Source organism: Pantoea sp. Pa-EAmG (assembly GCF_030024295.1).
Taxonomy (GTDB): Bacteria; Pseudomonadota; Gammaproteobacteria; order Enterobacterales; family Enterobacteriaceae; genus Pantoea; species Pantoea dispersa.
Window position 1 is genome coordinate 1 of sequence record NZ_JASEWO010000003.1, and the last position, 56,453, is coordinate 56,453.

Genomic DNA, 56,453 nt, shown 5'->3' on the forward strand with positions numbered 1-56,453 from the left:
TCAACCCAGAGTCCATGCTTCAAACTTTGCTTTCCTAAGCTTGTGTCGGCTCCACTGAACATACTCTGATCACCTGCAATAAGATTCCATTTGAAAGCGGCAATGATAGATTCATACGCTCAACGCTATGACACGTCGCGTAATTAATCCGGCAATGTTCAGAGATCAGCAATATTTATTGGATAAACGACGTCGCGAGTGTTTCGCAGCTCAGTAAGATCCCACCAGTGATAACTATCAATGACTGACTTTTCATTTTCAGTCCAACCACTGGTACAGATATCTTCATCTCCAACTTTAATTAAATAAAATCGTTCATTTGCCAAAACCACCTCACCGCTGGGAAGCGTCATTTCAAAACTGCGCTCAGTTAACGGCTGCCCCACATCATCGACATAAAAGCCTGTTTCTTCTCTGAGCTCTCTGATAGCTGCCTGTTCAAAAGTCTCTCCCGGTTCAACGCCTCCACCGGGTGTAGCCCAGTATTCTCTGCCTGACAGGGCATTATTTTTATGCTTAAACCAGAATAATAAAACCTGATTAAGGGGATTTATAATAAGCAAACGAGCCGAATCGCGGGTGCGCACTTTATAATTCCTTTATGATTTTTAATACAAATCAGCATAACTGATCATGGTCAGAAAACGAAACGCCACAGTCTGCAGGAACAGGACGACAGGATAGACATCCCTCCCCGGCTCGCTATATAGTAAGCGCGCATCTCACTTCTGACTTGCCGTAGGCGTTACCGTCATCCAACGCGCCCTGAACCGGAATGGGCCTCTGCGCAGAGGAAAACCGGAACAGCGCCACGGCATCGTTCACGCTTTCTACGCATCCTGTTTCACGGGATCGCTAGCAGTGCATCACTGCACGTGGCCTTTCATTCTCTGACTGACAAGGCACACTATGAAACTGACCAACAACACCCTGCTCATCACCGGCGCAACCAGCGGTATTGGCCGCCGCATGGCCGAGGTTTTTCACGATCGCGGTAACCGCGTCATTATCACCGGCAGACGTCAGGCGCTGCTCGATGAGATCACCGCCCAGCGCCCGGCCATTACCGGCTTTGCTCTGGACGTTAATGACACCACCGCCCTCGCCCGCTGTTCTGCGGCGATTCACGCGCAGTTCCCGCATATCAACGTGCTGATCGCCAACGCCGGTATCTCGCAGCCGGAAACGGTGACGACAGACGAATGGACCAGTGATATTGCTGAGCAAATCGTGATGACCAACATCCTCGGTGTGATTCGCGTCACCGCCGCGTTTTTGCCGCTGCTGCGCCGTCAGCCGCAGGCCACGCTGATGGCAACCAGTTCCGCGCTGGCCTTCATGCCGCTGGCCAGTTTTCCCACCTACTGCGCCAGCAAAGCCTTTCTGCATTCCTGGCTGGTTTCGCTGCGTCATCAGCTGCGTAATACCCCGGTTGAGGTGCTGGAAATGCTGCCGCCATATCTACAGACGGCGCTGACCGGTGATCACCAGCTCAGCGATCCCCGTGCCATGCCGCTGGAAGACTATATCGCGCAGATTCTGCAGATGCTGGAAAATGGCCCGGTCGCGCGCGGCGAACTGCTGCTGGAGCGTGACCATGCGCGGCGCTGGGCCGAACGCGACGGCAATTTTGACGCCATATTTGACATGATGAACCCGCGCTAATCCGCTTTGATCCGGTGCGCCCTGCAGCGCACCGGATCTATCACGAAGTACGCAAAGGCGCGCCGTGGCTGAAGTGCGCCAGCAGCCGTTCTACCGCCGGATTGGCCTGCGCCTGAACCGCATAGCAAATGCCGACACGCCGCATCAGCGGCTGACCGGGTAAAGCGCGCCAGGCCAGGCGATGCCGCGCGGCAACCAGCGGCGCCGGCGCAATGGTGACGCCAAAGCCGGCTTCCGCCAGATCCAGCGCCAGCGCGTAGCTGCCGGCGTTGGCCGCGGCCGCACCCGCACCGTAAAACGGCAGCAGCCGCTGATGCGACTCATCAGTCGGCACCATCACCCACGGCAGCGGATGTAACTGTTCATGGGTCAGCGTTTCCAGCTGACTTAGCGCGTGACTGGCGGGATACGCCAGCACGTAGTGCTCTTCAAATAGCGGCATAAACAGCTCATCTTCGCAGCGCAGGCTTTCACACGCCAGCCGGATATCGCCCACGCAGCCGGGCTCGACGCTAAGCAGCACCGTGGGAAAATGTTGCCGGATGGCCGTCAGCAGTTGCGCCAGCTGGGCGGGGGCGACATCCCCTTCAACGCCAATCTTCAGCGGCAGGCAATCCGACGGCTGCCGAAAGCGTGTCACCAGCGCCTGCATATCGCTGAGCATCTTGCGCGCCTGCGGATACAGGACGCGAGCGTCCTCCGTGACCTCCACGCCGCGCGGCCTGCGGATAAAAAGCGTGGTGGCCAGCTCCTCTTCCAGCAGTTTGATCGTGGCCGAGAGCGCGGGCTGCGTCAGATTGAGTAACTGTGCGGCGCGCGTGATGTTGCGCTCCTCAAACACGCAGATAAAAGCTTTTAGCTGTCGCTTATCCATAGAAAATCATTATATCGGCGAAAGAAATAAACCATTTTTCACCAATTTCTGCGCGATTTAAAGTGCACACCTCAGCTTCGCCATTAATTTTATCTATGAGGAAGTCATTATGACGCAGAATGTTAAACCTTTAATCGTCATCACCGGTGCCAGCTCCGGTATCGGTCTTGCCACGGCAAAGCTGCTTTCGGCGCGTGGACATGCCCTGCTGCTGCTGGCTCGCCGTATCGATCGTATGACGGCACTGAACCTGCCCAATACCCTGTGCCGCGCGGTTGATGTGACCGATCGCCACGCATTGACCACCGCAGTGCAGGATGCTGAGCAGCAGTTTGGCCCGGTCGATGCGCTGATTAACAATGCGGGCGTGATGCTGCTCGGCGCGATTGAACAACAGGATGCCGGCGAATGGGATAAGATGTTCGACGTCAACGTGAAAGGCCTGCTCAATGGCGTGCAGGCGGTCACCGCAGGCATGATTGACCGTAAAAGGGGCACGATCATTAACATCAGCTCAGTGGCCGGACGGAAGACGTTTCCTAATCATGCAGTGTATGTTGGCACTAAATTCGCTGTGCATGGCATGTCAGAGAACCTGCGCGAAGAGCTGTCGCCGCACAATGTACGCGTGATCGTCATCGCACCCGGCGCTGTTGAAACTGAACTGTTGAGCCACACCACCAGCGAAGCAATTAAGGACAGTTATCACGCGTGGAAAGCCGAAATGGGCGGCAAGGTGCTCAGCGCAGACGATGTGGCCAGCGCCATCGATTACGCCTATTCGCAGCCGCAGTCGGTCTGCGTGCGGGAAATCGTGCTGGCGGCCACCCGCCAGGGCGCATAAACCTCAGTGACCCGGCAGCGCTGCGCCGGGTTCCATCTCTTCGGCTAAGGCCGTCAGCGCCGCGCGGTTACCGATCGCATAACCCCCCTGCTGCTTACGCAGCACCCCTTCTGCGCTGAACTGCGCAAACACATACAGCAGGTGGCGATAAGTCACGCCAAGGTACTCCGCTACCTGCGTATGCTTTTCTTTATATACACCATCATGCTGGGTCAGCAGGATAAAGGCCGCCAGCCGGTTAACCAGCGGAAACGCCTGATTGCGTGTTGAGGTGACAATATTGCGGAAATTCTTTTTCACCAGGCCAAGGCAGGCGTGGCGCAGGAACTGTGCATCATTTAACAATAGCGTGCGGCAGGTTTTCACCGGCAGCGCCAGGCACCAGCAGGCTTCAATCGCTTGTACCGCGCGTGAAGCATGCGTTTCATCCAGCACTTCAATCTCGCCAATAAAACAGGGCGCATTAAAGAAATCCACCAGCGAAATACGGCCATTGGCCAGCGTGACATACAGTTTGGTGCGACCGCGCGCCAGATAAAACATATACGACGGCAGAGCCCCCTCACGCACAATATAGTCCCCGGCAAGAATATGAAATAAATGTGTGTGCGGGATCACATCGGCTGAAAATTTATCGCAATAGCCGGACGCCATTATTAACTGTTGCTTCAGCGCGTCATTATTTATTTCTTTCATCATTCGATGTCCACTATGAGATTTCTCATACGCTGGCGTGTCACGCCGCTGCTAAGGTGAAGGCCTCTACCCTACCGCACCGGAAAATTTCTGCAATGAAATTAAGGTGATAAATAAAGAGGCTGAGGAGTAAACCATGACAGCACGTAAAATTATTCTGGACTGTGATCCCGGTCATGATGATGCCATCGCCATCATGCTGGCCGCGAAACATCCTTCGATTGAACTGCTCGGTATCAGTATCGTGGCAGGCAATCAAATTCTGGACAAAACGCTGGTCAACGGCCTGAACGTTTGCCAGATGCTGAATATTGACACGCCAGTTTATGCCGGCATGCCGCAGCCGATTATGCGCCAGCAGATCGTCGCCGATAATATTCACGGCGAAACCGGTCTTGACGGCCCGGTGTTCGGCCCGCTGACGCGTAAGGCGGAAACAAAGCACGCGGTGAACTTTATTATCGATACGCTGATGAACAGCGACGGGGATATCACGCTGGTGCCGGTCGGCCCGCTCACTAATATTGCAGTAGCGATGCGCATGCAGCCGAAAATCATTCCTAAAATCCGTGAAATTGTGCTGATGGGCGGCGCTTACGGCACCGGTAATTTTACCCCGTCGGCGGAGTTTAATATTTTTGCCGACCCGGAAGCCGCGCGCGTGGTATTTACCGCCGGCGCCCCGCTGGTGATGATGGGCCTCGACTTAACGCACCAGACGGTGTGCACGCCGGACATCATTACCCGCATGGAAAAGGCTGGCGGCCCTGCCGGCAAGCTGTTCAGCGATATGATGAATTTTACGCTGAAAACCCAGCACGACAATTACGGTCTGGCGGGTGGTCCGGTGCACGATGCGACCTGCGTCGCCTATCTAATCAATCCGGATGCCTTCAACGTTCAGCCGATGTTTGTCGAAATCGATGTCAACAGCGGTCCCTGCTATGGCCGCACGGTGTGTGATGCGCTGGGCGTGCTGGGGAAACCGGCAAACACCAAAGTGGGCATCACGCTGGATACCGCATGGTTCTGGGATTTAGTCGAAGACTGCGTGCGCAGGTACCGCTAATCATTTAACCCCACAATATGGGCAGAAAGTGGTCGCCCATACCGCTATGCAACCTCACCAGGCTGACATCAGGAAATATCATGATGGATATAATGAGAAGTGTTCTGGGTATGGTGGTATTACTGGCGATCGCGTTTCTGCTGTCAGTAAATAAAAAGCACATCAGTCTGCGCACCACCGGTGCCGCGTTACTGATTCAGATTGCCCTCGGCGGCGCGATCCTCTATTTGCCGCCGGGCAAATGGCTGGCGGAAAAAGTCGCCAGCGGCGTGCATCAGGCGCTGGCTTACAGTGATGCGGGCAGCGCGTTTCTGTTTGGCGCGCTGGCCGGACCGCAAATGGACAAGGTGTTTAACGGCGCCGGCTTTGTATTCGCTTTTCACGTTCTGCCGGCCATCATCTTTATCACCGCGCTGGTTAGCGTGCTCTACTATATTGGCGTGATGGGCGCCATCATTCGGCTGCTGGGCGGCATCTTTCAGCGCGCGCTCAACATCAGTAAGATCGAATCCTTCGTGGCGGTCACCACCATTTTCCTCGGGCAGAATGAGATCCCGGCCATCGTCAAACCCTTCGTCAACCGTCTCAATCGCAACGAACTGTTCACCGCCATCTGCAGCGGCATGGCTTCAATAGCCGGTTCCACTATGCTCGGCTATGCCGGGCTGGGGGTACCGATTGAATATCTGCTGGCCGCCTCGCTGATGGCCATTCCTGGCGGCATTCTGTTCGCCCGGCTGCTCAGTCCGGCAACGGAAGCATCGCAGGTGACTTTTACCAACCTGTCGTTTAGCGACACGCCGGCACGCAGCCTGATTGAAGCCGCCGCCAGCGGAGCGATTACCGGGATGAAAATAGCCGCCGGTCTGGCGACGGTGGTGATGGCGTTTGTCGGTATCATCGCGATGCTCAACGGCATACTTGGCGGCATCGGCGGCTGGTTTGGTCACGGCGACATCAGCCTGCAGGGAATACTCGGCTTCGCGCTGGCCCCGCTGGCGTGGCTGATGGGCGTGGCGTGGCACGATGCGGCGCTGGCGGGCAGTCTGATAGGTCAGAAACTGGTGGTGAACGAGTTTGTTGCCTACATCAGCTTTTCACCTTATCTGCATCAGACGGGCGCGCTCGACGGCAAAACCATCGCCATCGTCTCGTTCGCCCTGTGCGGCTTTGCTAACTTTGGTTCGATTGGCGTGGTGGTCGGCGCCTTTTCTGCCGTCGCACCAGAGCGCACCCCGGAAATCGCGCGGCTGGGCCTGCGCGCGCTGATCGCCGCAACGCTCTCCAATCTGATGAGCGCCACCATCGCCGGCTTCTTCATCGGCCTTGGCTAAGGCGCAAACCGGGCATTACGCCTCTGTGCGTCCCTGCCCGGTTTTCATCGGTGCCACCACCACATTCACCCCCAGCTCCTGCAGGCGACGTAGCACCGGCACCGGCGTGCCCTGATTGACGATCACCACATCAAACTCGCTCAGGTGGGCAAAGCGATGCAGCGCGCGCCGCTCAAACTTGGTGTTATCCATCATCAGGATGCGCTTCTGCGCCGCCTCGAACATCGCGCGCTTAGTCTCCACCGTCTCGGCCGACTGATGAAACACCGCATCATCGATAATCGCCGACATGCTGACAAAAAACACATCGGCGCGCAGGCTGGCGATTTCGTCACGCGTCATGCGCCCCATAAAGGCGTTACACCAGTGATGAAACTGGCCGCCGAGCCCCATCAAAGTGATATCGCGTCCGTTACGTAATTCATTCATTAACGTCAGCGAGTTGGTGATCACCGTGAGCGGCGCTTTGGCCGGCAGCAGCCGCGCCATCTGCAGCACGGTGGTGGAATCATCAAGAAACAGCGCCTGGCCGGGTTCAAGGTAGCCAGCGGCCACTTCGGCAATCGCCTGTTTCTCTTCCAGCTGGCGCGTGGCACGATAGAGATCGCTGGATTCCACCAGGCTGGTTGGTGTGGCAGAGACCACGCCGCGTGATTTATGCAGCAGCCCGCGCTCAACCATCTCATCAATATCGCGATGGGCGGTCATCAGGCTGATCCCGAAGCGCTCAGTAATATCTTCGATACGCACCGCGCCTTCGGCCATCACGGCTTCGGCTATGAGCTGGCGTCGTGCCAGCTGACGCGCCTGACGGCTGTCGCCCGGTAAGGTTTCATTCAGGAAGTGACCAGCGGAGGTCTCTTGCGGGTTATGCGCCATGTTTCGTCCGGAAAGTGAAGCGGAAATGCAGTTTCGGCTTTGATTACAGCGCGTAAACGTTTCTTTTGCAAATCAGGCGCGCAGCAGGCAACCGATGACGGCCAGAATGCCGCCATCGGTAATCTGACTTACTGCTTCAGGACAAACGGCGAAACGAAATCACCGGCGTTGTCTTTGGTGATCAGGATACAGTCAAACAGCTGCTTCTCCTGTGCTACCCCGGTTTTGCCGGTTTTGAGGAAGGTGTCCGCCTGCTCTACCGCCTTCTGCGCAAACTGCGCTACCGGCTGCATCACGGTATAGGCCAGCGTACCGGCTTTAACCGCGTCGACCGCATCCGGTGAACCGTCAAACCCACCCACTTTCACCTGACTGAGTTTGCCGGCTTCCTTCAGGGCGGCGATAGCACCCAGCGCCATCTCATCGTTACCGCTGATCACCCCTTTGATGTTCGGATTAGCCTGCAGCAGCGACTGCATTTTGTTAAAGCCCTGGGTGCGATCCCAGTTCGCCACTTCCTGGCCGACTTTCTTCAGCGTCGGGTACTGAGACAGCACGGTATCGAAACCGTTGGCGCGCGTGGCGGCGTTGTTATCCGACGGCGGTCCCACCAGCTCGACATAGCTGGCGCTGTCACCCACCTGCTTCACCCACTCCATCGCGCCTACTGCCGCGCCCTGCGCGTTATTCGACACCAGCTGCGCTTTAGCCAGCCCGCTCTGGTTCAGTTCGGCATTGATCACGAACACCGGAATATTGGCGGCGATGGCTTTCTTTACCGAGCCAATCGAGCCGTCGGCGTTAGCCGGATCGAGAATGATCGCCTTCGATTTATTGGTGATCGCCGTATCAATCAGCTGGCTTTCGGTGTTGGTATCCCCTTTGTGCGCGCTGACTTTGGCACTGTAGCCCAGCTTCTCCGCCGCCTTCTGCGCGACCTGGCCCTCAGTCAGCCAGTAAGGGTTGGAGGGATCGTTGACGATGATGGTCATCAGGCCGTTGTTGGCCCAGCTGGGTAAGGCAAAGGTGGAGATGGCCATCGCGGCGGCGGCGATAAACAGACGTTTAGTGAACATAGGTGCTCCGTTATTATTAGGGTACAGGTTTGTTTTACGGTTACTCGCGCGCCAGCCTGCCAGCGCGCACAGGGTTAGCGACCGCGCCGGCCGTATTGCAGGGTGTTGAGCAATACCGCCAGTACAATCACGGCGCCAGTGAAAACCGTCTGCCAGTAGGCAGAAACGCCGATAATCACCAAGCCATCAGAGAGAAAGCCAATCACGAACGCGCCGAGCAGCGTGCCGCGCACGTTACCGCGTCCTCCGGTCAGCGCCGCACCGCCAATCACCACCGCAGCAATGGCGGTCAGCTCGTAGGTGGTGCCCGCGGTCGGACCGGCGGAGGTCAGCTGCGAAGAGAGCACCAGCCCGGCCATCGCCGCACAGATACCCGACAGCACGTAGACGCTGATTTTGATGCGTTTCACCGGCACGCCGGAGAGATCGGCGGCGCGCTCGTTACCGCCTGAGGCATACAGCCAGCGGCCAAACGCCGAGCGACTCAGCAGGAAACCGCAGGCCAGCGCCACTGCGCCGAGCACCAGCACGCCGACCGGGATGTTGAACAGGCGGTTAAAACCGAGCCAGTCGAAACCTGTATTGCCCAGCGCTTCGCTGCCGGAGAGTTTGTTGTAGGTCAGACCGTTGGTGATCAGCAGCGCGATACCGCGCGCCACATACATGGTGCCGAGCGTGGCGACAAACGCCGGGACGCGAAAAATCGCAATCAGCACGCCGTTGACCAGCCCTACCAGTGCACCCAGCACCAGCGTCAGAATTGCCACTGCCCACACCGGCAGATAGAGCACCACGCCCAGCGCTTCAAGGTTGATGCCCTGCATCATAAAGCCGGCCATCACCCCAGCCAGTCCCAGCGTCGAGCCGACTGACAAATCAATCCCGCCGTTGAGGATCACCAGCAGCATGCCGATCGCCGGCAAACCGAAGATGGCCACATGCGATGCCATGGTGAGGAAGTTCGCGCCGGTAAAGTAGTTGGGCGATAGCAGGGAGAAAGTGGCGATAATCACCAGCAGCGCGATAAAGGCACGCCCTTCCAGCAGCAGCCGCGCCAGGTTGAGGCGCTTGCCGCTGGCCGGTTTCGCCACCCGCGGTGCGCTATCCAGCGTTTGGGTTCTGTCAGTCATACCGTTTGCTCCGTTTTTCATGTCATGCCACCAGAGACTCGCCCGAAGCGGCCATAATGCGTTCTTTACTCACGCTGGCGTCGAAGATGGCCGAGATGCGCCCTTTGCTCATCACCACGATGCGGTGCGCGATACTCAGGCACTCGCCCACTTCCGAGGTGGTGTAAACCACCGCCAGCCCTTTGCTGGCATTCTCCGCCAGCAGACGAAACACTTCGGCTTTGGCACCGATATCGATGCCGCGGCTCGGTTCATCCAGCAGAATCACTTTGGGTCGGGTGGCGAGCATTTTGCCGATCACCACTTTTTGCTGATTACCGCCAGAAAGGGAACCGATGGCCGCCTCACCGCCGGCAGTCTTGACCGTCACGTTACGGATGCTGTCATCAATCAGCAGTTTCTCCCGTCGCGTTGACAGCACCAGCCCGCGCACAAACTCGCTGATGCTGGCCAGCGACAGGTTTTCGCCCACCGTCATGGTCTGCACCAGCCCGTCGCGCTGACGATCCTCCGGGACCAGCGCCAGTCCCATTTTGATGCGCTGCGACAGCGACAGCGCGGAGATCTCGGTATCCTGCAGCAGGATGTGCCCGCTGCTCTGCTTCAGCCGTCCGGCGAGACACTCCAGCAGCTCGGTGCGCCCCGCGCCCATCAGGCCATAAATGCAGACAATCTCGCCGGCCTGCACCGTCAGCGACAGCTGATCCACCAGCCGGATGCCGGTTTTGCTTTTCACGGTTAACGCCTGCACCGTCAGCGCGTCACCGCCGAAGGCATAGCCGCCGGGCGGTGAACCGAGGTCGAAGTGCTCTCCCACCATGTTGCGCACGATCCACTCGAGGTCGATCTCGTCGCGCCGGGCGTAGGCGGTCATCACGCCGTCACGCAGCACCACTGCGCGATCGGTGATCTCCAGAGCTTCCTCCAGATGGTGTGAGATATACACAATCGCCACGCCCTGACTGGTCAGATCGCGGATGACCTGGAACAGCACCGCCACTTCCGCCGCGCTGAGCGCCGAGGTCGGTTCATCCATGATCAGGATTTGTGAATTCACCGACAGCGCGCGGGCGATCTCCACAATCTGCTGCTGCCCGAGACGCAGGTTCTCCACCGGCGTCAGCGGATCAATCTCCTCCTCCAGCGCCGCCATCAGATGGCGGGTCAGCCGCGCCTCTTCGGCGTAATCCACCCCGCCGGGCCGCATGATTTCGCGCCCCATAAAAATGTTGTCGCGCACGTTCATGTTGGGCGCGAGATTCAGCTCCTGATGAATAATCGAGATACCACAGTCGCGCGCCTCGGTGGCCGAACGGAACACCTTTGCTTCGCCGTTTAACAGAATTTCCCCGGATGTTGGCGTAATCACGCCAGAAAGAATTTTCATCAGCGTCGATTTACCGGCGCCGTTTTCACCAAACAGCGTGGTAACTTCGCCGCGGCGGATTTCAAAATTGACGCCTTTCAGCGCATGGGTGGAGCCATACACTTTGCTGACGTTGCGCGCCTGCAGAATCACTTCTCCTTTCAGCAGCGCCGGGTTGACATTGAACGGTTTCATTGCACCTCCACGCGCACCGGCGTAATCAGCCAGTTGGTCGGGCTGAGCAGACGGAACACGCCAACCACCTGCACGGTTTTGCCCGGCAGCGCGTCGCGGTCCAGTTTCTCCAGCACCGCCGCTTTCATGGCGCGGTTAATCGCCGCCCCGGCGTTCTGGTATTCGATCTGATTAGTAAAATCACCAAACTGAATTTTGCCGCTGGCATCACGCAGATCGGTGCCGGTGATCGCCGGGCCGGTTTGCAACCTCAACTGCGTGCCCGCTGGCAGACCGGCGACCTGTAACGGGAAGACACCCATTTGCCCCGGCTGCACCACGCCCTGCAGTTTGACCGGCAGCACCGGCAGCGGCGAGCCGACACCGTATCTGGCCACCGCCTGCTGCCGATCGCTGTTCAGTGCGGCCGCCAGCGTGGCGGCATCCAGCGCGCGCGCTTCGACATCCTGCTGGATACCGGGAAAGGTTTTCTGCCCGTAGCTGTCTGCGGAGAAGCCCTGCTGACGCGCGTCGTCCGCCGAACCGATGCGCACTACTTTGGTATCCAGCGCCATGGCGGCTACCAGCGCCACGATCACCACGCCGCTGAGTATGTAGCGCCGCCGACGTTTGCGTGCCAGCTGCTGCGTTAAGATTGAGACCTCGGACATAACGTGACCTCTCAGGATGCACAGCGACGATATTCATCGCCGCGCAATGTTATAAATGTGATAACTTGTGTGATGAGAATTGTGCTGTTGTGACTAAATTGTCAACAGGTGGCGCGCAATTTTTCGCACAGCGCGATCTGGATCGCTTATTTGCCCACAATCACCCTTAATTCTTTTAAAAACCCCTTTAATACAATCATTAAAAACCTTTCACAGTGTTCAGGCGCATCCGCAATTCCCACTGATTTTGTGATCGGATTCGCCATCCGGAGTGAAATTTATTCTTTTTTGAGAAAAATAATACATCAGATATGTTATCTCCATGAGAAGTGGTGTAAGACAGTATTTAGCAAAATCATCACAGCTCATTAACAAGGCTGCGGATAAACCAAACAGGGGTTCCCGCACCGGGAGCAGCGAACGGAGGTGTATGTGGAGAGTGGCGATATCATTCTGGGTCTGGATTCCGGCACCTCGGTGGTTAAAGCGGTGGCGTTTGATCTGGAAGGTAACCAGCTGGCGTGCGCGTCGGCGCGCAATCGCTATTACCGCAGCGCAGGCGGTGCCGCCCAGCAGTCAATGACGCAAACCTGGCAGGATGCGGTCAGTGCGATTCACAAGCTCGGCGATCGGGTGGAGAATCTGGCGGCGCGCGTGGTGGCCGTAGCGGTGACCGCCCAGGGCGACGGCAGCTGGCTGGTCGGTGCTGATAATCAGCCGGTGGACGATGCGTGGATCTGGCTGGATGCCCGCGCCGCCGCCACGGTGGAAAAACTCAATCAGGAGCCGCTGGCCGCCGCACGCTTTCAGGCCACCGGTACCGGTCTTAACACCTGCCAGCAGGGTGCGCAGCTGGCGCACATGGACCAGCACTATCCCGAACTGCTGGCGCGCGCCGAAGTGGCATTGCACTGTAAGGACTGGCTCTATCTCAATCTGACCGGTGTGCGCGCCACCGATCCGTCTGAAGCCAGCTTTACCTTTGGCAACTATCGCCACCAGCGCTACGACGATACGGTGATTGACGCGCTGGGGCTTAACCACCGGCGCCACCTGCTGCCGGAGATTATCGACGGTACGCAAATCACCCATGGCCTCACCGCTGACGCCGCCCGGCAAACCGGCCTGCTGGCTGGCACGCCGGTGTGTCTCGGCTATGTCGATATGGCGATGACCGCACTCGGTGCGGGGGTGCACACCGGTGAAGCCAATACCGCCTGTTCGATTGTCGGCTCAACCGGCGTGCATCTGCGCAGCGTCACTATTGACGAGGTATGGCTCAACCCGGCGCAAACCGGCTACGTGATCCCGCTGCCGTGGCCAGGTTATGTCACTCAGGTGCAAACCAACATGGCTTCCACGCTCAATCTCGACTGGCTGCTGAACGTGGCCAGCGATCTGCTGAGCAGCTTTGGCTGTGAAACCGATCATGCGCGGCTGGTGCAGCAGATCGATCGCTGGCTCAACGACGCGCAGCCGGGCACCCTGCTGTTCCATCCTTACATTTCGCTGGCCGGTGAACGCGGACCGTTCGTCAACGCCGACGCGCGCGCCAGTTTCACCGGCCTCAACTACCAGCACAACTTTGGCGACCTGGTGCGCGGCGTGATTGAAGGCATCGGCATGGCAGCTCGCGACTGTTATCAGGCGATGGGCGCCACGCTGCCGGGAGAAATTCGCCTTACCGGCGGTGCGGTGCGATCGCAGCCGCTCAGGCAGATTCTTGCCGCCTGCATCGGCGCGCCGGTGCGCATCAGCCAGCGCGAGGAAGCCGGCGCAGCGGGAGCGGCCATGATGGCGGCGGTGGCGATTGGCGCGTATCCGGACATGGCGCAGTGCGTTGAACGCTGGGTGCGCCCGCTGCTGGACGACGCCGAAGCGCCGTCGCCTGCGCTGATGCAGCGCTACCAGCAGCTGTTCCCCCAGTATCAGCAGATCCGCCGCGATCTTCCTGCCGCCTGGCAGGCATTAAACAGTTTTAAGGAGTAACGCATGAGTGACAACACGTTGGATCTGTTTGTGATCGGCGGTGGCATTAACGGTGCCGGTATCGCGCGCGATGCCGCCGGGCGCGGGCTGTCGGTGATGATGTGTGAAAAAGACGATCTTGCCGCAGGCACCTCCTCACGCTCCGGTAAACTGGTGCACGGCGGCCTGCGCTATCTGGAGTACTACGAATTCCGCCTGGTGCGCGAGGCGCTGATTGAACGCGAGGTGCTGCTGAACGCGGCGCCGCACATCATTTGGCCGATGCGCTTTGTGCTGCCGCACAGCCCGTCCGATCGTCCGGCGTGGCTGGTGCGGCTGGGGCTGTTTCTGTATGACCACCTCGGCGGACGCAAAAAACTGCCGGGCACGCGCGTGCTCGATCTGACGCGCGATCCTGAGGGCGCGCCGCTGCTGGACAGCTATCAGAAAGGCTTTGAGTACTCCGATTGCTGGGTGGACGATGCCCGGCTGGTGACGCTCAATGCGCTGGATGCCGCCGAGCGCGGCGCCACCATTCTGCCGCGCACCCGCTGCGTGGCAGCGCAGCGTCTGCCGGGCAAATGGCAGATTACCCTGCAGGATCAGGCCAGCGGCGCGCAGCGCACCGTGTTCGCCCGCGCGCTGGTGAATGCCGCCGGGCCGTGGGTGCTGGATATCGTCAATCAGGTTAGCCATACGCAAAGCCAGCGCAGCGTGCGGCTGGTGAAAGGCTCGCACCTCATCGTGCCAAAATTCTGGGAGGGCCAGCAGGCCTATCTGGTGCAAAACACCGACAAGCGGGTGATTTTTATCAATCCCTATGAGGGTGATAAAGCGTTAATCGGCACCACCGACATTCCCTGGCAGGGCAAAGCGGAAGATGTCAGTGCGGATGATAGCGAGCAGCAGTACCTGATCGACGTGGTGAATCGCTACTTCAAGGTTAAGCTGCGCGCCAGCGATGTGATTACCCGCTTCTCCGGCGTACGGCCGCTGTTTGACGACGGCAAAGGTAATCCCTCGGCGGTAACGCGGGATTATGTATTCGACCTGGATAATCAACAGGATGCGCCGCTGCTGCACGTGTTCGGCGGCAAAATTACCACGTTCCGCAAGCTGGCCGAGCATGCGCTGCAACAGCTGGCGCCGTTTTTCCCCAACATGGGCGCGGACTGGACGCGCAGCGCCACGCTGCCGGGCGGCGAGATCGCCCATGCCGATTTTGACAGCTTCCTGGAGGAGATCAAAACGCGCTGGCCGTGGCTGCCGCAGCCGCTGCGCAAGCACTATGCGCGACTGTACGGTGCGCGTATGAGCACGCTGCTGGGCACCGCCAGTTCGCTGAGCGATCTCGGTGAGCATTTTGGCGGCCAGCTGTACGAGGCCGAGGTACGTTATCTGGTGCAGTACGAATGGGCGCAGCAGCCGGAAGACATTCTCTGGCGTCGCACCAAACATCAGCTGCACCTCAGCGCTGCACAGCGCACCGCGTTCAGCCAGTGGTTCGAACAGACTTTCCACCCTGCCGCGCCGCTGCGCGCCCACGCTGGCTGAGAGGTGCCGCATGCCATTAACGCTTTCGCTGAATACCAATCCGCTGGTGAACCGCTTCGCCGATCCCGGCGATTTAATTCACACCGTGGCGCAGCAGATCCGCATCCGCGATCTGCAGCTGACGCATGAATTTATCAATCCCGGCTGGCCCGCTGCCACCCTCACCCACATGACGCGCCGCATGCAGCAGGCGCTGCGTGCCACCGGCGTGCGCGTCACCTCCGGCATGACCGGGCCGTATGGCCGCCTCAACCATTTTGGTCATCCGGATGCGGCGGTACGTCGCTACTACATTGACTGGTTCAAGACCTTTGCCGACATCACCGCGGAACTGGGCGGCGTCGCGGTGGGCTCGCAGTTTGCCATCTTCACCCAGCGGGATTTTAACGATGCAGCGCGGCGTGAAGCGCTGATTGCCATCGCCATTGACTGCTGGGCGGAAGTGGCGGAACACGCCAAAGCGGCCGGTCTGCGTTACCTGTTCTGGGAACCGATGAGCGTCGGACGCGAATTTGGCGAAACCATTCCCGCCTGTATGGCGCTGCAACAGCGGCTGAGCGCGGCACAGTTTGCCCTGCCGATGTGGATGATGGCGGATATCGATCATGGCGATGTCACCTCTGACGATCCGCGTGACTACGATCCTTACGCGTGGGCTGAAGCGGTGCCGCGCGTTTCGCCCATCATCCATATAAAGCAGAGCATGATGGATAAAGGCGGGCACAGGCCCTTTACATTGCAGTACAATGCCGGCGGTCGCATTCAGCCGCAGCCGCTGCTCGAGGCGCTGGCGCGCGGCGGCGCGCAGGATAACGAGATTTGCCTCGAGCTAAGCTTCAAAGAGCGCGAACCCACCGACAGCAATGTGGTGGCGGAGATTGCCGAAAGCGTGGCGTTCTGGGCCGACCATATTGATACCGGGGTGCAGGATTTGCATCTCGCGTGAGCATGCCGTGCTGAGGGCTTTCGTCAGCTCGCAGCACCCCTCAACCAGACAGGGACAACCCGATGAAATCCGCACCGACTTCCGCTGAACGCGATGACTCTCTGGCCCTGCGGGCGGCCTGGCTGCACTATGTTGGCGGCCTGACGCAGGCTGAAGTGGCCAAACGGCTCGGCCTGCCGTCGGTGAAAACCCATCGGCTGATTGCGCGCATGGTGGCCGAAGGCGCGGTGAAAGTCACCATCGACGGCGCGATTGTCGCCTGCGTGACGCTGGAAGAGCAGTTGCGCAGCCGCTACGGCCTGAACTTTTGTCAGGTGGCACCCGATCTCGGTGAAGAAGGCCTGCCGGTGCGCGCGCTGGGCATGGCCGGTGCCGACTATTTGCGTAATCTGCTGGCCTCCACGCCGGCGATCACGCTGGGTCTCGGCCACGGCCGGACGCTGTCGGCAGCAATTCACCAGCTGGCACGTATCGACGCGCCGCACCTGCGCTTTGTCTCCCTGCTCGGCTGTCTGACGCGCAACTACGCGCTCAATCCGCATGACGTGATGCATCGCATCGCCGAAAAAACCGGTGCGCAGGCCTACATGATGCCGGTACCGTTTTTTGCCAACACCGAAGAGGATCGCGATGTGCTGCTGGCGCAGCGTGGCGTCAGCGAAGTGTTTAGCATGGCCGCGCACAGTGAAGTGAAGCTGGTGGGCATTGGCACCGTGGAACCGGCCGCCCAACTGGTGGAAGCCGGGATGATCGATGCAGCCGAGATCCGCGCCCTGTCGGAAGCCGGCGCGGTGGGCGAACTGCTGGGGCACTTTTTTGCTGCCGACGGGCAGATGATTCACAACTCGCTGACGGCACGCACGCTGTCGGTACCGCTGGATCTGGCGCAGCGCGCAGAGATCGTGGCGCTGACCGGCGGACCGAGTAAAGTGGCGGCGATCCGCGCGGTGCTGGCCAGCGGACTCGTCACCGGTTTGATCACCGACGAGCTGACGGCGCAGGCGCTGCTATCTTATTGAATCGTCAGCTCACTCAACCTTATTAAGCGGTTTAGCGCTTGCGCGCCGTCCAGCCATGTATCAGCAGCGACTGAAAGAAGCGCTGCGGCGGCGTGAACCCGGCCTGCGCCATCAGCGCTTCGGTCTGGGCAGCAGGCAGTAACAGCAGCCGCTGCGTCAGCATCTGCTTCATCTCATCCAGATTTTGCGCCCTGCCGCTGGCGCTCTCATGCATGGTTTTCCAGAACAGCAGTTGTTCATCAAAGCCGGTATCCTGCACATCGCCGACAATTTCTGCCGTCACTAAGCGTCCGCCCGGTTTGAGCTGCTGCTGCATCTGCTGATAAATACCCGCCCGCTGCGGATGCTGGATAAAATGCGTCACCAGCAGGCAAAGCACCACATCGTAATCGGCGGTAACCGGCACGTCGTTAAGGTAGCCCTGATGCAGCTGGCAGCGCGCCCGTATCCCGGCGGCGGTGAGTTTTTCTGTGCAGACCGCCAGCATGTCCGGTGAGGGATCGACACCGGTAAACTGCCATTCCGGGTGCTGCTGCGCCAGCCGGATAATTTCGCTGCCGGTCCCGACGCCCACACACAGCACCCGCGCCTGCGGCGGCGCGTTGTCCAGCACCAGTGAAATCAGCAGATGCAGATTATCGGCGATTGGCTGATGTTTGCCGTTATACGCGTCGTACTGCCGCGCAAACTCTTCGTTGAAGATATCGTTGGTATTTTGCGTCATCATTGTCCCGATCGGTTGTCATCATGTAACTTTATTTATTACATGAATAGTGCGTCGATGCAATCAATGGCTGATAACGCTAAGCCTGAGGGAGAGATTGAACGCAATAAAGGTTAAACCAGACTGAGCTGCAGCGACTGCGCACGCAGCTGCTGCTGCCAGCCTGCGGCGAGTTCCGCGTCGGTGATCACCTGCTTAAACGGCTGTAGCGGCGCCAGCGCATAGGGATGAATCTGACCAAATTTGGAGGAGTCGGTGAGCGCGACGGTGTGCGTCGGTTTTTCCATGATGGCGTTCACCACATCGCAGCGCAGCATGTCGCGGCTGGTGAAACCGGTCGCCTCATCCCAGCCGTCAATGCCAATAAACGCCTTATGGAAGTTGAGGTGCTGAATGCACAGCCGCGTTAACGGCCCGACTACCGACTCACTGCTTTTCTGAAACAGCCCGCCGAGGATAATCACATCGCCGCCCTGCTCACGCAGCAGTCCGGCGATGTAATGGCTGACGGTGATGATGGTGATGTCCTGCCGATGGCTGAGCTCTCGCGCCAGCAGCGCATTGGTGCTGCCGCCTTCAATAAACACCGTTTCGCCGGGGTTAACCAGCCCGGCGGCGTACTCCGCCAGGCGTTTTTTCACCGCAAAGCGGGTTTGCATGCGCGCGCCTACGTCATCACTTTCCGGTGCCACGGCGGAACCGTGCACGCGGCGCAGAAAGCCGCCCTTCTCCAGCAGGTTCAAATCCTGACGCACCGTCACCTCCGAAACGCCGGTGGTTTGCGCCAGTTCATTGACGCTGACGCTGCCGCGCTCGCTGACCAGTTGAATAATGTGCTGATGACGTGCGTTCATAGAGCCTGCTGTAAAAAAGTTTTTGCCCAGCTTAGCAGAAATCACGCTAATCCCAGACTGCGCCGGCCGTTTTCATTCAGATCCTGCGGCGTAAAACGGCCGCGCCAGCTGGCTTCGTAATCCTCTTTGGGGAAATCGCCCGGCGAGACACCGGTCGCCAGCGCCTGCGCCACCTGCTGCGCATAGTCGGCGTTTTTATCGCACATCGGCGCGGCAGGAATGTACATCACGTTGCCCCAGCCCTGCTGATTTTCTACCGGTGCCACCGCATGAATCACATCGCAGTGCCACCACACCGAATCGCCCGCCTGCAGCGCCGGGATCGAACACAGGCCGGCAATTAATTCCGGATGCCAGCGCTCCGATACCGGCAGCACTTTGCCCGGCGCCACGCCGCACAGTTCCTCTTCCGGCACATCCTTCAGTAACGGACGCAGCAGCAGATAAGCCATGGCTTCCGGCACCGGCACCACGTGCAGCAGTCCCTGACCGGGCTGCATATCAGAGAGTGCGGTCCAGCCCTGGAAAGTGCGGAACACCGAACATTTGGTGGTGGTGCCAGACTGATACTCCTGCACGGCCGTGCGGTGCGCCGCATCCCACGGATCGTACTGATCGAACTGGTTAGAAAAGATCTTGCTGAACACCTGCTGATAGGCCGGCAACAGCCAGCGCTCCAGCGCGCCGGAATCGGTGTGCGCGCCCAGCCCTTTTGAGGTGGTACCCGGCAGCCGGCGCCGGATGCGATCCGGATAGATGATGCTCACGTCCGGATCAAACCAGCGCGTACCGGCGGATTCGAATTTCCACAGGCGATTGAGGAACGCCTGGGTTTGCGCCATGGCCTCGCTCTGGCGGGCTGACATCTGCGCATCGCTCCAGTAAATGGGGTAGATCTCCGGCCGCGAGGCGTCGAGGTTGCCAAAGAAGTTGTCGCCCGGCCCCTGATAGACACGGTCGAAATCATTGTCGTCGAGGTAGTTGAGCATGTCAGCATCCCACGCCAGCGCCTGCTCGCGGCTGAAGGTTTGCTTCACCACCACGCAGCCGCGGCGGCGGATATGATCTTTGGTCTGTTCGCTGATGCGACCGGCGGCCAGATCCGCGAAGCTGACCTGCGGCCACGCCGTTCCGTGCTGCTTCTCTTCGGCGCGCGCGGCCGCGATTTCACTGACAATCTTACTTCTGACCTGCTCAAACAGGCCTTCGACATCGCCAATCTGTGCTCTGAGCGCCTGCTTCATCAGGCGCACATGCTGTTTAAAATCGTCGGGTTGTTGTTCTGAGGTAAAAGTGGTGTTCATCTCGCACTCCGTCTGTTTACGCCTTAGTTTCATTCGAAACACATTACATATTCATTCATAACATCGAGCGAACAAAAAGACAGCACGCAGGCAAAAAATAGCGAGCATGATCACAGTTATTTATCTGAGGGATTTTCGTTTGAAAGGGTTCAGGGAGCGAAACGGTGGGATGAATAACGCAAGCGCGCCTTGATCAGGCACGCGAGGGCCACCCTCCATGGCAGCCCGGGAAAATTATGGCTGATCGAATAAATGACGGTACTGCACAAAGTCGGTTTGTTGCGCCAGCCGATCGTACAGCGCCCGCGCGTGGCTATTAGACGCCTGCGTCAGCCAGTAAACGCGCGAACAGCCGAGCTTCTCTGCCTGTTCATAGACCGCCAGAATCAGCGCCTTGCCGGCGCCCAGACCGCGCGCGGCCTCGCTGACGTAGAGGTCCTGCAAATAGCAGTAGTCGCCCTGAGTCCAGGTTGAGCGATGGGTAAGAAAATGCACCAGCCCGACCATCGCGCCGTCCTGCTCGGCCACCAGACAGTGCATGGGTTCCGCGCGGGACAGCAAGCGGCGGAAGCTCTCGCCGGTGGTGTTATCGTCAATGGTAGTCTGATAAAAGCGCTGATAGCCCTGCCACAGCGCCAGCCACGGCATAAAATCTTCTGCGCGCAGCGCTCTGATGGTGATCATTCGCCCTTCCCGATGTTGCTGATGATTTTTTCCGCAGCCACCACCCGATCGTCATTCGGGAACCACTTATTTGCCAGCATAATCAGCGCAACCCGCTGCGACGGAATAAAGACCGCATAGGTGGCGAATCCGTTAGTGGAGCCGGTTTTGTTATACCACGCCTGCTGCGGCGCAGCCTGCGGCGGCGTAATCAGCGTGGCTTTCATGCCCTTCATGATGCGCGCGCCGCTGTTGCCATCCACCAGCTGCTGCGTAGTCACCGGCAGCGGGTAATATTCCCACATCATCGCCTGAGTAAAAGCGGCCTCGGTGTGGTAATAGCCCTGATGCGTCGCGGCCACCGCCTGTTGCCATGCGGGCGCGACCGGCTGTTGCTGCAGCTGAATGGCCAGCCAGCGAATCAGATCGGCAGAGGTGGATTTCAGGCCATAGGATTCCGCATCCAGCGGGCCTGGCGTGACCCGCACCGGGCGATCCTGCTTGTTATAACCCTGGGCGTAGCGCCCCATCTGTGATGCAGGTACCTGCACATAGCTGTGCGTCATGCCCATCGCCGGCAGCAGCTGCTTTTCCATCGCGCTGATGAATGGCTGATGCAGACTCTTAGCCGCAATCATGCCGAGCATACCGATACCGAGGTTGGAATAAACCCGCACCGTGCCCGGCTGGGCCTCTGGCTGCCACTGTTTGTACCAGCGCATCAGCTCGCGGGTATTGGTTACGTCATCCGGTACGAACAGCGGCGTGCCGCTGGTGTGCGTCGCCAGATTCAGCAGCGAGACACGATCAAAAGCGCTGCCTTTCAGTTCCGGCAGCCACTGGCTGGCCGCGTCGCTGAAATTCAGTTTGTTCTGCTGCGCCGCATAGCTGGCTAAGGTGGCGGTAAACGTTTTACTCAGCGAACCGATTTCAAACAGCGTCTGCTCGTTGATCGGCTGTCCGCTCTCTTTCGATGCCACGCCATAGTTATAAAATTCGGTTTTGCCGTCGTGCAGAATCGCCACCGCCATACCGGGGATCTGATACTGCTGCATCAGCGGTTTGATGATGCTGTCTGGTGATGTCGTTGCCAGCGCACTGCCGCTGACCAGCAGCGCAAGTGCGCTTAATCGGGCCCATGAATACATGAAAATTCCTTTTCCTGCAGGTTAACCATGATGTCTGACCGGCAGTATATCGTTACCCCTGCCAGGCTTCCCGACAATTCTCATTGGTAGTGAACAAAATCACATCCTGTATGACCTGATTTGCCGTTTGCTGCGCCCGCTCCTATACCTTTGACAAGTAAGCGTTCATCGCAAGGAGCTGACAATGGAACAGGTTTTGACCCGCGAACAACGGCTTAGCCGCCTGCGCGCGCGCAGTTCGCTGCCGGTGCTGATCGTCGGCGGCGGCATCAACGGCATCAGTACTTTTCGTGAGCTGGCATTACAGGGCATTCCTGCGGTGCTGGTGGAGAAAGGTGACTGGTGCCAGGCGGCCAGCGGCGCGCTGTCGCGCATGATTCACGGCGGCTTGCGCTATCTGGAGACCGGCGAGTTTGGCCTGGTGAAGGAGTCGGTGATGGAGCGCGATCGCCTGCTGAAAAACGCCGCGCACTATGTGTTTCCGCTGCGTACCACCGTACCGATCGATAATCTCGGCGGTGGACTGGTTAACGCCACGCGACGTTTCCTGCGCCTGAGCGATAAGCCCACCCGGCGCGGCGCGCTGCTGATCAAAACCGGTCTGAGCCTGTACGACCTCTACACGCGACAGTATGGCGCTATGCCGCGCCACCAGCTGCGTAACGAAGCCGCCACGCGCGATCGCTGGCCTGGCTTCGCGCCCTGGGTGAAATACAGCGCCAGCTATTACGATGCGTGGATCAGCGCGCCGGAGCGACTCGGGTTTGAGCTGATTGAAGATGCGGAACGCGCCTGCCCGGAGGCGCTGGCGCTCAATTATCTGCGGGTGGTCAGCGCCAGCGACGAGACGGTGCTGCTGGAAGATACGCTGAGCGGTGAGCGCTTTAGCCTGCAGCCGCACGTGCTGGTGAATGCCGGCGGCGCGTGGATCGACCAGCTGAATCAGCAGCTGGCCGTGCATTCACCACCGACCAGACTGATAGGCGGCACCAAAGGGTCGCATCTGATCCTCGATCATCCCCAGCTGTTACAGATGCTGGACGGTGAAATGGTCTATTTCGAAAATCAGGAAGGCCGGGTGTGCATTATGTTTCCCTGGTTCGGCAAAGTGCTGGTGGGCTCCACCGATATCCGCGTTGATGACCCCGATAGCGTGGTGTGCGAAGCCGAAGAGCAGGCTTACATTCTTGAGTCGCTGCGCTTTGTATTTCCTGACATTGTGGTGCCAGCATCCGCAGTGGTTTACACCTTCTGCGGCGTGCGCCCGCTGCCGGCCAGCGAGGCCAAAGTGAATGGCCAGATTTCACGTAACCATTCGCTGGTGCTGCTGCCGCCTGACCACGCGCGCGCCTGGAGCACGCTATGTCTGGTCGGCGGTAAATGGACCACCTTCCGCCGCTTCGGGGAAGAGGCCGCCGACCGCGTGTTGCGCCTGCTGGGAGAAAAGCGTCGCGTCTCCAGCAGCGACCTGCCGATTGGCGGCGGCCGGGATTTTCCGGCGCCGTCCGCCCAGCCCGCCTGGCTCAGTGCGCTGGCGCAGCAATATGACATTCCGCTGGCGCGCGTGACGCAACTGGCGAAACGCTACGGCAGCCGGGCCCTGCCGCTGCTGCAGCAGATTCAGCAGCACGGCGAACAGCCGCTGCAGCATCATGCCGGTTACAGCGCCACCGAACTGCGCTATCTGATTGAGCATGAACAGGTGTGCCAGCTGGAAGATGTGCTGGTGCGCCGCACGTCGCTGGCTATCTGCGGTGAATTAACGCCGCCGCTCATGCAGGAAATTTCGCAGCTGCTGGCCGACTCGCTCGGCTGGCAGGACAGCCAGCGCGCTGAACATCTGCAGCACACCGCAATCAGCCTGGCGCAGCGCCATGGGCTGCACGCGCTCGCATCCGCGTTTTCACAGGAGGAAGTTCAGGATGTCACTCACCCCTAAAGTTCGCCTCAACCGGTTATTTCACCACGGCAAGTGCCTGGATGTGGCGATCGACCATGGCATCGCCAACGAGCCCGATTTTCTGCTGGGGCTGGAAGATATTGAAAGCGTGATGCGCAACCTGATTGCCGCACAGCCGGATGCGATCCAGGTCAATTATGGTCAGGCCGATCTGCTGCAGCGCGTTGCCGGGCGCAAACCGGCGCTGGTGATGCGCACCGACGTCGGCAATGCCTATAACGCAGCGCGCCATCGCGAGATGTGGGCGGTGTTGCACAATCCGGAGGCACCGATTCTTGCCGCGCTGCAGATGGATGCCGCCGCGGTGGTGGTCAATCTCTACCAGATCCCGGATGAACCGGGCATTTTTCGCATGTGCGTGGAGAACATTGGCCGCCTGCGCCAGGCCTGCGATCGCTATGCCATGCCGCTGATGGTGGAGCCGCTGGTGATGGCCCCCGCCGGCCAGGGCGCGGCGTACGGCTCGCTCGGTGACGTCAGACAAATCGTGCCGCTGGTGCGGCTGGCGCGGGAGCTGGGCGCCGACATCATTAAAGCCGACCCCACGGATAACACAGAGGATTTCCATCGTGTGGTGGAGGCGGCGCGCTGTCCGACGCTGGTGCGCGGCGGCGGTAAAGGGGAACTGGGCGCGGTGCTGGCGAAAAGCGCCGCGCTGATGGCGCAGGGTGCCAGCGGCATGGTGTATGGACGCAACGTTTATCAACATGATAATCCGTCACGCGTGGTCAGCGCGCTGATGGCGATTATTCATCAGGGTGTCAGCGGCGCGGATGCGCTGGACATCTACCAGCAGGGTTAAGCGTGACCTGCACCGGCGCTTAAGCGGTGCGCCGTCTTCGCCTGAAACGGAGTCGGATATGAGCCAGATTCTCGGCATCGATGCCGGAAACACCATGATCAAAGCGGTACTGTTTGACCTGAGCGGCCGCGTGCTGTCGGTAGCGGAGTGCGCCGGCGAAACGCATCAGCCGCAGGAAGGCTATGCTGAACGGCCAGTTGAAGATATCTGGCGCGGCGTCAGCAACGCGGTGAGTCGCTGCCTGCAGCAAGCCGGCACGCGTGGCAGCGAAGTGATTGCCGTCGGGGCCGCCGGTCACGGCAACGGGTTGTATGCGCTGGATCGTCAGCAGCGCCCACTGTTTGGCATCCAGTCGATTGATCATCGCGCCAGCGCCACGGTGCAGGCGCTGGAATCCAGCGGTGCGGCGCAGCAGATTTACGCGCTGTCATTACAAAAACCGTGGCCCGCCGCCACGCCGGTGCTGATCAGCTGGATACGTCAGCATCAGCCGGAACGCTGGGCGCAGATCGGCCATCTGCTGTGTGCCAAAGATGTCATCGCCCATTTTCTGTGCGGCAACGTCAGCGCGGACTATTCGGATGCCGCCGGTGCCGGGCTGATTGATTATCGCCAGCGCGGCTACAGTGGCGAATTGCTGGCGCTGTACGGCATCGAAGAGGCGCTCGCCCTGCTGCCACCGCTGCGTGAATCCTGCGAGGTTACCGGCGTGGTCTCGGCCCGCGCGGCACAGCTCACTGGTTTACCGGCCGGCATCCCGGTGGTAGCCGGCATGTTTGACGTGGTTGCCAGCGCGGTCGGCTCGGGCGTAGTGAACTGCGGTGAGGCCTCCATTGTCGCCGGTACCTGGAGCATCAATCAGGTGGTGGTCGACAAACCTGATTATTTGCGCCCGGTGTTTATGAATTCGATCATCGAACGCGATCGCTACATGGCGATCGAGGCCAGCGCCACTTCTGCCGCCAATCTTGACTGGTTCCTGCGTGAATTTGATGATGGCCGCGCTGGCCAGGGCGCGGCGCGCAGCAGCGACAGCGTGGCACAGGTCAGGCCTGACGCGCAGCTGCCGCTGTATCACCCTTACCTCTATTCGGGGCGGAAAGCCGAACCTGCCAGAGCCGGCTTTTACGGCCTCGGCGGCTGGCATACGCGCGCTGACATGCTGTTTGCCCTGTTCGAAGGCGTGACCTTTGCCCACCGGGCGCACATTGACCGACTGCGCGCGGCCGGCATTACGGTCAACCAGGCCACGCTCTCCGGCGGCGCGACGCGCAGCAGTGTCTGGCCGCAAATGTTTGCCGATGTGCTGGGGATGCCGATTCGCGTCGCAACCTGCCACGAAACCGGGGCGCTGGGCGCGGCCCTGTGTGCGGGCGTGGGCGTGGGTCAGTGGCCGAATCTGGCTGCCGCCGTGCAGCAGGCGGTCACCCTTGCGCCGGAGGCGCTGCAGCCCCGCGCGGCGCGCTTCGCGTTCCATGACACACGCTACCGGCTGTTTAAAAAACTTGAGCTGGCGATGAGCGACATCTGGCGCACCGCCAGTTAATGGCGGTGAGGCGTGAACAAACCATGACACCGGTGGGCAAATGCTGTACACTTGATGCATAAAAATGTTCACATGAACATTATCAGGAGGTTGTGATGTCCACCGCATCGGCTTTTAATCCCACCAGCGGATCGCGCATCTTTGATCCGTCGCTGATTCAGCACGCCCGCCCCTCTTTTATGGATCAGATGGGGCTGCCGCGTAACCGGCTTAAGGCGCATAAGTTGATCACCGACGGCATGGATGTCGGCATTGTCGAACGCGCCGCCACGATTCTGAAAGCGACGCCGATCGACATCGCGCAAATGGTCTCGATTGACCGTAACACCTACCGGCGCCGCGAGAAGTCCGGATCGCAGCTCTCGGTCGAACAGGGCGCACGCATCTATCAGGTGTTTGAAGTGCTGGATGCGGTGATCCAGCTGTTCGCTGGCGATCCGGAAGTGGCGATGCACTGGATGTATCAGCCTGCGCTGGCGCTCGACAACGCGCAGCCGATTAACATGCTCAGTACGCCCGCCGGCTGCGATGCGGTACTGACGCTGATTGGCCGCCTTGAGCACGGAGTGATTGTCTGATGACACGACGGAAGGATCCGGCTGCACCCGTCAGGGTGTTCTATCGAATTGTCAAAGCGGAGTACGCCAGCCAGGCGTTTAACGGTGCTGGCGCAGAAAAATGGGGTGGCCGCTGGAATCCGCCCGGAATGAAAGCGGTTTACCTCAGCAGCTCAAAAGCGCTGGCGACGCTGGAACTGGTGGTGCACGCCGGGAAAACGCTGCTGGAGCAAAGCCGCTTTGTGGTGTTTACCGTGGCGGTACCGGAGTCCGACATCATCGCCCTCGACAGCAGTAAACTGCCGGCCGGCTGGGAAAAATATCAGCAGCAGGAGGAGACGCAGGCCATCGGCGCGGCGTTTCTCGATCCGCACAACGGCTTTCCCCTGCTGATGACGGTGCCCAGCATCCTCACCGGCGAAGATAATGCGCTGTTTAACCCCGATCACCCGGGCGCGGCCGCGCTGATTGCCACAGCGACCTCCGCTCCCTTCGCCATCGATCGCCGCATCAAAGACGATCCGTAAACGCTCTAGCGGCACTGGCTGGCACAGTTTTGTACGCAAATCTGCGCCAGCGAGCCACAGCCGCCGCCGTTGTCATTCTTGCACTGTGATTGCTGCACGTAACAGTTCTGCTGACAGGAAGAGACATCACACTTCGCTGCTACCGGCGTGAGCTGCGGCAAATCCCCTTTTCTCTCCGGCTGCCACGGCGTTTGGGCCGCTGCGCTCAGGCTGCCCAGCAGCCATAACATCATTATCCATTTCATCATTCAGTCCTCGCAGGATGGATGTAGAGAGTATGAACGCTGGCCGGATGATTGCCAGCGTGAAACCTTTGGTTCACCTTCCGCCTGATGATGCCCTGTTAAGGTGCAGCATCTGCGCCCATTGCCGAAGCAGCGTCTGACCCAACCGGAATATAAATCATTATTTTCAATACTTTAACTCGCCATCACCCTGACCCCGCAAGATGGTACAAAAGTTGCATGGCTTAGGGTGCACAGTAAAGGAGACGGTAATGAAAGCGATTGTGATTGGAGCGGGTATCGGCGGCATGAGCGCGGCGCTGGCGCTGGAAAAAGCGGGTTTCAGCACCGCAGTGTATGAAGCGGTGAAAGAGATGAAACCGGTCGGCGCGGCTATCTCTATCTGGCCTAACGGCGTGAAGTGCCTCAATGCGCTGGGTCTCAAGGCACAGCTGCGCGCGCTCGGCGGCAATATGGCGTTTATGGCTTACAACGATGGCCACAGCGGCAGCACCCTGACCCGCTTCAGTTTGTCACCGCTGGTGCAGCAGGTCGGCGAGTATCCTTATCCGGTCGCACGCGCAGAGTTACAGGCGCTGCTGATCGACAGCTACGGCCGCGAACGCATCCGCTTTGGCAAACGCGTTGTGCGGGTGGAGCAGCATGCCAGCGGCGTGACCGCCTGGTTTGATGACGGCAGCCAGGCTGAAGGGGATTTTATGGTGGCCGCCGACGGCACCCACTCGGTGATTCGCCATCACGTGCTGGGCGAACACGTCGAGCGCCGCTACGCAGGCTACGTTAACTGGAATGGCCTGGTCACCATCGATGAGAGCATCGCGCCCGCCGATCAGTGGACCACGTTTGTCGGCGAGGGCAAGCGCGTCTCGCTGATGCCGGTGAGCGGTAACCGCTTCTACTTTTTCTTTGATGTCCCGCTGCCGAAAGGGCTGGCGCAGGATCGCGCAACGGTGAAAGACGATCTGCGCGGCTATTTTGCCGGCTGGGCCGAACCGGTCCAGCGGCTGATCGCCAGCATTGACGCACAAACCACCAATCGCGTGGAGATTCATGATATCGAACCCTTCAGCCGCTTTGTCAGAGGACGTGTGGCGCTGCTGGGGGATGCGGCACACAGCACCACGCCGGATATCGGTCAGGGCGGCTGTGCGGCCATGGAAGATGCGGTGGTACTGGCGCAAACCCTGACCGCCCACTCGCTGGGCATTGAGGACGGGCTGCTGCGCTATGAAGCGCGGCGCGTGGCGCGCACCCGTGATTTGGTGCTGAAAGCGCGCAAGCGTTGTGATGTCACCCACGCCAAAGATGCGGCGGTCACCGCGGAATGGTATGCCGGACTGAAAGAGGAAACCGGCGAGCGCGTGCTGGCCGGCATGTGTGACACCATTGAAGGCGGTCCGCTGGGATAAGCGTGCAGGCCAGCCAGCTGCACCGCTGGCTGGCCCTTCGGTTACGGCGCGTTATGCCTCGTCGAGGCCGCGGTGTTTCAGCATCGGCCCGATGTCCGGCGCTTTACCGCGCCAGGCCAGCCAAAGATGCTGCAGATCGCTGCTGTTACCGCGCGACAGAATCTGCTCACGGAAGCGCTGACCATTTTCGCGTGTCAGACCGCCCCGCTCGACAAACGCCTGATAACCATCGTCGGCCAGCATCTGCGTCCAGATATAGGCGTAATACCCGGCCGCATAGCCGCCACCCCAGATATGACGGAAGTAGCTGGAGCGATAGCGCGGCGGCACGGCACTCAGGGCAATATTCTCCGCCGCCAGCGCCTGCTGCTCAAAATGGCTGACATCCTGCGGATTATCGTGCGGTGACAGCGAGTGCCACTGCAAATCAAGCAGTGCCGCCGCCAGCAGTTCGGTCATGTCATAGCCTTTGTTGAATTTCGCGGCGCGCACCATTTTGTCGCGCAGCGCGGCGGGCATCGCTTCACCGGTCTGATAATGGCGCGCATAGTGGGCAAACACCTGATCCTGACTGGCCCAGTGTTCGTTGATTTGCGACGGAAACTCGACAAAATCACGCGGCGTGGCGGTGCCGGACAGGCTGGCATAGCGCTGGGTGGCGAACAGGCCGTGCAGCGTGTGGCCAAACTCATGGAACAGCGTGATCACCTCATCCCAGCTGAGCAGTGCCGGCTGACCGGGCTGCGGCTTGCTGTAATTGCAGACGTTGTAAATCACCGGCCGGCTTTCCAGCAGCGTCGACTGGTCGACGAAATTGCCCATCCATGCGCCACCGCTCTTGTTATCCCGCGTGAAGAAATCGGTGTAGAACAGCGCTAACGGTGCACCGTCGGCATCGAAAATCTCATAAACGTTGACGTCCGGATGGTAGACCGGCAGATCGTGGCGCTGTTCAAAGCGAATGCCATACAGCTGGCTGGCACACCAGAACACGCCCTTTTCCAGTACAGTGTTGATCTCAAAATAGGGGCGGATTTGCCCTTCGTCCAGCGCGTATTGCGCGGTGCGTACCTGTTCCGCGTAGTAATTCCAGTCCCAGGCGCGCAGCGGGAAGCTGTGGTTTTGGTCGGCGATCAGCTGCTGAATATCCGCCGCTTCACGCCCGGCGCGCGCCGTCGCGGCGGGCACGATGTTGCGCATAAAGGACTGGGCAGCTTCCGGCGTTTTCGCCATCTGATCCTGCAGACTCCATGCTGCAAAGCTGTCAAAGCCCAGCAGACTGGCCTGCTGCGCACGCAGTTGCGCCATGCGCGACACGATGGCGCGCGTGTCGTTGTCGTCACCCTGCTCGCTGCGCGTCAGCGCCTGCTGAAACAGCGCTTCGCGCGTGGCGCGCACCGTCAGCGACTGCAGTACCGGCTGCTGGGTGGTATTTTGCAGAGGGATTAGCCATGCGTCGTGCAGCCCGCGCGCCTCAGCGGCGTCCTTCGCCTGTGCCAGCGCCGCCGGCGACAGGCCGTCCAGCGCCGCCGCGCTGCTGACGGTATAAGCGGCGGCGTTAGTTGCCGCCAGCAGCCGGTTACCGAAACGCGTTCCCAGACTGGCCAGCTCCTGATTACAGGCGCGCAGTTGCGCTTTATCGCGCTCACTCAGACTGGCGCCGGCCAGCTGAAAGCGCTGCCAGGTGACTTCCACCAGACGCATCGCTTCGGCATCCGGGCACTGCGAACCGCGCTGCTGATACACGCTGTCGAGCCGCGCAAACAGCGCCGGGTTAAGGTAGATTTCGTCATTGAGCGCCGTCAGCTGCGGGGTGATCAGCTCGTCAACCTGCTGGAGCCGCTCGCTGGTATTGGCTGAGGTCATCGCGGCAAAAACGGGGTACACCCGGTTTAGCAGGCTACCGCTGCGCTCCAGCGCTTCATAGGTATTGGCAAAGGTTGCCGGCTCGGGGTTGCTGGCGATGGCCGCCACTTCCTGGCGCTTTTCGGCAATTCCGGCTTCCAGCGCCGGCAGGAAATGCGCTTCGTCGATCAGATCAAACGGCGGTGTCTGGTACGGCAACGGGCTGACGTTAAAAAACGGATTGGCACGTGAAGTCATTATCGCTCCTGATAATCAGCAACGCCGCAGCCACCTGCGGCGGGATGCTTTTATCCTGGCAGTTTCGTCGCCTGGCAACAACCTTGCGCGTGCGTATGGCTTTCCCGCTGCCACACGCACTTACCGTTGACCCAGGTTTGCGCGATGTTACGGTCATCACCGAGCGTCATCAGGACAAACAAACGCTGATGGATATCGTCGCTGTTGGCCATGCGCAGCTGCTGCAGCGGAGAGACGGCAGGATCGATCACCACAAAATCCGCCTCTTTACCGGGGTTGAAGTTGCCGATTTTGTCATCGAGATCCAGCGCATGGGCGCCGCCCAGCGTGGCGTGGTAAATCGCTTCTGCGGCGCTGAGTTTGTACTGTTGCAGCTGCCCCACCTTATAGGCTTCACCCAGCGTCTGCAGCATATTGAAGGTGGTGCCGGCGCCGACATCGGTGCCCATGCCCATGCGCACGCGCTGCTGCCAGCGGCGTTTAAGATTAAACAGCCCGCTGCCAAGGAACAGGTTGGAGGTCGGACAGAAGGCCATCGCCGAGTCGGTGTCGTGCAGGCACTGCCATTCGCGATCCTCCAGATGCAGGCAGTGGGCAAATACGCTGCGTTTGCCGGTGAGCTGATGCTGGTGATACACGTCAAGATAGCCGTCATGGGCGGGAAACAGCGTTTTTACCCAGGCGATCTCCTGCTGATTTTCGCTGAGATGGGTATGCAGCCAGGTGTCGGGAAACTCGTTTTTCAGCTGCTGCACTTTTTCCAGCAGCTGCGGCGATGAGGTCGGCGCAAAGCGCGGCGTCAGCGCATAACCGAGACGCCCGCGCTGGTGCCAGCGCTGAATCAGCTCACGCGTCTGCTGATAACTTTGCGCCGGCGTTTCGGTCAGTTCCGGCGGTGCGTGGCGATCCATCATTACCTTGCCGGCAATCAGCCGCATCTCCAGCTGTTCGGCGGCGCTGAACAGCGCGTCTACCGATTGCGGATGCACCGTACCAAACACCAGCGCAGTCGTGGTGCCGTTGGCCAGCAGCTGTTGCAGGAAAAACGCTGACATGCGCGCCGCGTGCGCCGCACAGTGGTACTGCCTCTCGACCGGAAAAGTGTACTGATTGAGCCACTCCAGCAGCTGTTCACCGAACGCGCCAATCATTTCGGTCTGCGGATAGTGAATATGGGTATCCACAAACCCCGGCAGGATCAGCTTGCCGCGCAGATCGATCACCTGCGTTGATTCCAGGTGTTGATGTGCCGGCTGCCAGCGCTCCAGACTCACCACTTTGCCGTCGCGCAGCGTCAGCAGACCGTCTTCGAGGTAGCGTGCCTGGTCGGCGAGGCCATCGGGCTGGTCGGCCAGCGCGGGAAAATCAAAAAAACTGGCGCGCAGGCGGGTTACAACAGAGTCAGACATGACGCTTCCTTCAGGGTGTAATGCAGGTTTCAGAGAGATATAGCAAAGATATTGCAAACCGCATGCCAGGCAAGCCCATCCAACAATCACTTTAAATTCAGATAAATACACAATTTCAGCGCGATTATCGTCGCAAAAATTGCAGGCAATCGTATGCGTAACCGATTGCCTGTTCGCGGTATTGCGCTTGCGCATTGCGCTGGCGTTATACGCCGGGAAAAGGTGCCTGATCGGGCACGCTCATGGTGCATGGCCGCACCGAAAACGTGCAGGAAAGATTCTGCAACACGCCGCTCACGCTTTTCATGAGCGCCGCTGCGGGGTTAATGCTAAGGTGTGGCAGAGAACCTGAAATCGTATAAGGAACAGTGAGATGATTATTTTTGTTACCGGTGCGACCGCCGGTTTTGGTCAAAGTATCACCCGCCGCTTCATTGCTACAGGTCACAAAGTGATCGCCAGCGGACGCCGTGCTGAGCGTTTGCAGGAATTAAAACAGGAACTGGGCGACAACCTGTATACCGTGCAGCTGGATGTGCGTAACCGCGCGGCTATCGAAGAAGTCATCGCTGCCCTGCCCGCCGAATGGCGTGATATCGATGTGCTGGTGAACAATGCCGGGCTGGCGCTGGGCGTCGAACCGGCGCATAAAGCCAGCGTTGAAGACTGGGAAAATATGATCGACACCAACAACAAAGGGCTGGTGTATATGACGCGCGCCGTGCTGCCTGCCATGGTAGAGCGCAACGTCGGTCACATCGTCAACATTGGCTCGATTGCCGGCAGCTGGCCGTACGCCGGCGGCAACGTGTACGGGGCAACCAAGGCGTTTGTGCGCCAGTTCAGCCTCAACCTGCGCACCGACCTGCACGGCACCGCGCTGCGCGTCACCGATATCGAGCCTGGCCTGGTGGGCGGCACCGAGTTTTCGAACGTGCGCTTCAAAGGTGACGATGGCCGCGCGGATGCGGTGTATGAAGGCACCACCGCGCTGACGGCGGAAGACGTGACGGAAGCGGTCTATTGGGTGACCACGCTGCCGAAGCACGTCAACATCAACACGCTGGAAATCATGCCGGTGACGCAAACCACCGCCGGACTGAAAGTGTTTAAAGGATAAGCAAGCTGCGCGTGGCGGCCCGTCGGGTCGCCCTGCGCGGCCGGTTCAGGCCTTGCCCCAGCCGATAACGATAATCAGCATGCCGCTGAACGCCACCAGCGCACCGACCCAATCCCACGCACTCAGTTTGACGCCATCGACCAGCCGCAGCCAGATCAGCGCCGTTAACACATACACGCCGCCATAAGCCGCATACACCCGGCCGCTGGCTGCCGGATGCAGGGTCAGCAGCCAGACAAACAGCGCCAGGCTGGCTGCGGCCGGTAACAATAGCCAGGCGCTCATGCCGCGCTTCAGCCACAGCCACGGCAGAAAACAGCCGGTGATCTCGGCAATAGCAGTGATAAAAAACAGCAGCGCGGTTTTCACCAGCATACAAAGTCTCTCTGATCGTTAAACAAACCGCTCACCGCTGGTGAGCAAAGAAGCAGCGATGATATACTGACAGACAGTGTTGTGACAGCCGCCCTGCGCGCTGTGCTGGAGTTAACGAAAGGAAATGACGATGAAAAAACTGTTTTCCGCCCTGCTGGCTACCACGCTGACCGCCAGCGTATTGCTGACTGCGCCGCTGGCTGTCGCTAAGACGGATCGCCTGATTATTGAAGATGGCAACAACGCGGCCAGCAACGAGGCGGCGCGTCAGAGCAAAGAGCAGTGGAACGATACGCGCAACCTGCGTAACAAGGTAAATACCCGCGTGGAGAAAGAGTTCGATAAGGCAGACCGGGCCTTTGATACCCGCGACGCCTGCGAAAAAAGCTACAACGTTAATGCGTACTGGGAACCGAACACCCTGCGCTGCCTCGATCGCCGCACCGGCCGTCCGCTGGCGCCGTAACGCGCGACAGCTGCTATAGTTTTCACGGGAATGACGCAACAAGGAGTGAGTGATGAAAAAACGTAATGCAGTTGTGTTGCTAATGGCGCTGGCGTTACCGCTGGCGGTGCAGGCGTCCTGCGAAAGCGTGCGCGCCGATATCAGCAAAAAGATCATCAACAATGGCGTGGCGGAATCGGATTTTACGCTGGATATCGTGCCGAACGATCAGGTTGATCAGGCAGGCGGTCAGGTCGTTGGCCACTGTGAAAACGACACGCAGAAAATCGTTTACAAGAAAAACGGTCGCGATGCGGATAGCAGCGTGCCGGACAGCGCGGGCAGCTCGCAGGATGCTCCCGCACAGTAATCTCTTCGGGCGGCTGGTCGGCCGCCCTGCTTTATTCCGCTTCCGGCCGCTGACGCGGCATCAGCCACGCAATCCACAACGTCAGCAGCGCAATCAGCAATGCCACCACAAATACCCAGTGCAGCGAACTGGCAATCTGCCCGGTCCAGAAGTGTAATTGTTCCTGCGGCAGCGCCTGACGGCTCTCCGGTGCCATAATTTTCTGCATAGGATCGCTGGCCTGCGGCAGCCGCAGCGACAGGTTGAGATTGAGCACCGCGCCCATTATCGCCGTGCCGATGGCTGAACCCAGCATGCGGCTGAACATGATCGAGGCGGTGCAGATGCCGCGAATTTCATAGTGCGCATGATTTTGTACCGACACCAGAAAGGTGGTGCTGGTCATGCCCATCCCGGTGCCAATAACAAACGCCGTCAGCCCGGCCTGCATAATGCTGCTGTCGGCGCGCAGCAGCAGTAACAGCGCGCTACCTGCAATCAGTAAAAACGCGCCGAGCTGCGCGGTAAAGCGATACGAGGTGATCAGCATCAGGCGACCGCTCAGGGTGCTGGCCAGTGGCCAGCCAATCGACATCATCGCCAGCGCGCTGCCCGCCTGCAGCGGCGTGCCGCCAGTAATGCCCTGAATCCACGTCGGCAGAAACGCGCTGATGCCCATCATGGTGGCCCCGATAATCAGGTTTCCGGCATTGCCGGCCACAATCAGGCGGCTGCGCCACAGCGCCAGCGGAAACAGCGGCGCATCGGCGCGCTGCTCGTGATGTTTCAGCCGCCAGCCGGCCAGCAGCGCCAGCGCCAGAAACGGCACCAGCCAGAACCCCAGCGCTTCCGCCTGTAGCAGCGCCACCAGCAGTGCGGTGACGCTGATCATCAACCAGCAGCTGCCGGTCAGATTCAGCGTTGCGCCCTGATGCTGTTCGCGCGCCGGCAGAAAACGCGCCAGCAGCAGCATGGAGAGCAGACCAATCGGCACGTTTACCCAGAAAATCACCGACCAGTTAAAGTGCTGAACCAGCCAGGCACCGCTCAGCGGACCGATGACGGCCGCGACGCCCCAGACGCTGGAGAGCCAGCCCTGCACGCTGGCGCGCTCGCGCGGCGAGTAAATGTCCGCCACGATGGTGGTGGTCAGCGGCATAATCGCCCCGGCACCGAGGCCCTGAAAGGCACGAAACACAATCAGCCACGTCATACTATGGGCAAAACCGCACAGCACCGAGCCCAGCAAAAACAGCGTTACGCCGATGAAAAATAATCGTTTGCGGCCCCAGATGTCCGCCAGTCTGCCATACAACGGGACGCTTACCGCCTGCGTCAGCAGATAAATAGAAAATACCCAGCCAAACTGCGCGAAACCGCCAAGATCGGCAATGATGGTTGGCATGGCCGTGGCCACAATGGTGACCTCAATGGCAGCCATAAACATCGCCAGCATGCAGGCAATCAGAATCCAGTGGCGATGTTCCGTTTGTAATTGTGCGCTTTCAGTCATACGTCTCCCTTTTTCTTACAAGGCTAGTCGAAATTTCGCCGACTCAGTTTCCTCTGCGTGCGCCTGTTTGTGACAATGTCACCTATCTTGATGAAAATTTTTTATTGTCGAACGACACCTTATTTCATGCGGGTTTCGCTTAGTTTTACCGCTTTTGTATCTACCTGATTTTGCCGTGAAAACTGGCAATAATCATCAAGCGTTGCTATAGGGCTAAAGGCATTTTCTGGTTTTTCACTGTGAAAAAGCCGGGAAGCAGTCATTTTAACTGCAATTTGACAGCGTGCTGGATTTTCGTCTGTGTATTGCACCGCATAACGCCGGTACGCTGAAAATAACGTCATAAAATCAATCGATTTTTTCAATCAGGGAGACGCACGCTATGTACAACGCATCGCTCGCCCGACGTGCCGGGCTGGCACTGCTCGCCATCGTGGTGGTGATAGCCCTGCTGGTGTGGGGATTAGGGCTGGATACGCTGCGCGACCGCAAGGTGGATTTACTCTACCTTGGGCAGCAACACCTGTACTTAGTGTTCTGGTCGATGTTATGCGCTTTACTGGTTGGCATCCCGAGCGGGATTTTGCTCAGCCGTCCCTTCGCCCGTCGCTGGGCTGAATATGTGATGCAAATCTTCAACGTCGGTAACACGCTGCCACCGCTGGCTGTGCTGGCGCTGGCGATGGTGATTGTCGGCATTGGCGATCGCCCGGCGCTGATCGCCTTGTTCCTCGCCTCGCTGCTGCCGATTGTGCGCAACACCTATGCCGGTCTGAGCGCGGTGCCGCCGTCGCTGATTGAAGCCGCCAACGGTATCGGCATGACCAAACTGCAGCGGCTGCGCCGGGTTGAACTGCCGAATGCGCTGCCGGTGATCCTCGCCGGGGTGCGCATCGCGACCGCGATTAACGTCGGCACCGCGCCGCTGGCCTTCCTAATTGGTGCCAGCAGCTACGGCGAGCTGATTTTCCCCGGTATTTATCTCAACGATTTCCCGACGCTGATCCTCGGCGCAGTGGCCACCGCCCTGTTTGCCCTGATCCTCGACATGCTGCTGGCAGCATTGGGACGCGTCCTCAGCCCGCACTCTGCGGCTTAACCCGGAGCATGTAATCATGGCCACTGCTAATCTGCTGGCGCGCTGGGTCAAACGCACCGCGCTGGCCCTGACCGCCACCTTAACCCTCAGTCACGGCGCGCTCGCCGCCACGCCCATCGTAATGGCGACCAAAAGCTTTACCGAGCAGCATATCCTGTCTGCGATGACGGTGATGTGGCTGCAAAAGAAAGGTTTTCAGGTCATCCCGAAAACCAACATCGCCACCACCATCGGGCGTAACGCGATGATCAACAAGCAGATTGATATGACGTGGGAATATACCGGCACCTCGCTGATTATTTTTAACCATATCAACAAGCCGATGTCGTCTGAAGAGGCGTACAAAACCGTTAAACAGCTGGACGCGAAGCTGGGACTGGTGTGGCTCAATCCTGCCCCGATGAACAACACCTACGCGTTTGCCATGCAGCGCCAGCGCGCTGAGGCGGAAGGCATCAGCACCATGTCACAGCTGGTGGCGAAGCTGGAACAGGTGCGCAAAACCGACCCGGATCACAACTGGAAACTCGGTCTCGATCTGGAATTTGCCGGCCGTTCGGATGGCCTGAAACCGCTGCAGAAAGCCTACAACATGCCGCTGGATCGCCCGCAGATTCGCCAGATGGACCCCGGTCTGGTCTACAACGCAGTACGTGACGGCTTTGTCGATGCCGGATTGATCTACACCACCGACGGCCGGGTTAAGGGTTTTGAACTCAAGGTACTGGAAGATGATAAGCACTTCTTCCCAAGTTACAACGTCACGCCGGTGGTGCGTCAGGATGTGCTGGAAAGCCATCCCGGCCTTGAGGCTGCGCTTAATCAGCTGTCACCGCTGATCACCGATGAGGCGATCACCGAGATGAACAAGCGCGTCGATATCGATCACCTGTCGCCGCAGCAGGTGGCGCGTGATTTCCTCAAATCCAAAAACATGCTGTAAGGAGGCGCAATGGATACCCTGCATTACATCATGGATAACTGGAACACCCTGCTGGCGCTGACCTGGCAGCATACCTGGCTGGTGTTGGTGGCAGTAGGTTTTGCCATCCTCGTCGGTGTGCCGCTGGGCATTCTGATTGTCCGCTTCAAATGGCTGGCAACACCGGTGCTGGGCATCGCCACCATCGTGCTGACCATCCCGACCATTGCGCTGTTTGGTCTGATGATTCCGCTGTTTTCACTGATCGGTCAGGGTATTGGCGCCCTGCCGGCGATTACCGCGGTGTTCCTCTATTCACTGCTGCCGATTGTGCGTAATACCCATACCGCGCTGGAAAATCTGCCGCCCGGGCTGCGCGAAGCCGGTCGCGGTATCGGCATGACCTTCTGGCAGCGCCTGCGCTGGGTGGAAATTCCGATGGCGCTGCCGGTGATTTTTGGCGGCATCCGCACCGCGGTGGTGATGAACGTGGGCGTGATGGCGATTGCGGCGGTGATCGGTGCCGGCGGCCTGGGCCTGCAACTGCTGGACGGCATCAGCGGCAGCGACGTGCGCATGCTGATTGCTGGCGCACTGATGATCTGTTTACTGGCGATTATTCTTGACTGGCTGCTGCACCGTCTGCAGTCGGCGCTGACTCCTAAGGGGATTCGATAATGATAAAACTGGAAAACCTGACGAAAACCTTTACGCAAAAAAACGGCACCACATTCAATGCCGTCGATAACGTCAGCCTGGAAGTGCCTGCCGGGGAGATGTGTGTGCTGCTGGGCCCGTCCGGCTGCGGCAAAACCACCACGCTGAAGATGATTAACCGTCTGATCCCCGCCAGCAGCGGGCGGATTTTAATTAATGGCGAAGACACCAGCGGCCAGGATACCGTCACGCTGCGCCGTAACATCGGCTATGTGATTCAGCAGATTGGTCTGTTCCCGAACATGACCATTGAAGAGAACATTACCGTGGTGCCGCGCATGCTGGGCTGGGACAAAAAACGCTGCCGGGAACGGGCGACGGAGCTGATGAGCATGGTGGCGCTTGACCCGACGAAGTTTCTGCATCGCTACCCGCGTGAGATGTCGGGCGGCCAGCAGCAGCGCATCGGCGTGATCCGCGCGCTGGCGGCGGATCCACCGGTACTGCTGATGGATGAACCGTTCGGTGCCGTCGACCCGATCAACCGCGAGGTGATTCAGAACGAGTTCCTCGATATGCAGCGCCAGCTGAAGAAAACCGTGATGCTGGTGAGCCACGACATTGACGAGGCGCTGAAGCTCGGTGACCGCATCGCGGTGTTTGGCCAGGGCAAAATCGTGCAGTGCGCCAGCCCGGACGAACTGCTGGCGCAGCCGGCCAACGAATTTGTCGGCTCGTTCGTCGGTCAGGACCGTACGCTGAAACGTCTGCTGCTGGTGCAGGCCGGCGACGTCACCGATCAGCAGCCGACCATCACCGTGCAGCGCAGTACCCCGCTGCAGGAGGCGTTCGCAACCATGGACGACAACGACATGCGTTCGGTCACGGTAGTCGACGAAGATGGCAAACCGCTGGGCTTTGTCAAACGTCGTGAAGCGCGCGGCGCCACCGGCCGCTGCGAGGAGATGCTGCACACCTTTAAGGTCACCGGCAAAGCGGAGGAGAACCTGCGCGTGGTGCTGTCGAAGCTGTATGAACACAACACGGTATGGATGCCGATTGTCGATGAGGAAGGTCGCTACAGCGGCGAAATTTCGCAGGATTACATCGCGGATTACCTCAGCTCCGGCCGCACGCGCCGTCGTCTTAACCCGTAACCCCGACCGAACCGCGCCACGGAGGGCGCGATTCTCCAGGTAAACTGTGCGTCAGTTGCTCTCTTCGACCGCGCCGACCGCCGCAACCGTTTTAGCTTCATTCGGCAGCACCACGTTCAGCAGCATAGCGAGAATTCCACCGGTGGTGACTGCATGACCAAACAGGTTGCTGACCAGCGGCGGGAACTGTTTCAGCACGTCCGGAACCGCTTCCACCCCGAGGCCGATGCCAAACGACACCGCCACAATCAGCATCTCACGCCGCCCCAGTGGGGCCTGCGTCATCACGCGAATACCGGCGGCGACCACGCTGCCAAACATCACCAGCGTTGCCCCGCCCAGCACCGGCGGCGGAATCTGCTGTAGCAGGTTGCCGACCAGCGGGAAGATGCCCAGCAGCACCAGCATCAGGCCAATCACCATCCCCACGTAGCGACTGGCGACGCCGGTCATCTGAATCACCCCGTTGTTCTGCGCAAAGGTGGTATTGGGAAATGCCGAGAACAATGCCGCCAGCAGACAGCTGAGGCCATCGGCCAGAATCCCGCCCTGCAGCCGGCGCTGAAACCCGTCGCCTTCCAGCGGCTGGCGTGAAATCAGACAGTTGGCGGTCAGATCGCCCACCGCCTCAATCACGCAGATCACCGAGACCAGCGCAATCGGCACAAACAGCGTCCAGCTAAAATCAAAGCCAAAATGCAGTAGCGAAGGCAGCACCAGCCAGTGCGTCTCCGCCATCGGCTTCAGCGGCAGATGACCGCTCAGCGCCGCCGCGATGCAGCCCGCACCAATGCCGGCGACCACCGCCACCAGCCGCGCCCAGCGCGAGTGGGAACGGTTAAGCACGATAATCACCAGCAGGGTCAGCGCCCCCAACGCCAGATTACCCGGCGCACCAAAATCGCGGGCGTTATGCCCGCCCGCCCAGTCGGTAATACTGACTTTTATCAGGCTGATACCAATCAGGGTGATCACCGTACCGGTCACCACCGGGGTCAGTACTTTACGCAGTGGTGTGATGCAGCGGCTAATCAGCATCGGGATCAGCGCCGCCACCAGGTTGCAGCCAAAAATCATGGCGAGGATCGCCTGCGGTGAACCGCCCTGCGCTTTCACCGTCATCCCCGCCGAGAGAATGACGCCGAGAAAGGCGAAGCTGGTGCCCTGCAGACAGATCATGCCTGCGCCAATGCCGCAGAAACGGCGCGCCTGCAGAAAGGTACCGAGTCCGGAAACCAGCAGCGACATGCTAATGAGATACGGAATCCAGGCCTGTAACCCCAGCACGGAACCGATAATCAGCGGCGGCGTGATGATACCGACCACGCTGGCCAGCACGTGCTGCAGGGCGGCAAAGAACGCCGGTGCAGGACCGATGCGGGCATCCAGCCCGTACAACAAACCTTTCTCTTCTTCTGGGTGCGACATAGCAGGGCTCCGGCAAACGATTTATCAGTTTGCCTGATGCATGAAACGCGCCAGGGCGACAGCGGACAGGGAAAATTCAGGACAGATGATTGAATATAAAAAGGTTTACGGCATAAAAAAAAGCAGCCGCCCCTGAAACTCCGGATTCAGCTGCGTGCGATATGCCGCATTTTGTTTCATCAGGCGGCGGGCTTTGCACTCTCGCTGTGCAGCGCATCACCTCCGAGTAACGTAATATCCAGATAACCACTCAAATCACGCTGTTCGGCGCGCGGCAGATAAGGCAATTCGCCCAACAGCGGCGCGTTCAGCTTATCGCGCAGAACATCAATGATTTCAGCATAGTGCGCCAGACCTGGATTAATACGATTGGCGACCCAGCCCGCCAGCGTCAGACCATCGGCGGCAATCGCTTCGGCGGTCAGTAAAGCGTGGCTAATGCAACCCTCTTTAATGCCCACCACCAGCACCACCGGCAGTTGCGCCTGCTGCACCCACTGCGACAAGGGCCGTAAGTCGTTCATCAGGCTGCGCCAGCCGCCCGTGCCTTCCACCACCACACGTGCAGCGCGATCCTGTAAGCCAGCCAGCCCGCGATTGAGTAACGGATAATCGATGCGCTGCGCCGGGCTGGTGCTGATTTCATCCTCTTCCAGCGTCACAGGATTGACGTCGCTGTAGTTCAGCGTGAGGCCGGATGCCTGCTGCAGCAGTACGGCATCTTTATTACGAAGCCCTTCCGGCGTGTGCTGCGCGCTTTTGGCAACCGGCTTGTAGCCAGCGGCACACAGATTCGCTTTGGCAAAGCACTGTAACAGTGCGCGGGAAACCACGGTCTTACCCACCGCGGTGTCGGTACCGGTGACAAAAATCGTTTTCACCTTTCTCCTCCTTCATTAAAGCGATGTGTAACCTGCAAAGGAGGCAGTTTAAGGATTTGTCCCAGGCGAGAGCTTGCGTTAGCGCAAACTTAAGGCGGGCTGGCGTTAGCCCTGCAACAGTTTTATCAGTAAATGGCCGCTATAGAGCGCGTCTTTGATCAGCGCCGCGCCGCCCAGCGTGCCGGGATCGTTGAAGGCCGCAGGGGTTAGCTGGATAGCGTGACTGTACGCCGGCAGGGCCTGCTGGCGAATGGTGCTGCTGACCGCCGGGAACAGCACGTCCGCCGCCTGGTTAAGCGGTGAACCGATAAGAATTTGTTGAGGATTAAAGATGTTGACCATCATCGCCAGCATGCGCCCGATATGATGACCGACGCCAGCAATAACGTCCCGCGCCAGCCGGTCGCCCTGCTGCGCAGCGGCACACAGCGAGGCCAGCGTCAGCGGCTGCTGGTGCAGCTGGCTGTCCGGCTGCGACGATAAACGCTGTGCCGCCAGCTGCAGCAGGCTGCCGGTGCTGGCCACCGTTTCCAGACAGCCATGGTTGCCGCAGTAACACTGCTGGCCGTAAGGATCGATCTGCGTATGACCAATCTCCACCAGCGCGCGTCCGCTTTTGTGCAACAGCTGGCCACCGCTGATCACCCCGGCGCCCACCGTTTCGTCAATAACAATCTGAATCACGTCCTGCGCACCCCGTGAGGCACCAAACAGCGCCTCTGCCAGCGTCCATGCGGAGATATCGTGCTGGACGAATACCGGCAGCCCGGTGCGCTGCGCCAGGGTTTCGCCCAGCGGCATATCCTGTACCTCATAGCCCGGCATACGGTGCACCACGCCGGAGGCGGCGTTGATCAGTCCCGGCAGGGTAATGGCGATAGCGGTCAGACGCTCAAGTTTTTGCTGATGGCGAATGAAAAAGGCGTTGACCAGCTCCTGCAGCGTCTGCAGTAGCGGCGTGTCGGCGCTGGCAGGCAGCGGCAGGCGATCTTCCTGTAGCGCGCGGCTGCTGAGATCGCGCAGCGTCAGGGTAATGAACCCCGGCTGGAGGCGAACAGCCAGATAGTGCCAGGCCAGGGTATCGAGGATCAGCCCTATCGCCGGCCGTCCGCGACTGCCCGGCTCCTGAAACTCGGTCTCCTGCACCAGATGCGCATCCAGCATTTCGCGCACAATTTTGGTGATGCTGGCCGGGGCCAGCTGGGCACGTTTCGACAGCTCAATCCGCGAAATCGGACCGTAATGGTCAATCAGACGATACACTGCACCGGCATTGGTCTGTTTTATTTGGTCAATATGGCCAGGCTGACTGTCCAGATTCACGCCCTGCTCCCGGATATTTTCGCGCTTCTAAATAAACAGCAGCTATGGTGATGCAGATTGGCGCGCAGCGTCAAATATTTGATTAGAAATGTGATTTATCGCACACAAAGAACGCGGTTTTCTGTACCCGTGGGTTCAATCCTCGGCATGGTGCAGCAGCAGCGCCATCATATTGCTCATCTGCGCACTCGGCTGGCGCAGCGCTGACCACACCAGCCACACCTCAGAAATGGCATCGCTTTCCTGTAGCGGAATCCAGGCGACTTCCGCCAGTCGCGCGCGGGCAAACGAGGCGGGTAAAATCGACACGCCAAGGCCGGTTGCCACCAGGCCGAGTATCGTCATGGCTTCACCCACTTCCTGGGTAATGTAAGGTTTGATTTGGTAGCGATGCAGCAGCGCCAGAATTTCACCGTACAGGGCCGTGCCGCCCTGCGCATCAAAGAAAACAAAAGGTTCGCTGGCTAACGCCCGGATGCTAATTGACGTGGCCTGTGCCAGCGGATGCGCGTGGTGCACCACCGCGCACAGCGGTTCACGCAGCAACAGGCGGTGCTGAAGATCCTCCGGCAGCGGCGTATTGCGCATGACGCCCAGATCGAGTCGCCCCTCGTGCAGCGGCGCCAGCTGCTGCCGCGTGTTGTACTCCTGCATCTGAATATGCACGTCCGGCCAGCGCTGCCGATAGTGATACAGCGCATCCGACACCAGTCCGGTAAACGGCGCCGAGGAGGTAAAGCCAATACGCAACTCTCCCTGCTGACCGTGATGAATGCGCGCCGCGCGCCCGGCCGCCTGTTCCACCTGCAATAAAACCGCGCGCGCATCCTGTAAAAACGACTGGCCAGCCGGCGTGAGCTGTACGCTGCGATTAGTGCGGGTGAACAGCTGCGCATCCAGCGCCTGTTCCAGTTGCAGAATCTGCTGACTGAGCGGCGGCTGAGAAATGTGCAGCCGCTGCGCGGCGCGGCCAAAGTGCAGCTCTTCCGCAACGGCAATAAAGTAGCGCAGATGGCGCAGCTCAATCATCATATCTTAAACGTCTCATTTGAGATTATTAATATATTGTACAACCTATTTAGCCTTTCCTACAGTATTCAGACATTTGCTGAATTGAGGATGTACTGTGAGTCGCTCTTCCCAGGCTGTGACGCTTGATGAGGACAGCTTGTCCACGAAGCCTGTTACCGCCGATACCGCTACTGAATGGATTGAACGTGGATCGCCGCAGTTTATGCGCGTGACGCTGGCGCTGTTCTCTGCCGGTCTTGCCACTTTCGCCCTGCTCTATTGCGTACAACCGATTCTGCCGGTGCTGTCACAGCAGTTTGGCGTGACGCCTGCCGAAAGCAGTATTTCGCTGTCGCTCTCCACCGGGCTGATGGCGCTGGGCCTGCTGTTCACCGGCCCGCTGTCAGATGCGATTGGGCGTAAATCGGTGATGGTGACCGCGCTGATGCTGGCGGCGATTTGTACGCTGATCTCCGCCACCATGAGCAGCTGGCAGGGGATTCTGCTGATGCGCGCGCTGACCGGTCTGTCGCTCAGTGGCGTCGCGGCGGTGGGCATGACTTACCTGAGCGAAGAGATGCATCCGCGGGTCATCGCCTTCTCCATGGGGCTGTACATCAGCGGTAACTCGATTGGCGGCATGAGCGGTCGTTTACTCTCCGGTGTGCTGACCGACTTTTTCTCGTGGCGTATTGCCATTGGCGTCATTGGCTGCTGCGCGCTGGCTGGCGCGCTGATGTTCTGGAAAATTCTGCCCGCGTCGCGCCATTTTCGCCCTGCCTCGCTGCGGCCACGCAGTCTGCTGATCAACTTCCGCCTGCACTGGCGCGACAAAGGATTGCCGCTGCTGTTTGCCGAAGGCTTTCTGCTGATGGGCGCGTTTGTCACGCTGTTTAACTACATCGGCTACCGTTTACTGAGCGCGCCTTGGTCACTGAGCCAGGCGGTGGTCGGGCTGCTGTCTGTGGTGTATCTCACCGGTTCGTGGAGTTCGCCGAAAGCTGGCGCGATGACCAGCCGCTTTGGTCGCGGTCCGGTGATGACGGGCGCCACGGCGATCATGCTGGCCGGTCTGCTGCTGACCGCCTATAATTCGCTGTGGCTGATTCTGCCGGGCATGATGCTGTTCACTGCCGGCTTCTTTGCCGCCCATTCGGTGGCCAGCGGCTGGATTGGACCGCGCGCGCGCAGGGCGAAAGGCCAGGCATCATCACTTTATCTGTTCAGCTACTATGTGGGCTCCAGCGTGGCCGGCACCCTCGGCGGCGTATTCTGGCACCGCTACGGCTGGCCGGGCGTGACCCTGTTTATCAGCGCCCTGCTGGTGCTGGCACTGCTGGTTGGCCTGCGTTTACAGGGCCGCAAACTGTAATACCCTTCATCGTTAGCGCGGGACCTCAGCGTCCCGCCTGCTCCGCTGGATTCGAATTATCAGGCATTCGCGCCGTACCACTTAAAACAAAATAGCAATTCATCGCTATAATTCGTTCTATTCCAATAATACATAGACTTATTTTTTACACAGCAATGAGGTAGTCAGATGGAGCTTTACTATTATGTCGATAAGCATGCCGGTTATAACGACAATCATGTGGTGCATGCGAAGGGCTGTCCGTTCCTGCCATCCGACGGCGGTCGTCGTTTTCTGGGAACTTTTTACACGCCCGGGGCTGCAATCCAGCAGGCGCGTAAATTTTACGCCACTGCGTTGGGCTGCGAACACTGCTGCCCGGTGGGCGTAAAAAAAAATCCGACCCACAACTTTAGCGTGGCACTAAAGCATATGGCGTGACTCTGATAATCCTGGTCTGAACCGCACCCGCCCGCACGGTACTCGCCCTCAGCACGGCTAAGCGATTTTTCTATTACAGAAACAGCTGACTTAGCCTGTGCTGGTACGGCAGACTCGCGGGCCGGCAGCACGCAGCCGCAACAACTCCCCATAACCGCAGGCTATTTACCACGCTCAGCGCGATAAGAAATATTCAGCGATAAAACCCGGGTTAACGGTTTTCATCGGCTGACTAATGCTCCACAATAGCGGAAATTTGTGATCGAGGTCACTTTACCGGGTGCGTTCCTGCCCCCTCACTCGTCGTTTAGCCGATTTGAATTCAATGCAATCAACAACCGTTTCCCGTAAAACAGCCTGGCTGCGCGTAGTGCTGCTGGCTATCGCTGCTTTTGTCTTCAATACCACCGAATTTGTGCCGGTTGGCCTGCTGTCGGACATCGCCAGCAGCTTTGCAATGAAAACCGCTGATGTCGGTATCATGCTCACCATCTATGCCTGGGTCGTGGCGCTGTTATCGCTGCCGTTAATGCTGCTGACGCGCAACGTCGAGCGCCGCCTGCTGCTGGCCATCCTGTTTATTCTGTTTGTCGCCAGCCACCTGTTATCGGCCGTGGCGTGGGATTTCACGTCGCTGGTGCTGTCGCGCATTGGCATTGCGCTGGCGCACGCGGTGTTCTGGTCGATCACCGCCTCGCTGGCGATTCGCGTTGCGCCAGCCGGCAAGAAAACCCAGGCGTTGAGTATGCTGGCCACGGGCACGGCGCTGGCGATGGTGCTGGGCGTGCCGATTGGTCGTATTGTGGGTCAGTATCTGGGCTGGCGTACCACCTTTGGTATGATCGGCCTGTCAGCACTGGTACTGCTGATTATGCTGGTGCGGATACTGCCGCGCCTGCCGAGTGAGCACACCGGTTCACTCAGCAGCGTGCCGATGCTGTTTCGCCGCCCGGCGCTGGTGGCGATGTACATTCTGGTCACCGTCGTGGTGACCGCGCACTACACCGCTTACAGCTATATCGAGCCGTTTATGCAGGTAGTGGCCAGCGCCGATGAGAACTTCACCACCCTGTTACTTCTGCTGTTCGGCTCAGCCGGCATTCTGGGCAGCATTCTGTTCAGCACGCTGGGCAATAAATTCCCGTCCGCGCTGCTGATCGCCGCCATTGCGCTGATTACCCTGTGTATGGGTCTGCTGGTGTTTGCTGCGGTACGCCCGGCAGCGATTACCGTGCTGTGTATTATCTGGGGAATGGCAATGATGATGATCGGCCTGGCGATGCAGGTGCGCGTGCTATCGCTGGCACCGGACGCCACCGACGTCGCCATGTCGCTGTTTTCCGGTATTTATAACATCGGTATTGGCGCAGGCGCGCTACTCGGTAACCAGGTCAGTCTGCATCTGCAGATGGCAGACGTGGGCAACGTGGGCGCAATCATTGGCCTGGCGGGACTGTTCTGGTGCATCGCCATTTTCCGCCGTTATCCGCAACTGCGCTCCAACGGCTAGTGCGTTTCACAGGCAGCGGCGCCCCTGGCGGCACCGCTGCTGACATGGCCGGCTAAGGCAGGAAAAACATCGGCTGCAGTGTTTTGCTCACCGGGCTGTTGTCGGGATTTGATGGCATCAGATCACGCATCGACGCCCACCAGCGCTGACACACCTCAGTTTGCGCCACGGCCTGCCAGCGCGCTTCGGATTCAACCTCGACGCTGGCAAACAGCAGGTTGCGTTCAGCATCCAGCCAGATCGCGTAGTTGTGCGCGCCATGCGCTTTCAGCGTCCGTTCCAGCTCCGGCCAGATTGGCGTGTGACGGCGCTGATACTCTGCATGGCAGTGCGCATAGACTTGCATGACGAACGCTTTACGCAACATCACTGCGCTCCGCCTGCAGCGCCGCCGGCCACGGCTTCACGTTAAAGCGCTCGCCCAGCGCAATCAGCTGTTCAGTGGTGATGCTCTGACGAATGCCGCCCATCGACAGCGCCATGACCACCACCTGCGATGACTTCTCAGCGGTATCAATCAGACCAAAGGTTTCGTCGAGCGTCGGTCCGGCGCCAAAGATTCCGTGGAAAGGCCACATCACCAGGCTATGGCTGGCCATCGCTTCTGCCGTCGCCTGACCAATGCCATCGGTACCCGGTACCATCCAGGGCAAAATGCCGACGCCGTCGGGGAACACCACCAGGCACTCGGTGCTGCCCTCCCACAGCAGGCGGGTAAAGCGCGCCGCATCCAGATCCACCACATAGCTGAGCGCCATGAAGTGGGTGGCGTGACAGTGCATAATCACCCGGTCCGCGCCGTGGCTCAGTGCCTTGCGTACGCTGTGTGACTGAAAGTGCGCCGCCAGCTCGGACGTTGGCAGCCCTCCGTTGCTGAGCCCCCAGTGAATTTTGTACGACAGCCCTTTGTCATCCACCTGCAGCAGCACCAGACTGTCTGCCGGATCGAGCTGCACGTTGCGAAAGAACTTACCGGAGCCGGTCACCAGGAACCAGTCGTTGGCCAGCGCGGGCGCCGGCTTGCTCAGCTCAATACAGCGCGGTGCCGGATAAAAATCGCTGGCATACGCGCTGACCTCTTCCGGCAACAGACGCAGACTGACGTTGCCGCCGTTACGTTCATCCCAGCCTTTCAGCCACATGTCACTGGTGGCTTTAACCATGTCGCGCACAAACCACGCGGAGAGAATTGTTTGCATGAATCGATTCCTTAACGTTGACGCAGCACGTGTTGTTCGTAGTGACGGACTTCGCTCAGCCATCTGGCATCGGCTGGCACATCGTGGCGCAGGCACCACGCTTCCCATACCGCCTGCCACGGCAGCGACTTTTGCTCTTCAAGCAGCGCCAGCCGGGCGGTGAAATCCCCATCACGCTCCCGCTGACGCAGCTGTTCGCCCGGCTCCAGCAGCGCCCGCAACAGGGCTTTTTGGGTATTGCGCGTGCCGATCACCCAGGCGGCAATGCGGTTGATCGAGGCATCGAAGAAGTCGAGACCGATGTGCACCCTGTCGAACAACTTTTGACGGGCGATCTCACTGGCAATCGCCTGGGTTTCATCATCCAGCAGCACCACGTGATCGCTGTCCCAGCGGACCGGACGGCTGACGTGCAACAGCAGGCGCGGCACAAACAGCATGGCGCTGGAGATTTTGTCGGAGATCACTTCGGTAGGATGGAAGTGGCCGGCATCCAGCGTCAGCGCGGTCTGGCGGCTGGTGGCGTAACCGAGGCAGAACTCACTGGAACCCACGGTGTAACTCTCCGCGCCAATGCCAAACAGTTTGCTTTCCACTGCATCAATGTGGTGCTGCGGATTCAGCGGTTCGCGGATGATCTCATCCAGCGCGCTGGCGAGACGCTGGCGCGGCGTGAGGCGATCGACGGTGAGATCTTTCATGCCGTCCGGCACCCAGATATTCATGACTGACGGCGTGCCCAGCTGCTCGCCAAACCAGGCGGAAATACGGCGGCTGGCGGTGCAGTGGTCGATCCAGAACTGACGAATGCCCGGATCGGCATGCGACAGCGTAAACCCGTCTGCGCTGAGCGCATGAGAAAAACAGGTTGGGTTAAAATCCAGCCCCAGCTGCCTGCTTTTCGCCCACTCCAGCCAGTTGCTGAAGTGCTGCGGCTCAATCGCATCACGTTCTACCGGGCGGTCGCTCTCAAGGTAAATGGCATGCAGGTTGAGGCGTTTGGCACCGGGGATCAGCGACATCGCTTTGTCGAGATCGGCACGCAGTTCAACCGCGTTGCGCGCCCGCCCCGGATAGTTGCCGGTCGCCTGAATACCGCCGGTGAGCGCCCCCTGCGGATTCTCAAACCCGCGTACATCGTCGCCCTGCCAGCAGTGCATTGAGACCGGAATGGTATCCAGTTGTGCCATCACCTGTTCCACATCCACCCCGATGGCGGCGTAGCGTTGTCTGGCCAGTTCAAAGGCCTGTTCAATCAGCTTTGTCATATGCAAGTTCCTTAGCAGGTAGGCTCAGCGCCGCAAAGCGAGCCTGATGGGCCGCAAAGACGCTGTGATTCAGCGGGATAAATTTTTCTAACGGGAAATTGTGGCGAATGCAGCGGCGTAAATCGGCCACGTCGCGCAACTCACCCAGCGCGATCAGCTGGCAGCCGATGTTGCCCAGCGTCGAGGCTTCCACCGGGCCGGCAAACACCGGCAGCTGGCAGGCATCGGCACACAGCTGATTAAGCAGCGGATTCTGGCAGCCGCCACCGACGATATGTAACTGCCGCAGCGCAGTGCCGCGCAGGTGGCTAAGCTCCTGCAGCGTCTGCGAATAGAGCAGCGCCAGGCTGTCAAAGATGGTGCGCGCCAGCGCCGCCGGGCTGTGCGGCACGGGCATCGCCTGTTCGGCGCAGGCGTTCTGGATCTCCTGCACCATACTGGCCGGATTAATGAAGCGGTGATGATTAGGGTGAATCAGGGCGCGGCAGGCCGGTTCCCGCGCGGCGTCGGCAATCAGCGCAGTGAGATCGCTGATGTGCAGTTCGCTGCACACCCGCTGCAACAGCCACAGGCCCATGATGTTTTTCAGCACCCGATAGCCTTCCGCACCGCCTTCATTGGTCAGATTAGCCTGCAGCGCCGCCTCGCTGACACAGGGCTGCAGGCTTTCGATGCCAATTAGCGACCAGGTGCCGGAGCTGAGATAGGCAGCATCGTCCTGTTCCAGCGGCGTGGCCAGCACCGCGCTGGCGGTATCATGGGTGGCGACGGCGATCACCGGAATGCGCTGGCCGCTTGCGTTGCGCCAGTAACCGACGGTGTTGCCCGGCGCACGCGGCGTGCCGAACCAGCTGGCGTCTGCGCCCGCCCAGGCCAGCAGCTCGCGATCCCAGTCGCCGCTGTGAATGTTGAGCAGTTGGGTGGTGGTGGCGTTGGTGTATTCCCAGTTGAGTTCACCGGTCAGGCGATAGTGCAGATAATCCGGAATCATCAGCGCGTGCTTCACCTGCGCCTGCCAGTCCGGCTGCTGCAGATGCAGCGCGCGCAGCTGATACAGCGTGTTGAACGGCAGAAACTGAATGCCGGTGCGCTGATAAAGCGCCGGTTTCCCGAGTTCACGCATCGCCTGGGCCATCAGGCCGTCGGTGCGTTTATCACGGTAGCTGACCGCTTCGCCCACCCGCTCGCCGTGCGCGTCCAGCAGCACCAGATCCACGCCCCAGGTATCAATGCCGAGGCTGTCCGGCACAATGCCCTCCTCATCCAGCTGCTGCAGCCCGGCGCGAATCTCCTGTTCCAGCCGGTCCAAATCCCAGCAGTCATAATCGCCGCGCTGCACGCGCGGGTTGGCGAAACGCCGCACTTCGCGCAGGCTGAGCTGCTGACGGTCAGCCTGCCAGCTGGCCAGCATGACGCGGCCACTGGATGCGCCTAAATCGATGGCAACAATATTACGCAGACTCATGGCGAGTACTCCCTGTGAAGACATGGCGACAGAGTAGAAATCCTGCGCCGCAGACACCTTCCCGCGAGTGCCAGCGGGTCATCACCGCTGGCAGGTTTGCAAAGGTGTTCGTGAGTGAGCTCACAGAACCGCATAACGGCAGAGTTGTGAGCCTTGCCGCAATTCCATCAATCACTTAGGCGATCTTGAATAATTGGCGATTTTCCTGCGCTGCCCGGTGCAAAATTCAAGGTAAGGTGGCAGGCGGCTGCGTAGACTCGGTTACGGTTTTGTTAACTGAGGGCGCATGATGACGGTATTACACAGTGCTGATTTCTTTCCGGCCGGCGATTACACGATAGCCATTGAGCCACGTGTGCCGCAGTCGGCGTTTCCGGAGCATCACCATGATTTTCATGAAATTGTGCTGGTGGAACAGGGCTCGGGCATCCACGTATTTAATGGTCAGCCGCAGGCACTCAGCGCCGGCTGCGTCTGTTTTGTGCGCGATCACGATCGCCATCTGTACGAGCAAACCGACAATCTGTGCCTGACGAATGTGCTGTATCGCAGTCCGGCGGCGTTCCGCTTCCTGTCCGGCCTGCAGGCGCTGCTGCCGCGCGAACAGGACGGCCAGTATGTTTCACACTGGCGAATTAACCATAAAGTGATGGCGCAGGCGCTGCAGCTGGTGACGCAGATGAAGCAGCCGGCCAGCTGGTCGCTGGAACGTCAGGCGCAGCAGGAACAGCACTTTTTGCAGCTGCTGGTGCTGCTGCGCGAGGCGGCGCACAAAGATCAGGCGCAGGACCAGGATGCCCGCCTGCACCGCTTGCTGGACTGGCTGAATGCGCACTACAGTGAGGAGATTGCGTGGGAAGCGCTGGCCGATCGCTTCTGTTTGTCGCTGCGTACCCTGCATCGCCAGATGAAGCAGCAGACCGGCAGCACGCCGCAGCGCTATCTCAATCGGCTGCGTTTATTGCAGGCGCGGCACCTGTTGCGCCACAGCGAGATGCGCATCACGGACATCGCCTATCAGTGTGGGTTTGGTGACAGTAATCACTTCTCCACCCTGTTCCGGCGGGAATTTGGCTGCGCGCCACGCATGGCGCGCCAGCAGATGGGGTAACCGGAGGGCTGACATGCCGCTGTTACTGACGCGCGAGGATTACTTCCCGGCCAGCAATTTGCCTATTGCCGTGGCAGAACGCATGCCGCAGCCCTCTTTCCCACCGCACCGGCATGAGTTCAGCGAGATTGTGATTGTCTGGCGCGGTAATGGCCTGCATATCCTCAACGATCGGCCGTGGCTGATCACCTGCGGCGATGTGTTTTACATCCGCGACTGTGATTGCCACAGCTTTGATAGCGTCAACGATCTGGCGCTCGACAATATTCTCTACTGCCGCGATCGCTTCAGCCTGGCGCTCGACTGGCAGCAGCTGCTGCCGCCACAGGATGAAGAGACACCCGCCAGCTGGCGTCTGACCACGCGCGGCATGGCGCTGGCGCGCGGCGTCATCAGCCAGCTGGAGCGCGAAAGTCGCAAAAGCGATTCGCTATCGATTCAGCTGTCGGAAGCGCTGTTTTTGCAGCTGGCACTGATATTGCGCCGTCACGGCTACGCCGCCGATCGCCCGTGGGTGCTGCCGGAGGGCGAACAGCTCGATCTGCTGATGTCGGCGCTGCTCGGCGATATCAGCCGCCCCTTCGATCTGCCCCATTTCTGCCAGCAAAATAAGCTCAGCGAACGGTCGCTGAAACAGCTGTTCCGTCAGCAAACCGGCATGACCATCGGCCACTACCTGCGTCAGCTGCAGCTGTGTCAGGCAAAATATCTGTTGCGCACGCAGGCATGTCTGATTAGCGAAGTGGCGGCACGCTGCGGGTTTGATGACAGCAACTACTTTTCCGTGGTGTTTACGCGCGAAACCGGGTTAACACCCAGCGCGTGGCGTCAGCGTTTTTTGTCGCCGCGCGAACCGATGGCAGACAAAGAAAAAGCCTGACGCGCGCAGAGACGCGTCAGGCGGTGCGAGGCTAGGCGCTGTCAGGCAGCCATACCGAGACCGACAATGTTTGCCGCGATAATGATCACCACGCAGCCAATCGATAACACGCTTACCGGTCGACGCCCCACCGATTTCCACTCCTTCAGCACCAGTCCCACCAGGCCGCCGCACAGCACGTACAGGCTCATGTGCAGCATCCAGCTAACGAAGTCGTACTGCGGAGGAATTTTTGCGTGGCCCCAGGCATAGAAGAAGAACTGCAGATACCACATGGTTCCCCCCAGCACGGCGAAAGCAATGTTGGCGATCAGCAGCGGTTTTGCTACGGAAAAGTCACGGCGCAGCGAAAGCTCCGGCTTCACCGCCAGGCGGATAAAGCAGTACGCGAGGTTGATCAGCGCGCCACCGCCCATGATCACCACGTAACTCGGCAATGCCACATACAGCGGATTGATGCCCAGACTGGCAGCGGCTTCATGCATCGGCTTCGCCGCATCCATGGCAAACGACATGCCAGCCGAGAAGATGCCGCACAGCACCGCCAGCACCAGGCCTTTCTTCAGGTTGAAATCTTCGGCGTTAATCCCCAGCGCCCGTTCCTTTAGCAGCCCGGCGCGCGACACAATCGCCACACCCAGCAGCGCAACCAGTACGCCCAGCAGCGTCATCCGGCCGCCGGCGGAGCTGAACAGTTCAACGAATCGGCCCTGCAACAGCGGCGTCATCAGCGTCCCCACCACCAGCGTAATGCCAATGGCGATACCAATCCCCATCGACATCCCCAGATAGCGCATGGTGAGGCCATAGTTGATGTTGCCGATACCCCACATGGCACCGAACAGAAACACCGGCAGCAGCTGCGATAAACTGAAACTGCTGTAGTACGCCCAGAAGTTCGGTAAAAGCGCGGCACTGACTGCCCAGGGCAGAATCAGCCACGACATCACGCCGCCGACCGACCACATGGTTTCCCATGACCACTTTTTAACCTGTTTAAACGGAGCATAAAAACAGGCGGCGCTGGCGGCACCCACCAGATGCCAGAAGATACCTGCAAGAATGGCACTGTTCATTGTTATTCCTTCGTAAGGTTGAGGCCAGACGGAAACACCTGCGGTTTCCGATTAGTGGCAGTCTATGGCGCACTACGTGGACTCAGCCTTTGGATAGTTGCCGTAAAGCCAGGCTGACTGGCAAAATCGGGGGGGTATGCAACATGAGGATCACAAATTCGCATTTGCCGCTGTTATGCCGGGCGAGTTCTTTAAGTTGCTTATTATTCGGCATATTTTTGATTTATGTTGTGTTGATCGGCACAGTTTTTCATCTGTTGCCAGCGCGCCGCTTAACATGGCACTCACACAAAGCTGCGCGAATCACTTCCCCCGACGGGGTTAAATCCGTATAACGTGGGAAAAATCATCGGAACCAGGGATTGAGATGAAGAGCAAACGGTTAACGCTGGTGCTGTCGCAGGCGGTGAGCCGCGTGATGCTGGATGACATCCGCGCCATCGTGCCGCCCGAGGCGCTGAATGTGTTCATTAATGGCTTAGATACTACTCACTACGCCACGCTGGACTGCGTGCAGAGCGAAGAGAACTGCGCGCTGCTGGCGTCAGCCATTGTGGTGTGGCGTCAGCTCGGCCATGTGCATCAGATTCAGTATCAGAAAGGCGAACATCTGCGTCAGGTCGATGACGCGACACAATTTCAGCTATTCAGTATGATGAAAACCCACCGCGCGCTAATCCAGCTCGCCTAACGCTCAGGATGCATATGAAAATCGGTCTGCTGTTCCCCATCGCCATTATTGTTGCCGGTGTCAGTTTTCTGGTCTGGTTTATTGCCAGCGGCGCCATGATGCCCGGTTCCTGAAACGGTCCACTGACGCAGAATGCTGCGTCGGTCGCGTGATTCTTGCCGCTATTGCCAGCGCCCTGCCGGTGCTGGCAGTGATAAAAAGGTCGCCAGCGTTCATCTGCTTCACTCTTCCTTCACATCAGTTTAACAAAACCGAGCGTGGAGCCCCTGCACATGACCCTTCATCATCAACACTACATTAATGGCGCGTTTGTCGAGGCGCATAACGATAGCTGGATTGAAGTGATTAACCCGGCGACGGAGACCCTGCTGTCACGCGTGCCCCAGGGCAGCAAACAGCAGGCGGCGGCAGCCATTGCCGCCGCAGAAGCCGCTCAGCCCGGCTGGGAAGCGTTACCGGCGGTGACGCGCGGCGACTGGCTGCACCGCATCGCCACGGCAATTCGCCAGCGCGAGCCTGAGCTGAGCACCACCCTCGTCGCGGAGGGCGGCAAAACCCAGGCGCTGGCGCAAACCGAAGTGCTGTTTACCGCTGACTACTTCGACTACATGGCGGAATGGGCGCGACGCTACGAAGGGGAAATTGTCAACAGCGATCGCCCAAAC

General features: G+C 59.3%; 57 protein-coding genes (1 of these 57 running past the window's edge). 29 read left to right on the top strand and 28 right to left on the bottom strand.

Annotated elements, in window-relative coordinates; translation table 11 throughout:
• Positions 1–158 precede the first annotated feature (158 nt).
• Complete coding sequence (locus QMM04_RS00745; protein ID WP_282995459.1) at positions 159–587, bottom strand: NUDIX domain-containing protein; 429 nt, start codon at positions 585–587, stop codon at positions 159–161.
• A 322-nt stretch (positions 588–909) separates the two neighbouring features.
• Between QMM04_RS00745 and QMM04_RS00750 the strand changes: the two genes are divergently transcribed.
• Positions 910–1,665, top strand: a complete 756-nt coding sequence (locus tag QMM04_RS00750) for an SDR family NAD(P)-dependent oxidoreductase (RefSeq protein WP_282995460.1) — start codon at positions 910–912, stop codon at positions 1,663–1,665.
• A gap of 40 nt (positions 1,666–1,705) precedes the next feature.
• Here the strand turns inward: QMM04_RS00750 and QMM04_RS00755 are convergent, their stop codons facing one another.
• Positions 1,706–2,539 (bottom strand): LysR family transcriptional regulator, encoded by an 834-nt coding sequence (locus QMM04_RS00755; RefSeq protein WP_282995461.1) that lies wholly within the window; start codon positions 2,537–2,539, stop codon positions 1,706–1,708.
• Positions 2,540–2,648: 109 nt separating this feature from the next.
• On the opposite strand from QMM04_RS00755, the gene QMM04_RS00760 reads away from it, so the two are divergent.
• Positions 2,649–3,383 carry an SDR family oxidoreductase gene (locus QMM04_RS00760; protein WP_282995462.1) on the top strand — a complete coding sequence of 245 codons (735 nt, stop codon included), beginning with the start codon at positions 2,649–2,651 and terminating at the stop codon, positions 3,381–3,383.
• A gap of 3 nt (positions 3,384–3,386) precedes the next feature.
• On the opposite strand, the gene yeiL is transcribed toward QMM04_RS00760, so the two are convergent.
• The gene (yeiL, locus tag QMM04_RS00765; protein ID WP_132462948.1) at positions 3,387–4,079 is read right to left on the bottom strand and encodes a transcriptional regulator YeiL; all 693 of its coding nucleotides are present in this window, start codon (positions 4,077–4,079) and stop codon (positions 3,387–3,389) included.
• A 136-nt stretch (positions 4,080–4,215) separates the two neighbouring features.
• Here yeiL and rihB point away from each other — a divergent pair, with 136 nt between their 5' ends.
• Complete coding sequence (gene rihB, locus QMM04_RS00770; RefSeq protein ID WP_058769797.1) at positions 4,216–5,148, top strand: ribosylpyrimidine nucleosidase; 933 nt, start codon at positions 4,216–4,218, stop codon at positions 5,146–5,148.
• A gap of 83 nt (positions 5,149–5,231) precedes the next feature.
• The gene (locus QMM04_RS00775; protein WP_058774759.1) at positions 5,232–6,482 is read left to right on the top strand and encodes a NupC/NupG family nucleoside CNT transporter; all 1,251 of its coding nucleotides are present in this window, start codon (positions 5,232–5,234) and stop codon (positions 6,480–6,482) included.
• 15 nt (positions 6,483–6,497) lie between these two features.
• Here the strand turns inward: QMM04_RS00775 and QMM04_RS00780 are convergent, their stop codons facing one another.
• The 5 genes from QMM04_RS00780 to QMM04_RS00800 form a co-directional block, all read right to left on the bottom strand.
• The gene (locus QMM04_RS00780; protein WP_021506045.1) at positions 6,498–7,361 is read right to left on the bottom strand and encodes a DeoR/GlpR family DNA-binding transcription regulator; all 864 of its coding nucleotides are present in this window, start codon (positions 7,359–7,361) and stop codon (positions 6,498–6,500) included.
• Between the two features lie 128 nt (positions 7,362–7,489).
• A complete protein-coding gene (locus QMM04_RS00785; RefSeq protein ID WP_058758551.1) occupies positions 7,490–8,437 on the bottom strand; it encodes a D-ribose ABC transporter substrate-binding protein in 948 nt (315 codons plus the stop codon).
• Between the two features lie 74 nt (positions 8,438–8,511).
• On the bottom strand, positions 8,512–9,567 hold the full coding sequence (locus QMM04_RS00790; RefSeq protein ID WP_058758647.1) for an ABC transporter permease: 1,056 nt from the start codon (positions 9,565–9,567) through the stop codon (positions 8,512–8,514).
• Between the two features lie 22 nt (positions 9,568–9,589).
• The gene (locus QMM04_RS00795; RefSeq protein ID WP_282995464.1) at positions 9,590–11,128 is read right to left on the bottom strand and encodes a sugar ABC transporter ATP-binding protein; all 1,539 of its coding nucleotides are present in this window, start codon (positions 11,126–11,128) and stop codon (positions 9,590–9,592) included.
• Positions 11,125–11,778, bottom strand: coding sequence for a DUF2291 domain-containing protein (locus tag QMM04_RS00800; RefSeq protein ID WP_282995465.1), 654 nt, complete (start codon positions 11,776–11,778; stop codon positions 11,125–11,127). The genes QMM04_RS00795 and QMM04_RS00800 overlap by 4 nt, the downstream gene beginning before the upstream one ends.
• 432 nt (positions 11,779–12,210) lie before the next feature.
• Here QMM04_RS00800 and QMM04_RS00805 point away from each other — a divergent pair, with 432 nt between their 5' ends.
• The 4 genes from QMM04_RS00805 to QMM04_RS00820 all read left to right on the top strand — a co-directional run bounded on the left by QMM04_RS00805 (position 12,211) and on the right by QMM04_RS00820 (position 17,265).
• Positions 12,211–13,767, top strand: coding sequence for an FGGY-family carbohydrate kinase (locus tag QMM04_RS00805; protein WP_282995466.1), 1,557 nt, complete (start codon positions 12,211–12,213; stop codon positions 13,765–13,767).
• 3 nt (positions 13,768–13,770) lie between these two features.
• Entirely contained in the window at positions 13,771–15,300 is a 1,530-nt protein-coding gene (locus QMM04_RS00810; protein WP_282995467.1) for a glycerol-3-phosphate dehydrogenase, read from the top strand.
• A 10-nt stretch (positions 15,301–15,310) separates the two neighbouring features.
• A complete protein-coding gene (locus tag QMM04_RS00815) occupies positions 15,311–16,246 on the top strand; it encodes a TIM barrel protein (RefSeq protein WP_058780570.1) in 936 nt (311 codons plus the stop codon).
• A gap of 62 nt (positions 16,247–16,308) precedes the next feature.
• On the top strand, positions 16,309–17,265 hold the full coding sequence (locus tag QMM04_RS00820) for a sugar-binding transcriptional regulator (RefSeq protein ID WP_058780571.1): 957 nt from the start codon (positions 16,309–16,311) through the stop codon (positions 17,263–17,265).
• 31 nt (positions 17,266–17,296) lie between these two features.
• On the opposite strand, the gene QMM04_RS00825 is transcribed toward QMM04_RS00820, so the two are convergent.
• The 5 genes from QMM04_RS00825 to ampC form a co-directional block, all read right to left on the bottom strand.
• Positions 17,297–17,992, bottom strand: a complete 696-nt coding sequence (locus QMM04_RS00825; RefSeq protein ID WP_236569483.1) for a class I SAM-dependent methyltransferase — start codon at positions 17,990–17,992, stop codon at positions 17,297–17,299.
• 110 nt (positions 17,993–18,102) lie between these two features.
• Positions 18,103–18,843, bottom strand: coding sequence for a DNA-binding transcriptional regulator YciT (locus QMM04_RS00830; RefSeq protein WP_058769793.1), 741 nt, complete (start codon positions 18,841–18,843; stop codon positions 18,103–18,105).
• A 41-nt stretch (positions 18,844–18,884) separates the two neighbouring features.
• Entirely contained in the window at positions 18,885–20,147 is a 1,263-nt protein-coding gene (locus QMM04_RS00835; protein WP_058769792.1) for a DUF1479 domain-containing protein, read from the bottom strand.
• 234 nt (positions 20,148–20,381) lie between these two features.
• Positions 20,382–20,831: a GNAT family N-acetyltransferase gene (locus QMM04_RS00840; protein ID WP_021506057.1), complete on the bottom strand. Its 450-nt coding sequence runs from the start codon at positions 20,829–20,831 to the stop codon at positions 20,382–20,384.
• Positions 20,828–21,958 (bottom strand): class C beta-lactamase, encoded by a 1,131-nt coding sequence (gene ampC, locus QMM04_RS00845; RefSeq protein WP_282995468.1) that lies wholly within the window; start codon positions 21,956–21,958, stop codon positions 20,828–20,830. Before ampC ends, QMM04_RS00840 begins: the two co-directional genes overlap by 4 nt.
• A gap of 184 nt (positions 21,959–22,142) precedes the next feature.
• Here ampC and QMM04_RS00850 point away from each other — a divergent pair, with 184 nt between their 5' ends.
• The 5 genes from QMM04_RS00850 (at position 22,143) to QMM04_RS00870 (ending at position 27,350) form a co-directional block, all read left to right on the top strand.
• The gene (locus tag QMM04_RS00850) at positions 22,143–23,897 is read left to right on the top strand and encodes a glycerol-3-phosphate dehydrogenase/oxidase (RefSeq protein WP_282995469.1); all 1,755 of its coding nucleotides are present in this window, start codon (positions 22,143–22,145) and stop codon (positions 23,895–23,897) included.
• Entirely contained in the window at positions 23,881–24,720 is an 840-nt protein-coding gene (locus QMM04_RS00855) for an aldolase (RefSeq protein WP_215480308.1), read from the top strand. Before QMM04_RS00850 ends, QMM04_RS00855 begins: the two co-directional genes overlap by 17 nt.
• Before the next feature lie 58 nt (positions 24,721–24,778).
• Complete coding sequence (locus QMM04_RS00860; RefSeq protein ID WP_282995470.1) at positions 24,779–26,266, top strand: FGGY-family carbohydrate kinase; 1,488 nt, start codon at positions 24,779–24,781, stop codon at positions 26,264–26,266.
• A 95-nt stretch (positions 26,267–26,361) separates the two neighbouring features.
• Positions 26,362–26,844: an antitoxin Xre/MbcA/ParS toxin-binding domain-containing protein gene (locus tag QMM04_RS00865; protein ID WP_021506062.1), complete on the top strand. Its 483-nt coding sequence runs from the start codon at positions 26,362–26,364 to the stop codon at positions 26,842–26,844.
• A complete protein-coding gene (locus tag QMM04_RS00870; protein WP_031279110.1) occupies positions 26,844–27,350 on the top strand; it encodes an RES family NAD+ phosphorylase in 507 nt (168 codons plus the stop codon). Before QMM04_RS00865 ends, QMM04_RS00870 begins: the two co-directional genes overlap by 1 nt.
• 5 nt (positions 27,351–27,355) lie before the next feature.
• Here QMM04_RS00870 and QMM04_RS00875 read toward each other — a convergent pair whose 3' ends face one another.
• Positions 27,356–27,595 carry a hypothetical protein gene (locus tag QMM04_RS00875; RefSeq protein WP_031279112.1) on the bottom strand — a complete coding sequence of 80 codons (240 nt, stop codon included), beginning with the start codon at positions 27,593–27,595 and terminating at the stop codon, positions 27,356–27,358.
• 251 nt (positions 27,596–27,846) lie between these two features.
• On the opposite strand from QMM04_RS00875, the gene hpxO reads away from it, so the two are divergent.
• Entirely contained in the window at positions 27,847–29,004 is a 1,158-nt protein-coding gene (hpxO, locus tag QMM04_RS00880; RefSeq protein WP_058774691.1) for an FAD-dependent urate hydroxylase HpxO, read from the top strand.
• A gap of 51 nt (positions 29,005–29,055) precedes the next feature.
• Here hpxO and dcp read toward each other — a convergent pair whose 3' ends face one another.
• Complete coding sequence (gene dcp / locus QMM04_RS00885) at positions 29,056–31,107, bottom strand: peptidyl-dipeptidase Dcp (protein ID WP_058774692.1); 2,052 nt, start codon at positions 31,105–31,107, stop codon at positions 29,056–29,058.
• 50 nt (positions 31,108–31,157) lie between these two features.
• Positions 31,158–32,516, bottom strand: a complete 1,359-nt coding sequence (gene guaD / locus QMM04_RS00890) for a guanine deaminase (protein WP_282995471.1) — start codon at positions 32,514–32,516, stop codon at positions 31,158–31,160.
• 373 nt (positions 32,517–32,889) lie between these two features.
• Between guaD and ydfG the strand changes: the two genes are divergently transcribed.
• Positions 32,890–33,636 (top strand): bifunctional NADP-dependent 3-hydroxy acid dehydrogenase/3-hydroxypropionate dehydrogenase YdfG, encoded by a 747-nt coding sequence (ydfG, locus tag QMM04_RS00895; protein ID WP_282995472.1) that lies wholly within the window; start codon positions 32,890–32,892, stop codon positions 33,634–33,636.
• A gap of 45 nt (positions 33,637–33,681) precedes the next feature.
• Here the strand turns inward: ydfG and QMM04_RS00900 are convergent, their stop codons facing one another.
• Positions 33,682–34,008 carry a YnfA family protein gene (locus QMM04_RS00900; RefSeq protein ID WP_031279118.1) on the bottom strand — a complete coding sequence of 109 codons (327 nt, stop codon included), beginning with the start codon at positions 34,006–34,008 and terminating at the stop codon, positions 33,682–33,684.
• A 133-nt stretch (positions 34,009–34,141) separates the two neighbouring features.
• On the opposite strand from QMM04_RS00900, the gene QMM04_RS00905 reads away from it, so the two are divergent.
• Together QMM04_RS00905 and QMM04_RS00910 are read left to right on the top strand one after the other, a co-directional pair.
• Positions 34,142–34,477 carry a DUF1283 family protein gene (locus QMM04_RS00905; RefSeq protein WP_010618460.1) on the top strand — a complete coding sequence of 112 codons (336 nt, stop codon included), beginning with the start codon at positions 34,142–34,144 and terminating at the stop codon, positions 34,475–34,477.
• Positions 34,478–34,529: 52 nt separating this feature from the next.
• Positions 34,530–34,826, top strand: a complete 297-nt coding sequence (locus QMM04_RS00910) for a DUF1161 domain-containing protein (RefSeq protein ID WP_058769782.1) — start codon at positions 34,530–34,532, stop codon at positions 34,824–34,826.
• Between the two features lie 31 nt (positions 34,827–34,857).
• Here the strand turns inward: QMM04_RS00910 and QMM04_RS00915 are convergent, their stop codons facing one another.
• The gene (locus QMM04_RS00915; protein WP_058769781.1) at positions 34,858–36,318 is read right to left on the bottom strand and encodes an MDR family MFS transporter; all 1,461 of its coding nucleotides are present in this window, start codon (positions 36,316–36,318) and stop codon (positions 34,858–34,860) included.
• 119 nt (positions 36,319–36,437) lie between these two features.
• A complete protein-coding gene (locus tag QMM04_RS00920; protein ID WP_282995473.1) occupies positions 36,438–36,683 on the bottom strand; it encodes a hypothetical protein in 246 nt (81 codons plus the stop codon).
• Positions 36,684–36,700: 17 nt separating this feature from the next.
• Between QMM04_RS00920 and QMM04_RS00925 the strand changes: the two genes are divergently transcribed.
• The 4 genes from QMM04_RS00925 (at position 36,701) to osmV (ending at position 40,153) form a co-directional block, all read left to right on the top strand.
• Positions 36,701–37,417, top strand: a complete 717-nt coding sequence (locus QMM04_RS00925; RefSeq protein WP_282995474.1) for an ABC transporter permease — start codon at positions 36,701–36,703, stop codon at positions 37,415–37,417.
• Between the two features lie 61 nt (positions 37,418–37,478).
• On the top strand, positions 37,479–38,360 hold the full coding sequence (locus tag QMM04_RS00930; RefSeq protein ID WP_309787468.1) for a glycine betaine ABC transporter substrate-binding protein: 882 nt from the start codon (positions 37,479–37,481) through the stop codon (positions 38,358–38,360).
• A 9-nt stretch (positions 38,361–38,369) separates the two neighbouring features.
• Positions 38,370–39,017 carry an osmoprotectant ABC transporter permease OsmW gene (gene osmW, locus QMM04_RS00935; RefSeq protein WP_021506073.1) on the top strand — a complete coding sequence of 216 codons (648 nt, stop codon included), beginning with the start codon at positions 38,370–38,372 and terminating at the stop codon, positions 39,015–39,017.
• Positions 39,017–40,153 carry an osmoprotectant ABC transporter ATP-binding protein OsmV gene (gene osmV, locus QMM04_RS00940; protein WP_021506074.1) on the top strand — a complete coding sequence of 379 codons (1,137 nt, stop codon included), beginning with the start codon at positions 39,017–39,019 and terminating at the stop codon, positions 40,151–40,153. The genes osmW and osmV overlap by 1 nt, the downstream gene beginning before the upstream one ends.
• A 51-nt stretch (positions 40,154–40,204) precedes the next feature.
• Here osmV and QMM04_RS00945 read toward each other — a convergent pair whose 3' ends face one another.
• The 4 genes from QMM04_RS00945 to QMM04_RS00960 all read right to left on the bottom strand — a co-directional run bounded on the left by QMM04_RS00945 (position 40,205) and on the right by QMM04_RS00960 (position 44,817).
• Positions 40,205–41,581, bottom strand: a complete 1,377-nt coding sequence (locus tag QMM04_RS00945) for a nucleobase:cation symporter-2 family protein (RefSeq protein WP_058758529.1) — start codon at positions 41,579–41,581, stop codon at positions 40,205–40,207.
• A gap of 179 nt (positions 41,582–41,760) precedes the next feature.
• The gene (gene bioD / locus QMM04_RS00950; RefSeq protein WP_021506076.1) at positions 41,761–42,462 is read right to left on the bottom strand and encodes a dethiobiotin synthase; all 702 of its coding nucleotides are present in this window, start codon (positions 42,460–42,462) and stop codon (positions 41,761–41,763) included.
• Positions 42,463–42,567: 105 nt separating this feature from the next.
• Positions 42,568–43,785: an ROK family transcriptional regulator gene (locus QMM04_RS00955; protein WP_058758528.1), complete on the bottom strand. Its 1,218-nt coding sequence runs from the start codon at positions 43,783–43,785 to the stop codon at positions 42,568–42,570.
• Between the two features lie 135 nt (positions 43,786–43,920).
• On the bottom strand, positions 43,921–44,817 hold the full coding sequence (locus QMM04_RS00960; RefSeq protein WP_058769777.1) for a LysR family transcriptional regulator: 897 nt from the start codon (positions 44,815–44,817) through the stop codon (positions 43,921–43,923).
• 94 nt (positions 44,818–44,911) lie between these two features.
• Between QMM04_RS00960 and QMM04_RS00965 the strand changes: the two genes are divergently transcribed.
• From QMM04_RS00965 to QMM04_RS00975, 3 genes are all read left to right on the top strand, one after another.
• Positions 44,912–46,168: an MFS transporter gene (locus QMM04_RS00965; protein WP_282995475.1), complete on the top strand. Its 1,257-nt coding sequence runs from the start codon at positions 44,912–44,914 to the stop codon at positions 46,166–46,168.
• 168 nt (positions 46,169–46,336) lie between these two features.
• Positions 46,337–46,588 (top strand): hypothetical protein, encoded by a 252-nt coding sequence (locus QMM04_RS00970; protein WP_021506080.1) that lies wholly within the window; start codon positions 46,337–46,339, stop codon positions 46,586–46,588.
• A 325-nt stretch (positions 46,589–46,913) separates the two neighbouring features.
• Entirely contained in the window at positions 46,914–48,098 is a 1,185-nt protein-coding gene (locus QMM04_RS00975; protein ID WP_031279126.1) for a sugar transporter, read from the top strand.
• Positions 48,099–48,150: 52 nt separating this feature from the next.
• Here QMM04_RS00975 and rhaM read toward each other — a convergent pair whose 3' ends face one another.
• Genes rhaM through rhaB form a run of 4 tightly spaced genes read right to left on the bottom strand, consistent with a single transcriptional unit; the run spans position 48,151 to position 52,030 of the window.
• Positions 48,151–48,465: an L-rhamnose mutarotase gene (rhaM, locus tag QMM04_RS00980; RefSeq protein ID WP_141495452.1), complete on the bottom strand. Its 315-nt coding sequence runs from the start codon at positions 48,463–48,465 to the stop codon at positions 48,151–48,153.
• Positions 48,455–49,297, bottom strand: a complete 843-nt coding sequence (gene rhaD / locus QMM04_RS00985; protein ID WP_088515799.1) for a rhamnulose-1-phosphate aldolase — start codon at positions 49,295–49,297, stop codon at positions 48,455–48,457. The genes rhaM and rhaD overlap by 11 nt, the downstream gene beginning before the upstream one ends.
• Before the next feature lie 11 nt (positions 49,298–49,308).
• On the bottom strand, positions 49,309–50,565 hold the full coding sequence (locus QMM04_RS00990) for an L-rhamnose isomerase (RefSeq protein WP_282995476.1): 1,257 nt from the start codon (positions 50,563–50,565) through the stop codon (positions 49,309–49,311).
• Complete coding sequence (rhaB, locus tag QMM04_RS00995) at positions 50,549–52,030, bottom strand: rhamnulokinase (protein WP_282995477.1); 1,482 nt, start codon at positions 52,028–52,030, stop codon at positions 50,549–50,551. The genes QMM04_RS00990 and rhaB overlap by 17 nt, the downstream gene beginning before the upstream one ends.
• A gap of 289 nt (positions 52,031–52,319) precedes the next feature.
• On the opposite strand from rhaB, the gene rhaS reads away from it, so the two are divergent.
• Complete coding sequence (gene rhaS, locus QMM04_RS01000; protein WP_282995486.1) at positions 52,320–53,141, top strand: HTH-type transcriptional activator RhaS; 822 nt, start codon at positions 52,320–52,322, stop codon at positions 53,139–53,141.
• A gap of 13 nt (positions 53,142–53,154) precedes the next feature.
• A complete protein-coding gene (rhaR, locus tag QMM04_RS01005; RefSeq protein WP_282995479.1) occupies positions 53,155–54,021 on the top strand; it encodes an HTH-type transcriptional activator RhaR in 867 nt (288 codons plus the stop codon).
• A 41-nt stretch (positions 54,022–54,062) separates the two neighbouring features.
• Here rhaR and rhaT read toward each other — a convergent pair whose 3' ends face one another.
• Positions 54,063–55,097, bottom strand: a complete 1,035-nt coding sequence (rhaT, locus tag QMM04_RS01010) for an L-rhamnose/proton symporter RhaT (RefSeq protein ID WP_021506088.1) — start codon at positions 55,095–55,097, stop codon at positions 54,063–54,065.
• A 367-nt stretch (positions 55,098–55,464) separates the two neighbouring features.
• Between rhaT and QMM04_RS01015 the strand changes: the two genes are divergently transcribed.
• From QMM04_RS01015 to aldA, 3 genes are all read left to right on the top strand, one after another.
• The gene (locus QMM04_RS01015) at positions 55,465–55,788 is read left to right on the top strand and encodes a hypothetical protein (protein WP_058780589.1); all 324 of its coding nucleotides are present in this window, start codon (positions 55,465–55,467) and stop codon (positions 55,786–55,788) included.
• 14 nt (positions 55,789–55,802) lie between these two features.
• Positions 55,803–55,901 carry a YoaK family small membrane protein gene (locus tag QMM04_RS01020; RefSeq protein ID WP_021313714.1) on the top strand — a complete coding sequence of 33 codons (99 nt, stop codon included), beginning with the start codon at positions 55,803–55,805 and terminating at the stop codon, positions 55,899–55,901.
• A gap of 159 nt (positions 55,902–56,060) precedes the next feature.
• Positions 56,061–56,453 carry the 5' portion of an aldehyde dehydrogenase gene (gene aldA / locus QMM04_RS01025; RefSeq protein WP_211724458.1) on the top strand. It continues 1,044 nt past the right edge of the window, so 393 of the gene's 1,437 nt are visible here — the first part of the coding sequence; the start codon lies at positions 56,061–56,063; its stop codon lies off the right edge, out of view.

Bases quoted from the DNA above. Each gene is read 5' to 3' on its own strand.
- QMM04_RS00915 (WP_058769781.1), bottom strand. From the start codon at position 36,318: ATGACTGAAAGCGCACAATTACAAACGGAACATCGCCACTGGATTCTG.
- osmW (WP_021506073.1), top strand. From the start codon at position 38,370: ATGGATACCCTGCATTACATCATGGATAACTGGAACACCCTGCTGGCG.
- QMM04_RS01015 (WP_058780589.1), top strand. From the start codon at position 55,465: ATGAAGAGCAAACGGTTAACGCTGGTGCTGTCGCAGGCGGTGAGCCGC.
- rhaM (WP_141495452.1), bottom strand. From the start codon at position 48,465: ATGTTGCGTAAAGCGTTCGTCATGCAAGTCTATGCGCACTGCCATGCA.
- rhaS (WP_282995486.1), top strand. From the start codon at position 52,320: ATGACGGTATTACACAGTGCTGATTTCTTTCCGGCCGGCGATTACACG.
- QMM04_RS00785 (WP_058758551.1), bottom strand. From the start codon at position 8,437: ATGTTCACTAAACGTCTGTTTATCGCCGCCGCCGCGATGGCCATCTCC.
- QMM04_RS00840 (WP_021506057.1), bottom strand. From the start codon at position 20,831: ATGATCACCATCAGAGCGCTGCGCGCAGAAGATTTTATGCCGTGGCTG.
- QMM04_RS00780 (WP_021506045.1), bottom strand. From the start codon at position 7,361: ATGGCGCATAACCCGCAAGAGACCTCCGCTGGTCACTTCCTGAATGAA.
- yeiL (WP_132462948.1), bottom strand. From the start codon at position 4,079: ATGAAAGAAATAAATAATGACGCGCTGAAGCAACAGTTAATAATGGCG.
- QMM04_RS00945 (WP_058758529.1), bottom strand. From the start codon at position 41,581: ATGTCGCACCCAGAAGAAGAGAAAGGTTTGTTGTACGGGCTGGATGCC.
- rhaT (WP_021506088.1), bottom strand. From the start codon at position 55,097: ATGAACAGTGCCATTCTTGCAGGTATCTTCTGGCATCTGGTGGGTGCC.
- QMM04_RS00800 (WP_282995465.1), bottom strand. From the start codon at position 11,778: ATGTCCGAGGTCTCAATCTTAACGCAGCAGCTGGCACGCAAACGTCGG.
- QMM04_RS00905 (WP_010618460.1), top strand. From the start codon at position 34,142: ATGAAAAAACTGTTTTCCGCCCTGCTGGCTACCACGCTGACCGCCAGC.
- guaD (WP_282995471.1), bottom strand. From the start codon at position 32,516: ATGTCTGACTCTGTTGTAACCCGCCTGCGCGCCAGTTTTTTTGATTTT.
- QMM04_RS00750 (WP_282995460.1), top strand. From the start codon at position 910: ATGAAACTGACCAACAACACCCTGCTCATCACCGGCGCAACCAGCGGT.
- QMM04_RS00810 (WP_282995467.1), top strand. From the start codon at position 13,771: ATGAGTGACAACACGTTGGATCTGTTTGTGATCGGCGGTGGCATTAAC.
- QMM04_RS00835 (WP_058769792.1), bottom strand. From the start codon at position 20,147: ATGAACACCACTTTTACCTCAGAACAACAACCCGACGATTTTAAACAG.
- hpxO (WP_058774691.1), top strand. From the start codon at position 27,847: ATGAAAGCGATTGTGATTGGAGCGGGTATCGGCGGCATGAGCGCGGCG.
- QMM04_RS00975 (WP_031279126.1), top strand. From the start codon at position 46,914: ATGCAATCAACAACCGTTTCCCGTAAAACAGCCTGGCTGCGCGTAGTG.
- rhaD (WP_088515799.1), bottom strand. From the start codon at position 49,297: ATGCAAACAATTCTCTCCGCGTGGTTTGTGCGCGACATGGTTAAAGCC.
- QMM04_RS00795 (WP_282995464.1), bottom strand. From the start codon at position 11,128: ATGAAACCGTTCAATGTCAACCCGGCGCTGCTGAAAGGAGAAGTGATT.
- QMM04_RS00830 (WP_058769793.1), bottom strand. From the start codon at position 18,843: ATGAACGCACGTCATCAGCACATTATTCAACTGGTCAGCGAGCGCGGC.
- QMM04_RS00855 (WP_215480308.1), top strand. From the start codon at position 23,881: ATGTCACTCACCCCTAAAGTTCGCCTCAACCGGTTATTTCACCACGGC.
- QMM04_RS00775 (WP_058774759.1), top strand. From the start codon at position 5,232: ATGGATATAATGAGAAGTGTTCTGGGTATGGTGGTATTACTGGCGATC.
- QMM04_RS00990 (WP_282995476.1), bottom strand. From the start codon at position 50,565: ATGACAAAGCTGATTGAACAGGCCTTTGAACTGGCCAGACAACGCTAC.
- osmV (WP_021506074.1), top strand. From the start codon at position 39,017: ATGATAAAACTGGAAAACCTGACGAAAACCTTTACGCAAAAAAACGGC.
- ampC (WP_282995468.1), bottom strand. From the start codon at position 21,958: ATGTATTCATGGGCCCGATTAAGCGCACTTGCGCTGCTGGTCAGCGGC.
- QMM04_RS00960 (WP_058769777.1), bottom strand. From the start codon at position 44,817: ATGATGATTGAGCTGCGCCATCTGCGCTACTTTATTGCCGTTGCGGAA.
- dcp (WP_058774692.1), bottom strand. From the start codon at position 31,107: ATGACTTCACGTGCCAATCCGTTTTTTAACGTCAGCCCGTTGCCGTAC.
- QMM04_RS00865 (WP_021506062.1), top strand. From the start codon at position 26,362: ATGTCCACCGCATCGGCTTTTAATCCCACCAGCGGATCGCGCATCTTT.
- QMM04_RS00875 (WP_031279112.1), bottom strand. From the start codon at position 27,595: ATGAAATGGATAATGATGTTATGGCTGCTGGGCAGCCTGAGCGCAGCG.
- QMM04_RS00755 (WP_282995461.1), bottom strand. From the start codon at position 2,539: ATGGATAAGCGACAGCTAAAAGCTTTTATCTGCGTGTTTGAGGAGCGC.
- rhaR (WP_282995479.1), top strand. From the start codon at position 53,155: ATGCCGCTGTTACTGACGCGCGAGGATTACTTCCCGGCCAGCAATTTG.
- QMM04_RS00825 (WP_236569483.1), bottom strand. From the start codon at position 17,992: ATGATGACGCAAAATACCAACGATATCTTCAACGAAGAGTTTGCGCGG.
- QMM04_RS00790 (WP_058758647.1), bottom strand. From the start codon at position 9,567: ATGACTGACAGAACCCAAACGCTGGATAGCGCACCGCGGGTGGCGAAA.
- QMM04_RS00970 (WP_021506080.1), top strand. From the start codon at position 46,337: ATGGAGCTTTACTATTATGTCGATAAGCATGCCGGTTATAACGACAAT.
- ydfG (WP_282995472.1), top strand. From the start codon at position 32,890: ATGATTATTTTTGTTACCGGTGCGACCGCCGGTTTTGGTCAAAGTATC.
- QMM04_RS01020 (WP_021313714.1), top strand. From the start codon at position 55,803: ATGAAAATCGGTCTGCTGTTCCCCATCGCCATTATTGTTGCCGGTGTC.
- QMM04_RS00850 (WP_282995469.1), top strand. From the start codon at position 22,143: ATGGAACAGGTTTTGACCCGCGAACAACGGCTTAGCCGCCTGCGCGCG.
- QMM04_RS00860 (WP_282995470.1), top strand. From the start codon at position 24,779: ATGAGCCAGATTCTCGGCATCGATGCCGGAAACACCATGATCAAAGCG.
- QMM04_RS00925 (WP_282995474.1), top strand. From the start codon at position 36,701: ATGTACAACGCATCGCTCGCCCGACGTGCCGGGCTGGCACTGCTCGCC.
- QMM04_RS00760 (WP_282995462.1), top strand. From the start codon at position 2,649: ATGACGCAGAATGTTAAACCTTTAATCGTCATCACCGGTGCCAGCTCC.
- rihB (WP_058769797.1), top strand. From the start codon at position 4,216: ATGACAGCACGTAAAATTATTCTGGACTGTGATCCCGGTCATGATGAT.
- QMM04_RS00910 (WP_058769782.1), top strand. From the start codon at position 34,530: ATGAAAAAACGTAATGCAGTTGTGTTGCTAATGGCGCTGGCGTTACCG.
- QMM04_RS00820 (WP_058780571.1), top strand. From the start codon at position 16,309: ATGAAATCCGCACCGACTTCCGCTGAACGCGATGACTCTCTGGCCCTG.
- QMM04_RS00870 (WP_031279110.1), top strand. From the start codon at position 26,844: ATGACACGACGGAAGGATCCGGCTGCACCCGTCAGGGTGTTCTATCGA.
- rhaB (WP_282995477.1), bottom strand. From the start codon at position 52,030: ATGAGTCTGCGTAATATTGTTGCCATCGATTTAGGCGCATCCAGTGGC.
- QMM04_RS00815 (WP_058780570.1), top strand. From the start codon at position 15,311: ATGCCATTAACGCTTTCGCTGAATACCAATCCGCTGGTGAACCGCTTC.